Origin of the sequence: Hydrogenophaga sp., from assembly GCF_026125785.1 — a bacterium.
GTDB lineage: Bacteria > Pseudomonadota > Gammaproteobacteria > Burkholderiales > Burkholderiaceae_C > Hydrogenophaga.
The window spans coordinates 112,699-168,848 of sequence record NZ_JAHCKL010000001.1 but is presented as its reverse complement, the minus strand read 5'-3'; the positions used below and the strand labels follow the sequence as shown (position 1 = coordinate 168,848).

At 67.1% G+C, this 56,150-nt stretch carries 50 protein-coding genes and 2 pseudogenes (2 of these 52 only partly in view); 17 read left to right on the top strand and 35 right to left on the bottom strand.

The annotated features are described in order from the left end of the window. The 4 genes from KIT53_RS00790 to KIT53_RS00775 form a co-directional block, all read right to left on the bottom strand. On the bottom strand, positions 1-1,110 hold the 5' portion of the coding sequence (locus KIT53_RS00790; RefSeq protein WP_297746094.1) for a TIGR03016 family PEP-CTERM system-associated outer membrane protein. Its footprint begins 471 nt before the window's first position; the window shows 1,110 of its 1,581 coding nt (coding positions 1-1,110); it begins with the start codon at positions 1,108-1,110; its stop codon lies beyond the left edge, outside the window. A gap of 20 nt (positions 1,111-1,130) precedes the next feature. Further along, positions 1,131-2,126 (bottom strand): XrtA-associated tyrosine autokinase, encoded by a 996-nt coding sequence (locus KIT53_RS00785; RefSeq protein WP_297746091.1) that lies wholly within the window; start codon positions 2,124-2,126, stop codon positions 1,131-1,133. Positions 2,127-2,135: 9 nt separating this feature from the next. Beyond that, a complete protein-coding gene (locus KIT53_RS00780) occupies positions 2,136-3,695 on the bottom strand; it encodes an XrtA system polysaccharide chain length determinant (protein ID WP_297746088.1) in 1,560 nt (519 codons plus the stop codon). A gap of 75 nt (positions 3,696-3,770) precedes the next feature. Further along, positions 3,771-4,391, bottom strand: a complete 621-nt coding sequence (locus tag KIT53_RS00775; RefSeq protein ID WP_297746085.1) for an XrtA/PEP-CTERM system exopolysaccharide export protein — start codon at positions 4,389-4,391, stop codon at positions 3,771-3,773. Between the two features lie 274 nt (positions 4,392-4,665). Between KIT53_RS00775 and KIT53_RS00770 the strand changes: the two genes are divergently transcribed. Beyond that, positions 4,666-5,862 carry an amino acid aminotransferase gene (locus KIT53_RS00770; RefSeq protein ID WP_297746082.1) on the top strand — a complete coding sequence of 399 codons (1,197 nt, stop codon included), beginning with the start codon at positions 4,666-4,668 and terminating at the stop codon, positions 5,860-5,862. Between the two features lie 40 nt (positions 5,863-5,902). On the opposite strand, the gene KIT53_RS00765 is transcribed toward KIT53_RS00770, so the two are convergent. From KIT53_RS00765 to KIT53_RS00740, 5 genes are all read right to left on the bottom strand, one after another. Further along, the gene (locus tag KIT53_RS00765) at positions 5,903-6,601 is read right to left on the bottom strand and encodes an SDR family oxidoreductase (protein WP_297746079.1); all 699 of its coding nucleotides are present in this window, start codon (positions 6,599-6,601) and stop codon (positions 5,903-5,905) included. A 93-nt stretch (positions 6,602-6,694) separates the two neighbouring features. Then, positions 6,695-7,696, bottom strand: a complete 1,002-nt coding sequence (locus KIT53_RS00760; RefSeq protein WP_297746076.1) for an NADP-dependent oxidoreductase — start codon at positions 7,694-7,696, stop codon at positions 6,695-6,697. Positions 7,697-7,813: 117 nt separating this feature from the next. After that, positions 7,814-8,416 carry a TetR/AcrR family transcriptional regulator gene (locus KIT53_RS00755; RefSeq protein WP_297746073.1) on the bottom strand — a complete coding sequence of 201 codons (603 nt, stop codon included), beginning with the start codon at positions 8,414-8,416 and terminating at the stop codon, positions 7,814-7,816. Between the two features lie 304 nt (positions 8,417-8,720). Further along, positions 8,721-9,599 carry a 4,5-DOPA dioxygenase extradiol gene (gene ygiD, locus KIT53_RS00745; RefSeq protein WP_297746070.1) on the bottom strand — a complete coding sequence of 293 codons (879 nt, stop codon included), beginning with the start codon at positions 9,597-9,599 and terminating at the stop codon, positions 8,721-8,723. Positions 9,600-9,741: 142 nt separating this feature from the next. Then, positions 9,742-10,665, bottom strand: a complete 924-nt coding sequence (locus tag KIT53_RS00740) for an NAD(P)-dependent oxidoreductase (RefSeq protein WP_297746067.1) — start codon at positions 10,663-10,665, stop codon at positions 9,742-9,744. Positions 10,666-10,835: 170 nt separating this feature from the next. On the opposite strand from KIT53_RS00740, the gene phaZ reads away from it, so the two are divergent. Both phaZ and rsxB read left to right on the top strand, forming a co-directional pair. Then, positions 10,836-12,215 (top strand): polyhydroxyalkanoate depolymerase, encoded by a 1,380-nt coding sequence (gene phaZ / locus KIT53_RS00735; RefSeq protein ID WP_297746064.1) that lies wholly within the window; start codon positions 10,836-10,838, stop codon positions 12,213-12,215. Positions 12,216-12,258: 43 nt separating this feature from the next. Beyond that, entirely contained in the window at positions 12,259-12,921 is a 663-nt protein-coding gene (gene rsxB, locus KIT53_RS00730; protein ID WP_297746060.1) for an electron transport complex subunit RsxB, read from the top strand. A 9-nt stretch (positions 12,922-12,930) separates the two neighbouring features. On the opposite strand, the gene KIT53_RS00725 is transcribed toward rsxB, so the two are convergent. The 9 genes and pseudogenes from KIT53_RS00725 to scpA all read right to left on the bottom strand — a co-directional run bounded on the left by KIT53_RS00725 (position 12,931) and on the right by scpA (position 23,508). Next, the gene (locus KIT53_RS00725) at positions 12,931-14,430 is read right to left on the bottom strand and encodes a methyl-accepting chemotaxis protein (protein ID WP_297746057.1); all 1,500 of its coding nucleotides are present in this window, start codon (positions 14,428-14,430) and stop codon (positions 12,931-12,933) included. 45 nt (positions 14,431-14,475) lie between these two features. Continuing rightward, positions 14,476-14,763 (bottom strand): hypothetical protein, encoded by a 288-nt coding sequence (locus KIT53_RS00720; protein ID WP_297746054.1) that lies wholly within the window; start codon positions 14,761-14,763, stop codon positions 14,476-14,478. A gap of 144 nt (positions 14,764-14,907) precedes the next feature. Next, entirely contained in the window at positions 14,908-15,393 is a 486-nt protein-coding gene (locus KIT53_RS00715; protein WP_297746051.1) for a VOC family protein, read from the bottom strand. Between the two features lie 3 nt (positions 15,394-15,396). Next, complete coding sequence (locus tag KIT53_RS00710; RefSeq protein WP_297746049.1) at positions 15,397-15,933, bottom strand: hypothetical protein; 537 nt, start codon at positions 15,931-15,933, stop codon at positions 15,397-15,399. 150 nt (positions 15,934-16,083) lie between these two features. After that, positions 16,084-18,132 (bottom strand): acetyl/propionyl/methylcrotonyl-CoA carboxylase subunit alpha, encoded by a 2,049-nt coding sequence (locus KIT53_RS00705; protein WP_297746047.1) that lies wholly within the window; start codon positions 18,130-18,132, stop codon positions 16,084-16,086. 111 nt (positions 18,133-18,243) lie between these two features. Beyond that, entirely contained in the window at positions 18,244-19,776 is a 1,533-nt protein-coding gene (locus KIT53_RS00700) for an acyl-CoA carboxylase subunit beta (protein ID WP_297746044.1), read from the bottom strand. Positions 19,777-19,796: 20 nt separating this feature from the next. Continuing rightward, complete coding sequence (gene meaB, locus KIT53_RS00695) at positions 19,797-20,774, bottom strand: methylmalonyl Co-A mutase-associated GTPase MeaB (RefSeq protein ID WP_297746911.1); 978 nt, start codon at positions 20,772-20,774, stop codon at positions 19,797-19,799. A gap of 267 nt (positions 20,775-21,041) precedes the next feature. Next, a pseudogene (locus KIT53_RS00690) lies at positions 21,042-21,251 on the bottom strand (GIY-YIG nuclease family protein); the annotation flags it as partial. A 100-nt stretch (positions 21,252-21,351) separates the two neighbouring features. Beyond that, a complete protein-coding gene (gene scpA / locus KIT53_RS00685; RefSeq protein ID WP_297746040.1) occupies positions 21,352-23,508 on the bottom strand; it encodes a methylmalonyl-CoA mutase in 2,157 nt (718 codons plus the stop codon). 127 nt (positions 23,509-23,635) lie between these two features. On the opposite strand from scpA, the gene KIT53_RS00680 reads away from it, so the two are divergent. Both KIT53_RS00680 and KIT53_RS00675 read left to right on the top strand, forming a co-directional pair. Then, positions 23,636-24,271 (top strand): GntR family transcriptional regulator, encoded by a 636-nt coding sequence (locus KIT53_RS00680; RefSeq protein WP_297746037.1) that lies wholly within the window; start codon positions 23,636-23,638, stop codon positions 24,269-24,271. A 23-nt stretch (positions 24,272-24,294) separates the two neighbouring features. Further along, positions 24,295-25,185, top strand: a complete 891-nt coding sequence (locus KIT53_RS00675) for a Dyp-type peroxidase (RefSeq protein ID WP_297746034.1) — start codon at positions 24,295-24,297, stop codon at positions 25,183-25,185. Position 25,186: 1 nt separating this feature from the next. On the opposite strand, the gene dusA is transcribed toward KIT53_RS00675, so the two are convergent. The 6 genes from dusA to phaC all read right to left on the bottom strand — a co-directional run bounded on the left by dusA (position 25,187) and on the right by phaC (position 33,857). Further along, on the bottom strand, positions 25,187-26,206 hold the full coding sequence (gene dusA, locus KIT53_RS00670) for a tRNA dihydrouridine(20/20a) synthase DusA (RefSeq protein ID WP_297746031.1): 1,020 nt from the start codon (positions 26,204-26,206) through the stop codon (positions 25,187-25,189). Positions 26,207-26,233: 27 nt separating this feature from the next. Continuing rightward, positions 26,234-28,063, bottom strand: a complete 1,830-nt coding sequence (locus KIT53_RS00665) for a DUF6798 domain-containing protein (RefSeq protein WP_297746028.1) — start codon at positions 28,061-28,063, stop codon at positions 26,234-26,236. 61 nt (positions 28,064-28,124) lie between these two features. Beyond that, positions 28,125-29,837, bottom strand: a complete 1,713-nt coding sequence (ybaL, locus tag KIT53_RS00660) for a YbaL family putative K(+) efflux transporter (protein WP_297746026.1) — start codon at positions 29,835-29,837, stop codon at positions 28,125-28,127. A gap of 157 nt (positions 29,838-29,994) precedes the next feature. Next, complete coding sequence (gene phbB, locus KIT53_RS00655; RefSeq protein WP_297746023.1) at positions 29,995-30,732, bottom strand: acetoacetyl-CoA reductase; 738 nt, start codon at positions 30,730-30,732, stop codon at positions 29,995-29,997. Positions 30,733-30,792: 60 nt separating this feature from the next. After that, on the bottom strand, positions 30,793-31,971 hold the full coding sequence (locus KIT53_RS00650) for an acetyl-CoA C-acetyltransferase (RefSeq protein WP_297746019.1): 1,179 nt from the start codon (positions 31,969-31,971) through the stop codon (positions 30,793-30,795). 92 nt (positions 31,972-32,063) lie between these two features. Beyond that, positions 32,064-33,857, bottom strand: a complete 1,794-nt coding sequence (gene phaC / locus KIT53_RS00645) for a class I poly(R)-hydroxyalkanoic acid synthase (protein WP_297746016.1) — start codon at positions 33,855-33,857, stop codon at positions 32,064-32,066. A 132-nt stretch (positions 33,858-33,989) separates the two neighbouring features. Between phaC and KIT53_RS00640 the strand changes: the two genes are divergently transcribed. Continuing rightward, complete coding sequence (locus tag KIT53_RS00640; RefSeq protein WP_297746908.1) at positions 33,990-34,301, top strand: hypothetical protein; 312 nt, start codon at positions 33,990-33,992, stop codon at positions 34,299-34,301. Here KIT53_RS00640 and pgeF read toward each other — a convergent pair. The 6 genes from pgeF to KIT53_RS00610 form a co-directional block, all read right to left on the bottom strand. After that, positions 34,221-35,042, bottom strand: coding sequence for a peptidoglycan editing factor PgeF (pgeF, locus tag KIT53_RS00635; protein ID WP_297746012.1), 822 nt, complete (start codon positions 35,040-35,042; stop codon positions 34,221-34,223). The genes KIT53_RS00640 and pgeF overlap by 81 nt on opposite strands. 2 nt (positions 35,043-35,044) lie before the next feature. Next, on the bottom strand, positions 35,045-35,683 hold the full coding sequence (gene maiA / locus KIT53_RS00630; protein ID WP_297746009.1) for a maleylacetoacetate isomerase: 639 nt from the start codon (positions 35,681-35,683) through the stop codon (positions 35,045-35,047). Positions 35,684-35,713: 30 nt separating this feature from the next. After that, complete coding sequence (locus KIT53_RS00625; RefSeq protein WP_297746006.1) at positions 35,714-36,817, bottom strand: alkene reductase; 1,104 nt, start codon at positions 36,815-36,817, stop codon at positions 35,714-35,716. A 66-nt stretch (positions 36,818-36,883) separates the two neighbouring features. After that, on the bottom strand, positions 36,884-37,801 hold the full coding sequence (locus tag KIT53_RS00620) for a ribose-phosphate diphosphokinase (protein ID WP_297746002.1): 918 nt from the start codon (positions 37,799-37,801) through the stop codon (positions 36,884-36,886). Further along, entirely contained in the window at positions 37,801-39,372 is a 1,572-nt protein-coding gene (locus tag KIT53_RS00615) for a thymidine phosphorylase family protein (protein WP_297745999.1), read from the bottom strand. Before KIT53_RS00615 ends, KIT53_RS00620 begins: the two co-directional genes overlap by 1 nt. Positions 39,373-39,414: 42 nt before the next feature. Then, positions 39,415-40,134 (bottom strand): GntR family transcriptional regulator, encoded by a 720-nt coding sequence (locus KIT53_RS00610; protein WP_297745997.1) that lies wholly within the window; start codon positions 40,132-40,134, stop codon positions 39,415-39,417. A 78-nt stretch (positions 40,135-40,212) separates the two neighbouring features. Between KIT53_RS00610 and KIT53_RS00605 the strand changes: the two are divergent. The 7 genes and pseudogenes from KIT53_RS00605 to KIT53_RS00575 all read left to right on the top strand — a co-directional run. Then, a pseudogene (locus KIT53_RS00605) lies at positions 40,213-41,550 on the top strand (Rieske 2Fe-2S domain-containing protein); the annotation flags it as partial. A 476-nt stretch (positions 41,551-42,026) separates the two neighbouring features. Then, positions 42,027-43,502, top strand: coding sequence for a glutamine synthetase family protein (locus KIT53_RS00600; RefSeq protein WP_297745994.1), 1,476 nt, complete (start codon positions 42,027-42,029; stop codon positions 43,500-43,502). Between the two features lie 9 nt (positions 43,503-43,511). Further along, positions 43,512-43,835 (top strand): 2Fe-2S iron-sulfur cluster-binding protein, encoded by a 324-nt coding sequence (locus tag KIT53_RS00595; RefSeq protein ID WP_297745989.1) that lies wholly within the window; start codon positions 43,512-43,514, stop codon positions 43,833-43,835. Between the two features lie 45 nt (positions 43,836-43,880). After that, entirely contained in the window at positions 43,881-44,579 is a 699-nt protein-coding gene (locus KIT53_RS00590) for a fumarylacetoacetate hydrolase family protein (RefSeq protein ID WP_297745986.1), read from the top strand. A 109-nt stretch (positions 44,580-44,688) separates the two neighbouring features. Further along, the gene (locus KIT53_RS00585) at positions 44,689-45,735 is read left to right on the top strand and encodes a TRAP transporter substrate-binding protein (protein ID WP_297745984.1); all 1,047 of its coding nucleotides are present in this window, start codon (positions 44,689-44,691) and stop codon (positions 45,733-45,735) included. A gap of 72 nt (positions 45,736-45,807) precedes the next feature. Continuing rightward, positions 45,808-46,362: an NUDIX hydrolase gene (locus KIT53_RS00580; RefSeq protein WP_297745981.1), complete on the top strand. Its 555-nt coding sequence runs from the start codon at positions 45,808-45,810 to the stop codon at positions 46,360-46,362. Positions 46,363-46,390: 28 nt separating this feature from the next. After that, a complete protein-coding gene (locus tag KIT53_RS00575) occupies positions 46,391-47,572 on the top strand; it encodes an MFS transporter (protein WP_297745978.1) in 1,182 nt (393 codons plus the stop codon). Here the strand turns inward: KIT53_RS00575 and KIT53_RS00570 are convergent. Beyond that, positions 47,563-47,874: an ATPase with chaperone activity gene (locus tag KIT53_RS00570; protein ID WP_297745976.1), complete on the bottom strand. Its 312-nt coding sequence runs from the start codon at positions 47,872-47,874 to the stop codon at positions 47,563-47,565. The genes KIT53_RS00575 and KIT53_RS00570 overlap by 10 nt on opposite strands. A gap of 101 nt (positions 47,875-47,975) precedes the next feature. On the opposite strand from KIT53_RS00570, the gene KIT53_RS00565 reads away from it, so the two are divergent. Beyond that, positions 47,976-48,671, top strand: coding sequence for a cold shock and DUF1294 domain-containing protein (locus tag KIT53_RS00565; RefSeq protein ID WP_297745973.1), 696 nt, complete (start codon positions 47,976-47,978; stop codon positions 48,669-48,671). Between the two features lie 15 nt (positions 48,672-48,686). On the opposite strand, the gene KIT53_RS00560 is transcribed toward KIT53_RS00565, so the two are convergent. The 4 genes from KIT53_RS00560 to KIT53_RS00545 form a co-directional block, all read right to left on the bottom strand. Continuing rightward, positions 48,687-51,050: a YgiQ family radical SAM protein gene (locus KIT53_RS00560; RefSeq protein WP_297745970.1), complete on the bottom strand. Its 2,364-nt coding sequence runs from the start codon at positions 51,048-51,050 to the stop codon at positions 48,687-48,689. Between the two features lie 100 nt (positions 51,051-51,150). Further along, positions 51,151-51,606 carry a MarR family transcriptional regulator gene (locus KIT53_RS00555; RefSeq protein WP_297745967.1) on the bottom strand — a complete coding sequence of 152 codons (456 nt, stop codon included), beginning with the start codon at positions 51,604-51,606 and terminating at the stop codon, positions 51,151-51,153. Then, positions 51,603-51,791 carry a hypothetical protein gene (locus KIT53_RS00550; RefSeq protein WP_297745965.1) on the bottom strand — a complete coding sequence of 63 codons (189 nt, stop codon included), beginning with the start codon at positions 51,789-51,791 and terminating at the stop codon, positions 51,603-51,605. Before KIT53_RS00550 ends, KIT53_RS00555 begins: the two co-directional genes overlap by 4 nt. Beyond that, positions 51,788-53,362 (bottom strand): FAD-dependent monooxygenase, encoded by a 1,575-nt coding sequence (locus KIT53_RS00545; protein ID WP_297745962.1) that lies wholly within the window; start codon positions 53,360-53,362, stop codon positions 51,788-51,790. The genes KIT53_RS00550 and KIT53_RS00545 overlap by 4 nt, the downstream gene beginning before the upstream one ends. A gap of 18 nt (positions 53,363-53,380) precedes the next feature. Here KIT53_RS00545 and KIT53_RS00540 point away from each other — a divergent pair, with 18 nt between their 5' ends. From KIT53_RS00540 to KIT53_RS00530, 3 genes are all read left to right on the top strand, one after another. Continuing rightward, positions 53,381-54,430, top strand: a complete 1,050-nt coding sequence (locus KIT53_RS00540; RefSeq protein WP_297745959.1) for a crotonase/enoyl-CoA hydratase family protein — start codon at positions 53,381-53,383, stop codon at positions 54,428-54,430. Positions 54,431-54,538: 108 nt separating this feature from the next. Next, the gene (locus KIT53_RS00535) at positions 54,539-55,120 is read left to right on the top strand and encodes a polymer-forming cytoskeletal protein (RefSeq protein ID WP_297745956.1); all 582 of its coding nucleotides are present in this window, start codon (positions 54,539-54,541) and stop codon (positions 55,118-55,120) included. An 83-nt stretch (positions 55,121-55,203) separates the two neighbouring features. After that, a protein-coding gene (locus tag KIT53_RS00530) for an AAA family ATPase (RefSeq protein ID WP_297745953.1) crosses the window boundary here: on the top strand, positions 55,204-56,150 show its 5' portion. It continues 772 nt past the right edge of the window; 947 of the gene's 1,719 nt are visible here — the first part of the coding sequence; its start codon is at positions 55,204-55,206; the stop codon falls past the right edge of the window.

The following is a 56,150-nucleotide window of genomic DNA, read 5'->3' as shown; positions in this document are numbered from 1 at the left end:
CACCAGTTGGGCTCGACGCACCGGATCGGGCTCTTGCGCGGTGTACAGACTGTCAAGCAGGCTGTAGACGGTCCCGAGCGTGGCCCCGCCTGGATCCAGCGGGTTGTTGACGGCATCGCGCGTGTCGCTGAAACGCCAGACTGTGCGCGCCGTGCGGTGTTCGAACAGCACGTTGTAACCGGTACCGAAATAACGCTTCTGCACACCCGCCACCAGGCGCGTGCGGTTGGATGGCCTCCAGTCGAGGCTCAGACCCGTGATGCTGTAGTTCTCCCGGCTGGCCGAAAGCACGTCGTTGGATTCCACACCCGCCTGTGCCGTCAGCATGAGAAGGCTGCTCGGCGCGTAGTTCAGCCCGCCAAGCACCTGATCGGAACGGGTGCGTCGCCCCAACGTGTACTCGGTCGATACGGTCTGCGCATCCAGCGACCACCCCAACATGCGCCCGGTCATGTCGCTGCGCAGACGCGCAGAGGCGTCCTGCACGGTCACGTCCGAGCGTGAACCTGTCGCTGTGGAGGCTTTCTCCATACCAACGCGCAGCTCGTAGTTGACCGCCCCGGCCAGCACGCCGCGCAGATAGGGCGAGACCCGGAAACTCGACGTACGCGAGGTGTTCGCGTTGCTGTAACCCGGTGCGAGCGTGCCAAAGGCGGAGATCGACTCATCGGCCACCACGCCGGAGACGTCGACGAACACGCGGTCATCCACCGCCTCGAAGGTCATCGCGGTGTTGAGCAGGTGCCGCAGCGCATCGCCGCTGGTGTTCTGCAGGCGGTACTGCGTGCTCAGCGAGTAGTCGAAAAAGCCCTTGGCGCGCGGCCGGTTGAACACGGCGCGCACGCCCGGCGTGACCTCCAGGATCTGTTCACTCTGGGGAGAGGTCGCCGAAAGATTGCCGTTGTTGGTGATCAGCACACCGGTGGAAATACGCGGCTCGATCCAGACCGAAGGACGCGGACCACCCTCGCCCATCGCGGTTTCGTCGCGCATCTCACTGGGATCCACCAGCTGCGCCCACACCGGGGTGACCAGGACCGGCGACAGCGCCGCCAGGCAGGCCATGGCCACGGCGCGAGGCGTGGGCAGGTGTTTGGGGTTGTTCTTCAAGCGGGCCTCCCTGGTCATGCTCAGGCCGCCGTGCCGGCTGGTGCGCTCGCACCGGATTCCTGGCTGCCTCCCTGGCCGTAGCCATACCCATAGCCATAGCCGTAGCCGTAGGCTTCCTGGTCGCCACCGCGGGCCTGGTTGAGCAGCACCAGCTTGATGGGGCAGGACTCGATGGTGGTCATGGCATGGCGCACCTGGGACTGCAGGGTCTTTTCGGCCTGCACCACCACCACCACCTGGCCCATGTGCGTGGCCAGCACACGCGCCTCGGTGGTCAGCAGCAGTGGCGGGGAATCGAAGATGATGATGCGGTCGGGGTAGCGCTGGCCCATTTCCTCGATGAGGCCGGTCATGGCATCGCTGGCCAGCAATTCCGTGGCGCGCGGGTGCGGTGTGCCGCTGGGCAGCAGGCTGAGCTTGTCGACGTTGGTGCGCAGCAGCACATCCGACATCTCCATCTTGTCGTCAAGCAGCAGGTCCAGAAGGCCCGGGCCCGCTGGCAGCCCGAAGGACTTCATCAGCGAGGGACGGGCCACGTCGGCGTCGACCAGCAGCACGCGGTAGTCCAGTTCCATGGCCATGCTCATCGCCAGGTTGATGGCGGTGAAGCTCTTGCCCTCACCAGGCATCGCGCTGGTGATCATGATGCGGTTGCCATGGGGCACCACCGAGGCGCCCTTGCCGGTGGCATTGGCCAGCAGCGGACGCTTGATCACACGGTACTGGTCGGCGATGGCGGAGCGAGGCGCGTTGGGCGTCACGTACCCGGCGGTGGTGAGCGCTGCGAGGTCGATGTTCACCAGCTTGGACACCGGCTCAGGAACGGGAACGGGAACGGGTGCGGATGCCGGCTCCGGTGCCGTGACGGCGGGAGGCGGTGCCGCCACCGCAGGGCTCGCCACCTGCGCCGCCGCGGCCTGGGCCAGTGGCTTCGGATTCTCCAGGGCAGCAGTGTCCACACCGGCCTGGCGCAGTTGTTCCAGGCGAAGGGCTGCTTTTTCAATCAGGCTGCTCATGGTTTCCAATCACTTCACAAGGCCGGACCGGTACGACAGCACCGCCATGCCAACCAGGACCACCAACACCAGCGCACCCAGGGATGCACTGAAACGCAGGAGACTGCTCCGCTCACGCTGGCGTGTCGCGTCGTTCCTGACCAGTGTCACCACGCCCAGCAGCGGCAGGTCGGTCGCGTTGCGCAAGGCGTTGGCGTTGAAGAACACCGGGCGGATCTGGCTCATCAGGAAGGTGATGCCCACGCCGGCGCCTATGCCCAGGATCAGCACCAGCGGCAGCATCAGCACCCGGTTGGGTGCCACCGGCTTGTTGCCCGCACGTGGCGGGTCGATCACGCGGAAGTCGGCCAGGCCGGTGGAGCTCTCCAGCTCGCCGCTCATGTTGATGGTCTCGCGGCGCACCACCAGGTCTTCGTAGTTCTTGCGGTGAACTTCGTAGTCGCGGTTGAGCTGGGCCAGCTCGGCCTCCATCTGGGGAGCCACCTTGAGCTGCTCACGGGCCCGTGCCACGCGGGATTCGTATTCACCGACGCGGGCACGCAATGAGGCGACTTGAACCTCGGAAGCCGAATGGATGCGCACCAGTTCCTGGATCGCCGGGTTCTGCGACACCAGCGGCGTGCCCGGGTTCGCGGCGGCCTGGCGCTGGAGCTCGGCCACTTCGCGGCGCTTCTGCTCTTCCAGATCCCGGATCAGGCGACGGGTGTTGACAACGTCGGGGTGCTGGTCGGTATACCGCTGCAGCAGGCTGTCCAGGCTGCGCTTGAGGTCGGCGATGCGCTGGTCCACCTCGGGCGTGGCGATCACGGCGCTGGGCTGCGGCGAATTGCGCTGGGCCGTGCGCACCGCCTCAAGCTGACGGGCCGCGGCCTCGCGGGCACTCTCGGCTTCGCGCAGCTCCAGGCGAGCCTGGTTCAGGGTGTTGGACAGTTCCGCCATGCGGGCCGCCGAATCCGGACCGCCCTGGGCCTGCATGTCCAGGTTGCGCAGCCGGAACTCCTTGAGACGGGTCTCGGCCTCGGTCAGCTTGGCCTCGTAGTTCTTGATCTGCTCTTCGATGAAACGGCGCGCGCTCTCGGAATCGCTCTTGGTGCTGCCCATGCCCGATTCAACGAAGATGGTCAGCAGCGAGCCCACCACGCGCAGCGCCATGTCGGGGCTTTCACCCCGGTAGGACAGGCGGTAGAGGTTGTCACGGCCACCCGCCTCGATGGACACCGAACTGGCCACCTGGGAAATCAGCCGTTCCTGCTCTTCCTTGGACTTGGCCGCCATGTCCAGGTCGGCCATGCGCACCAGCTTCTCCACCGTCGGGCGGTTGATGAGCGTGCGGCTGAGCATGGCCACCTGCTGCTCCACATCCGGCTGCACCGCCAGGCCGGCCATCAGCGGGCGCAAGATGGACTGGGTGTCCACATAGACCCGCGCCGAGGCTTCGTAGCGGTCGGGGATGAGCATCACGCCCACGGAAGCCACCGCGGCCACCAGCCAGGCCACCAGCACCCCGAGGCGGCGGTACTTCCACATGCCCCTCAGGTAGGTCGTGATTTGATTGATGAGGTCGTGCATGCAAGCAACCGTTAGAAGAATGCGAAACGTCCGGCCGGCGTTGCCGCCAGCCGTTGAGCGCCCGAGGCGCCAGCGTCAGAACCAGCCCTGCGGGATGATCAGCACGTCACCGGGCAGCATCTCCACGTTGGCGGAAATGTCGCCACCCTTGATGAGGTCGCGCAGACGCACGCTGTAGCGCTTGTTGCCTTCGGCGGCGCGCACGATCGTGGCCTTGTTGCCGTCGGCGAAGTCGGTCAGACCGCCCACGGCGATCATCACGTCCATCACCGTCATCTTCTGCTTGAACGGCAGGAACTGCGGCTTGGCCGCCTCACCCACCACACGCACCTGCTCGGCATAGGGGCCGACAAAGGTCGTGACGATCACCGTCACCACCGGATCGCGGACGAACTTGCCCAGAGCCTTCTCGATGTCGCGGGCCACTTCCTGCGAAGTCTTGCCTTGCGCAACCAGTTCATCCACCAGAGGCGCAGACACCTTGCCGTCCGGACGCACCGGCACGGTGGAAGACAGCTCAGGGTTGCGCCAGACGTTGATGTTGAGCACATCACCCGGGCCGATCACATAGTTGTAGTCCTTCGAGGCAGCGGCCACGGCCGGGGCAGGCGGATAGCTCGGGCTGCTGAAACCGGCGCAGCCGGCCACGGCCAGCACCGAGGCCGCCAGCGCCAGGCGGGAAACGGTGGCGCGCATGGTTCCTGAAGCTTGTCTTTGCATGGCTCGTTACCTCTTGAAGCGGGGATATGTTAGTAAAAGTTAACAGTCTTTTTGACTATACCCCAGCCCGCATACAAAACCCCTCTCAAGCTGCGTAACGGTCTGCGCAAACTGAGGATCGGCATGCACAAGCTCACGCTCTGGCGCATTTCCTTCGTACAGGTTTGCGCGGCCCGCCACAGCCAGAAGCGCAAAGGGGCAAACGGTAAAATGCCGGGTGCTTCCGCCACCAACCCCCAGGAACCCCAGCATGTCTCTTTTCTCCGCCGTCGAGATGGCCCCCCGCGACCCGATTCTGGGTCTGAACGAGCAGTTCGCCGCCGACGCCAATCCCCAGAAAGTCAACCTTGGTGTCGGCGTGTACTTCGACGACAACGGCAAGCTGCCGCTGCTGCAATGCGTGCAGGCCGCCGAAAAGGCGCTGATGGACAAGCCCTCGGCGCGCGGCTACCTGCCCATTGACGGCATCGCCGCCTACGACGCGGCCGTCAAGAGCCTGGTCTTCGGCGCCGAGGCCGAGCCCGTGAAGTCCGGCCGCGTGGCCACAGTGCAGGCCCTGGGCGGCACCGGCGGCCTGAAGATCGGTGCGGATTTCCTCAAGAAGCTCAAGCCCGAGGCAACCGTGCTGATCAGCGACCCGAGTTGGGAAAACCACCGTGCGCTGTTCACCAACGCCGGCTTCAAGGTCGACACCTACGCTTACTACGACGCCGCGCGCCGCGGCGTCAACTTCGACGGCATGCTGGCCAGTCTGAACGCGGCACCGGCCGGCACCATCGTGGTCCTGCACGCCTGCTGCCACAACCCGACCGGCTACGACATCACGCCCGCGCAATGGGACCAGGTGGTCGCGGTGGTCAAGGCACGCGGCCTCACCCCCTTCCTGGACATGGCCTACCAGGGCTTTGGCCACGGGATCGCCGAAGACGGCGCGGTGATCGGCAAGTTCGTCGCCGCCGGCCTGACCTTCTTCGTCTCCACCTCCTTCTCCAAGAGCTTCAGCCTGTATGGCGAGCGCGTGGGCGCCCTGTCCGTGCTGTGCGACAACGCCGATGAGGCGGCCCGCGTGCTGTCCCAGCTCAAGATCGTGATCCGCACCAACTACTCCAACCCACCCACGCACGGCGGCGCGGTGGTGGCTGCGGTGCTGAACAACCCGGAGCTGCGGGCCCTGTGGGAAAAGGAACTGGGCGAGATGCGGGTGCGCATCAAGGCCATGCGCCAGAAGCTGGTGGATGGCCTCAAGGCCGCCGGTGTGAAGCAGGACATGGGCTTCATCACCAGCCAGATCGGCATGTTCAGCTACTCCGGCCTGAGCAAGGACCAGATGGTGCGCCTGCGCAGCGAGTTCGGCGTCTACGGCACGGACACCGGCCGCATGTGCGTGGCCGCGCTCAACAGCAAGAACATCGACTACGTCTGCCGCGCCATCGCGCAGGTGGTCTGAACGCCCTCGCCGCCTGGCGCGCTGCACGTCTGGCCGTGCCCTACTGTGGAAGGTAGAACGGACGCGGCGCCGTCACGCCCTGCTTCACCTGCTCGGTGAGCGCATCGGCCAGCACTTCCTCGGCACCTGCCGCCAGCGCGTCCAGCGCGCGTTGCACGATGGTTTCGGGGCTGGTCTTGGGCACATCGAAGCCCCGCGTCAGGTCGGTGTCGACGTAAGCCATGTGCAGACCCAGCACCTGGGTCTTCTGAGCCACCAGTTCGTGGCGCAGCGAGTTGGTCAGCGCCCAGGCGGCCGATTTGCTCGCCGAGTAGGCGGCCAACTCACTGCCGTTGACCCAAGAGGCCACCGACAGAACGTTAAGCAGCGCGCCGCCGCCGTTGGCCTTGAGCACGGGCGCAAAGGCCTTGCTCACGTTCAGCATGCCGTAGAAGTTGGTCTCGAAGATACGCCGCGTCACCGCCTCGCTGTTCTCGGCCAGAAAGCCGCCGGGCTGGGCGATGCCGGCGTTGTTGATGACCAGGGTCACATCGCCGGCCTGCCGGACCGCGGCGGCGATCTGATCGGGCTGGGTGACGTCCAGCTGCAGGGCGTGCACCCCGGGCAGGGTCACGGTGGCGGGGTCGCGGGCCGCGGCGTAGACCTTGCGGGCACCGCGGGCGAGCAGTTCGCGAGAAAAGGCAAGGCCGATGCCACGGTTGGCACCGGTGATCAGAACAACGGAATTTTCGATCTGCATGGATGACTCCTGGGTGGGTTGGGGGTGTCGTATGACGGTGGTCATACTTGTAGGCGTGCAAAAGGTTCGGAAAGAACGTTCAGAGGCGGTGGTTCATCGCACCTGGATGACCACCTTGCCTTTGGCGCGGCCGCTTTCGACGTGGGCCAGGGCGTCGTTGGCGGCATCGAAGGGGAAGACCTTGTCGACCACGGGGCGGATGGCCCCCGATTCGATCAGGGACGTGATCTGTCGCAGTTGGCTGCCGCTGGCCTTCATGAACAGAAAGGCGAAGCGGACCTTGAGGCGTTGCGCCCGCCGGCGGGGGCCTAGGCTAAGCCCACGGATCACCTGCCTGACCAGCCAGGGAGCTTTGATGGCTTCTGCAAACTCGGGGTCGGCCGGCCCGGAAATAGAGACCAACTGGCCACCGGGCTTGAGCACACCCAGGGATTTCGCCAGGGCCTTGCTGTCCTGGCTGTGCAGCACGACGTCGTAGCCGCTCAGGCGGTCTTCGAAGGCTTCGGTCCGGTAGTCGATGGTCACGTCCGCGCCCAGGCCCTTGACCAGCACGGTGTTGCCCGCGCTGGTGGTGGTGGCGACCGTCGCGCCCAGGTGCTTGGCCAGCTGGATGGCGAAAGTGCCCACACCGCCGGAGCCCGCCTGGATGAAAACCTTCTGGCCCTTCCTGAGCCGGGCGATATCCACCAGTGCCTGCCAGGCCGTGAGGCCCACCAGCGGAATGGAGGCAGCCTCCACCATGCTCAGGTTGCGCGGCTTGAGCGCCACCGAGGCTTCCCGCACGGCAATGCGTTCGGCAAACGTGCCGATGCGCAAGTCGTCGGGCCTGGCGTAGACTTCGTCGCCCACCTTGAACTGGCGCACCCGGCTTCCGACGCCGATCACCACGCCCGCCACATCGTGGCCCAGCGCGAACGGTGTGCGGTATGGCAGGATGAGCTTGAACTCGCCGCTCCGGATCTTCGAGTCCAGCAGGTTCACCGCGGTGGCGTGCACTTCGATCAGTACGTCATCATCACGCACCGCCGGCTCTGGCATGTCGGCAGCGCGCAGCGGCGCCTTTTTCCCGTAGCGGTCTACAACGAAGGCCTTCATGCCTGTTCCTTGTTCAAAAGAGTCAAAAGAGGGCCTGGCACAGGTCCGACGCACCGGTCTGCCGACCTGCTTTGCATGATGATCATCATATAAACTGATAAAAAAAAGCGCCGGCCATCAGGCACCTGAAGAGTCCAGGCGCTTCAAGGTCGCGCTACACAGCGCGTCCGACAAAGCCGGGTCGTCGACGGCCCGGGCCAGGATCAGCGTACCCACCATGGTGGCCACCGACACCAGTGCGCGCTCATGGGCTGCGGGCTCTCCCCAATCGGGCGACTGGCGGGCGACCAGATCGATCATTTCCTTGATGTGGCGCGTGGCGGCCCGGCGCACTTCCGGCGACTGCCGAGGCATCTCGGAACCCAGGGCCGAAATCGGGCAGCCGGTCTCGATGCCCACCTGGTGCTCCTTGGAAAGGTATGTGTGCATCAGCGCCTGCACGGCCTGCTCCGGCGGAGCCGAGGCAATGACTTGGGCTGCATAGGCGTTGGACTCGGCACCGGCGCGGTCCGCCGCTTCGGCCAGCATGGCTTCGCGGGACTCGAAGTGGGCGTAGAAGGCGCCGTGTGTCAGACCCGCCTCTTTCATGATGTCGGCGACCCCGGTGCCGTCGTACCCGCTGCGCCGGATGGCGCGGGCGGCGGCCTGCACGATGCGCTCGTGCGAGGCCTCTTTGGCGGCGGTTCGGACGCTGGTGGCTTTTCGCATGATGAGCATCATACTCAGAATCGGGCTGACGTGCAAGCGTGGATCAAAACAAGTTGAAGAGGCGCCCCGGTTGTTCAGTTGACCGACCGGTCCAGGGTCTCAGGCAGCCGACCGGCTCAATGTCGAACGCGCCTCGCGGATGGGCAGGTTCACCAGTGCCGCGCCCAACGCAAGCACGGCGTCGGCTCACCATATCCACAGGTGGTTGCCGCTGTCAGCCATGGCGACACCGCCCAGCCAGGCGCCAAGGAAACCGCCGATATCCATTACGGATTCAGCCTCTCTTGGGGCACCAGCGTAGCAAGACCCTGGACGCTCAGCCCCAGAGCACGGAGCGCATCGAGATCGACGCCGCCTGGAAGCCTTCGTTGAAGTAGCGCGGCGCCTCCTGCTCGTGCACCGCGCCTGCCGCGTACAGCAGCGGCAGGTAGTGGTCCCAGGTGGGGTGGGAGAGCTGGGCCACCGCGCCCTGCTGCTGGAAATCCACCAGCGAGGCCAGGCGCCCTGCTCCGATGTGCTCCGCCACCGTGCGGTCGAACTCGATAGCCCAGTCGTAGGCCTGGTTGTTGGGCACGTCGCGGCGCACTGCGCGCAGGTTGTGCACCACGTTGCCGCTGCCGACGATCAACACGCCGCGCTCGCGCAGGCGGGCCAGTTCCCGGCCCAGCGCGAAATGCTCGGCCGGCGGGCGGCTGTAGTCCATGCTGAGTTGGATCACCGGGATGTCGGCCTCGGGAAACATGGGCTTGAGCACCGACCAGGTGCCGTGGTCCAGCCCCCATTCGCGCTCATCCAGGCCCAGGGGCCGGTCGCCGCCGGGCTGGTGCACGTCGGCACTGATGGCGCGGGCCACGGCGGGCGCGCCTGGCGCGGGGTATTGCTGGTCGAACAGCGCCTGCGGAAAGCCGCCGAAGTCGTGGATGGTCGGGGGCTGGCCCATGGCCGTGAGGTGCCAACCCTGCGTGATCCAGTGGGCAGATATGCACAGGATCAGGCTGGGTTGCGTGCCGCGCTGGCGCAGTTCCCTGCCCAGCGCCTGCCAGGTACGCCGCCAGTCGTTGTCCTCGATCGCGTTCATCGGACTGCCGTGGCCCACGAACATCACGGGCAGGCGTTCGGTGTGGGGCAAGGCCTGCAGGCCGGCCAGGTCACTGGCGGCGCGGGTGTTCGGGGAAGGCTGGGCGGAAGCGGTCATATAGGCTCCGAGAGCGGTGGCTGTGGCAGCGGCAACACCGCCGCCGGCCACGAGGATCGTACGTCTTTGCATGAGAAGGGCTTCAGGAGAGGGGCGCTCGATGGAGCGGGCCCGCGCCGGGGAAGTTCCACGCCACCGGTGGTCACGCCGGCAACGCCCGGACCCAGTCCACGGTGCGCTGCAGCCCCTGGCGCAGCGGAGTGCAAGGACGCCAACCCAGCTGTCGCTGGGTCTGATCGGTATCGGCCACCTTGACCTGCTCCAGCGGACGGTCGGGCAAGGCACCGAAGGCCGGCGCCGGACAAGGCGCGCTCAACTCGCACAGCAGGGTCACCACCTCCCGGATGGTGTGCAATTCCCCGCTGCCCAGGTCCACCGTCTGGCCGTCGATACCGGGCGTCTGCGCCATCCGGACCAGGCCCTCCACGACGTCGTCGACAAAGACCCAGTCCACGGGCCGATGGCCGCTGGAGAGCTGAGGCGACACACCTTGCGCCAGGGCGCGGCTCACATAGGGCACGAGCTTGCGGAAGTCGTGCTGGCCCGGGCCGTAGACCATGAACAGCCGGGCCAGCACCGCCGGTGTCTGGTACAGCGCGTGGAACATGCGCGCGTAGCCGCTGGCGGCCCACTTCGCCGCCGCATAGGGGGAACAAGGCACAGCCGTCGCGGCTTCGCTGCCATCGGGCTCTTCCAGGGAGCCCGCGAGCACCACCCGCCGACAGCCCTGCTCCGTGGCGGCAGACAGAATGTGGACCGCGCCCAGCAGGTTGCCTTTGAGCGTGGGCACCACCAGACCGGTCTCGCGACCACCGGTCACCTCACTGGCCAGGTGGAACACGCCGTCTGGCCGGACATCGGCAAACAGCTGCTGGACGGCGCGCTCGTCGGCCAGATCGGCCTGGTGCCAGTGCAATCCGGGCTCGTCAGAGGTACGCGCCGAGCGCGACACCGCATGCACCTGCACCCCGTCGGACAGCAGGCGGTCCTTGAGCGCGCCGCCGATGAAGCCGCTGGCGCCGGTGAGCAGAACACGGGAACCCTTCAGGGTGAGGACAGACATCATGGCGAGGGTGTGGGGTGGGCGGGTTGCGCGCCGATGCTATCGCAGTCCCGGCGCTGCAAAGTCCCGCGTCGCGCATCGGACAACTCCGTGACTTCCTAGGTGTTTACACCTGAACAGGGGTAATCGCATGCTGCTATATTGCACTGCAACATAACGATCCTCGCATCCCCATGCTGTACCAGATCTATGAAACGCAGCGCTCCATCATGGAGCCCTTTGCGGACCTGGCCGAAGTGGCCGCCAAGCTTTACAACAACCCTGTTCTCCCTTTCGCCCAGCATCCGCTGGCGCAGCGCATCTCGGCCGGCTACGACCTGTTGCACCGCCTGGGCAAGGACTATGAAAAGCCCAGCTTCGGCATTCCCACCGTCGATGTCGATGGCGTGGAGGTGGCCATCCACGAGCGCGTGGAAATCGACAAACCCTTCTGCGAATTGCGCCGCTTCAAGCGCTTCTCGGACGACACCGAGACGCTGGCCAAGCTCAAGGGCCAGCCGGTGGTGTTGATCGTGGCGCCGCTCTCGGGCCATTACGCCACGCTGCTGCGCGATACGGTGCGCACCATGCTCAAGGACCACAAGGTCTACATCACCGACTGGAAGAACGCCCGCCTGGTCCCCCTGTCGGAAGGCGAGTTCCACCTCGACGACTATGTCAATTACGTGCAGGAATTCGTCCGCTACCTGCAAGAGAAGTATGGCAACTGCCATGTAATGAGCGTGTGCCAGCCCACGGTGCCGGTGCTGGCCGCGGTGTCTCTCATGGCCAGCCGTGGCGAAACCCCTCCGCTGTCCATGACGATGATGGGTGGCCCCATCGACGCGCGCAAGTCGCCCACCGCCGTCAACAACCTCGCCACGCAACGCAGCCATGAGTGGTTCGAGAACAACGTCATCTACCGCGTCCCCGAGAGCTTCCCGGGCGCCGGCCGCCGGGTCTACCCGGGCTTCCTGCAACACACCGGCTTCGTGGCCATGAACCCGGACCGCCACGCGAGCAGCCACTACGACTACTTCAAGGACCTGATCAAGGGCGACAACGAAAGCGCCGAGGCCCACCGCAAGTTCTACGACGAGTACAACGCGGTGCTGGACATGGACGCCGACTACTACCTGGAGACCATCGAGACCGTGTTTCAGGCCTTCCGCCTCGTCAATGGCACCTGGGACGTGAAGAACGAGGATGGCGAGGTCGAACGCGTTCGGCCCCAGGACATCACCCGCACCGCCCTGCTCACCATCGAAGGCGAGCTCGACGACATCTCGGGCGCCGGCCAGACCGCCGCCGCGCACGACCTGTGCACCGGCATCCCCAAGGCCCACCGCATGCACTACGAAGCCAAGGGTGCGGGCCACTATGGCATTTTCAGTGGCCGCCGCTGGCGCGAGATGGTGCACCCGGTGGTCAAGAGCTTCATCCTGGCCCACCAGCCACCCACCGAAGGCAAGAAGCCGTCTGCCGCCCGCAAGACGGCGGCCGCGGCGCCGGTGAAAAAGGCCGTCGCGCCGCAGAAGAAGGCCCCGGCCCGCAAGGCGCTCGCGCGGACCTGAACCGGTCATGGCCGGCACGGAAGTGCCCGGTATAGTCGCCCGCATGAACGAACTGGCCCGGCGCATCGACGCGGCGCTGCCGCAGACCCAGTGCACGCGCTGCGGCTACCCCGACTGCGCGAGCTACGCGCAGGCCATTGCCGCCGGGGAAACCACCATCAACCGCTGTCCCCCCGGAGGGGCCGAGGGCGTGCAGCGCCTGGCCGCCCTCACGGGCCAGCCGGCTCGCCCACTGGACCCCCAGTGCGGCATCGAAGGCCCGGTGACCGTGGCCGTCATCGACGAAGACTGGTGCATAGGCTGCACGCTGTGCATCAAGGCCTGCCCCACCGATGCCATCGTCGGAACCCACAAACGCATGCACACCGTGGTGGAGCCCTATTGCACCGGCTGCGAACTCTGCCTGCCGGTCTGCCCGGTGGACTGCATCTCGCTGGACATCGTCAGCGGTGAGCGAACGGGCTGGCAAGCCTGGACGGACGCGCAGGCGCGGCAGGGGCGCGAGCGCTACGCCGCGCGCCAGGTGCGCCTGGTGCGCGAGAAGCAGGAACACGAGGCACGGCTGGAGGTCAAGGCACGCGAAAAGCTGGCCGATCTGGCGGCGCATTCCCAGATCACCGACGCGGCCCAACTGGACCGCAAACGCGCCGTGATCGAGGCCGCGCTGGCCCGCGCGCGGGCGCGGCGCGAGGCGCCGGAATCCTGAGGCTTCGCCTCAGGCGGTCACGGTCTTGTAAACCCCGCAGCCAACGTAGAACTCGTCGACCTTCACCACGTAGGACATCTTGCCCTGGATCGCGCCGGTGACGGGGTTGGCAATGTCGTACTCCACCCAACCCGGACCGGTCTCGGCCTGCTCGACGATGGCCGTGAGCAGGGCCGCGCCGTCCACGCCGGCGATCTCCTGCACGCGGCTGCCCACCTTCTCGGGCTTGCCACCGAAGGCGCGGTAGACACCATCCGCGTCCAGCGCAAAAACGTACATGTCGCGGTCGTGGAAGGCGCCTGAAGGGTCGGTCAGCGCCTGCAGGAAGCCGTCGCGCCCACGCTGTTGCCTCAGCGCCAGGGCCTGGTCCACCAGCACCATGGCTTCTTCGGCCGTGCCTTGCTGAAGCATGAAGGACGAGACCGCCCGAGCCAGGTGCGCGGCGCGCTGTTCGAGCCGCTCCGCCTGCGCCACCGCACGCTCGACCATCTGCGCATTGCGCTGGGTGATCTCGTCGAGTTGGGTGACCGCAGTGGAAATTTCGTGCAGGCCAGTGCTCTGCTCCGCGCTGGAAGCCGAGATGAGCGACATGTTGGCGGCCACGCCGCGCACGCCGTTGACGATCTGGCCCATGCTGCTGCCGGCCGTGCGCATGCGTGCCACGCTGGTTTCCACCTGCGAGCGAGACGCTTCGATGAGCGCACGGATCTCGCGCGCTGACCCCGCCGAGCGCTGCGCGAGCGTGCGCACTTCATTGGCCACCACCGCGAAGCCCCTGCCCTGCTCGCCGGCGCGAGCGGCCTCCACCGCCGCGTTGAGCGCCAGGATGTTGGTCTGGAAGGCAATGCTGTCGATCACGCCGATGATCTCGTTCATCTGCTGAGCGCCGGCCTGGATGCCCTCGACCGAAGCCACGGCGTCGCTCATGGTCTGGGCGCCCATTTCCGCAGCGGTGCGCACCTGCGCGGCCTGCTGGTCGGACTCGCCGGCGGTCTGCGCGTTCTGCCGCACGGCTCCGGAGAGCTGTTGCACGCTGGCCGCCGTCTGCTCCAGATTGGCGGCCTGCTGTTCGGTGCGGTCGGCGAGGTCACGGTTGCCCACGGCCAGGCTCTTGCCCGCATGGGCCACCAGAGCGGAATTGCTGCGCACTTGCGCCACCATGGCCGACAGGTTGCCCGCCATGCGAACCACCAGGTGCCCCAGGTCAGCAAGCTCGTCACGCCCGTTGACCACCAACGAGGCGCGCAAGTTGCCGTCCGCGGTCGACGCCATGGCCTGGCGCACCTGGTGCAGGTCGGCCATGAAACTGGCGTGGAAGGACAGCATGAGGTAGACCAGCAACGCCAGGCCGCCACCGGTGATGCCCATGGACCACGCGCTCTCAGCCTCCAGCGCCCACACGGCCTTGACCGGCCAGACGGCCGCCAGGGTCAGCACCATCAGCTTGCGGCTCAGCCGCAGGCGCCGCATCAGCCAGATACCCGGTGAAAGAAGTCGCGAAGAAGCCATGCCAGCCACGCTCCAACAAGAAGAAGGACACGAAAAAGCGGCGGCTCAATGCACGCCGCTCACGCCCGATCGCTGCACCACGAAATGGCGGAACAGCTCCACCGCCAAGGCCCGCAGCGTGTCGTCGGCCATGTTGTGGCCGTGCGAAATCTGTTCCAGCGCGTAGCGCCGGTCACACTGCATCAGCGCCGGACTCACGCACATGCCCTGGGTGGCCATGCGCAGGCAGAAGCGCTCCAGCAAGGCGCTGGGCCAGAGCTGCGCCGCTCCGCCTGCGGGCCAGACAGAGACGGGCGAACCATCGGAACGGAACGGGCGGGCGGACGCTTGCATGGCAGGCTCCTGCGGTGGTTGCGGAGCCCGCGCAAGCGCCAAGAGCCCCAGGAGCCATGAGCGTACGCGCACCCCATGCGACGCATGGGGCGGAAAAGAACGGGAAAAGGTGCCCTGCTCCGGCGCTCAAGGCGCCGGGAACGCTCAGGCTGCCAGGCGTTCGAAAGCCTGGACCACCTCGGGCGGGGCCTGCACCAGCTCGACCAGCACGCCCTCGCCAGCGATGGGAAACTCATCGTTCGCCTTGGGGTGCAGGAAGCAGATGTCGAAGCCGGCCGCGCCCTTGCGGATGCCACCGGGCGCGAAGCGCACACCCTGCGCGGTCAGCCATTCGACCGCTTCGGGCAGGCGGTCTATCCACAGGCCGACGTGGTTGAGCGGCGTGGTGTGCACGGCCGGCTTCTTCTCCGGATCCAGCGGCTGCATCAGGTCGACCTCGACCTTGAAGGGACCGCGGCCCATGGCGCAGATGTCCTCGTCGACGTTCTCGCGTTCGCTGCGAAAGGTTCCCGTGACCTCCAGGCCGAGCATGTCCACCCAGAGCTTCTGCAGGCGCTGCTTGTCGGGGCCGCCGATGGCGATCTGCTGGATGCCCAGGACCTTGAAGGGGCGTTGTAGCGAAGAAGGCATGGATCAGTGAACTCCGTTGATGAGACCCGCCGGACATTCCAGCGACCAGACGGTGGCCGGTGGCAGGTTGGCCCAGACCGAGGCGGCGCGGCGCCAGCGCCAGCCCGGCGGGATGTGATGAAAAGGGCGCTGATGGGGCGCCGCATAGGTGTACTGGATCAGCCGCGAGCCCGGCTGGCGGCCTATGACGCAGAGCATGGCGTCGATACAGCGCTGCGCCTCTTCCCTGGGCATGGACAGCAGTGGCAGCGAGGACACCAGGGTGACCGGCGAACGGCTTTCGATCGCCAGGGAATGGACCTGGGAAGCGCAGTGGTTGAGCACCTCCAGCGTCGGGAACGCCGAACGCAGCAGGCGGGCGAAGTCGGCGTTGCGCTCGATCACCACGAACCGCTCCGGCACCAGAGGCGAGGCCGCCAGCGCGCGGGTGATGGCGCCGGTGCCGGCCCCCACCTCGATCAGCACGGCGGGCCGCTCGCGCTGGACCTCGTTGGCAATGGCCCGGGCCAGTGCCCGGGAGGCCGGCGCGATCGCACCCATGCGGCGCGGATCGCGCAAACACCCCAGGGCAAAAGCCAGACCATGCCGCATAGACACCCCTCGTAGTTGCCTGTGGCGAAGGGTAGCGCATTTTGGCCCGTTCCCTGGCCAGCGCAGGCGCGCATGTGTCCGACGGTGGCGCAGCATGCCTCAGCCGAACTCGACGATGGGCTGATCAACCACCAGCGAATCGCCCTTGGCCGCGAGCACCTTGGAGACCACGCCATCGGCCGCGGCGAACAGCACGTTCTCCATCTTCATGGCTTCGATCACGGCCACCCGTTCACCGGCCTGCACCTTCTGGCCCGGCTGCACCGCCACGTCCACCAGCAGGCCGGGCATGGGCGAGAGCACGTATTTGCTCATGTCGGCCGGCGCCTTGAAAGGCATGAGTGCATGCAGTTCGGCCATGCGCGGCGAGACCACCATGGTCTCCATGCGCGTGCCGTTGTGCTGCACCACCAGGGCCAGCGGGTTGCGCGGCGTGCCGCGCTCGATCTGGGCGGTGAACGGCTGGCCGTTGCACTCACCCACGATGCAGACGTCGTTCAGACGCGAGGGGCTGTTCAGGGCATAGCGCTTGCCAGCCACGGTGACCACGGCCGAGCCGATCTGCCCCACCACCTCGTCCACGTGCACGCGGCTGTGGCGGTGCCGGCCATCGGCGCTGAGCACGATCACCGTGTAATCGTGCCCCACCTTGACCCCATAGCCCGGGAGCTGGCCCGACAGGCCCGCGGCACGTTCACGCGACTTGCGGCGCACGAAGGCCGCCAGCGCAACCATGAAGTCGGGGTCCGCGTGCGGCACGTCTTCGGCGCGAAAGCCCTGGGCGTAGTGCTCGGCGATGAAGCCCGTGTTGAAGTCACCCGCCACGAACCTGGGGTGCGCCAGCAGCGCGGCCTGGAACGGAATGTTGCTGCTGATACCCCTGATGACGAAGCCGTTGAGGGCCTCGCGCATCTTCTGGATCGCCTCCGCGCGGTCCTTGCCGTGCACGATGAGCTTGGCAATCATCGAGTCGTAGAACATCGGGATCTCGCCGCCGTCCTGCACCCCGGTGTCCACGCGCACGCCAAAGAGGTCCTGGGTATTGGACTGGAACATGCTCTGGGCGGGCGGCGCAAAGCGCACCAGCCGGCCCGTGCTGGGCAGGAAGTTGCGGAACGGGTCCTCGGCGTTGATGCGGCACTCGATCGCCCAGCCATTGCGCTGGACATCGGCCTGTGCCAGAGGCAATTTCTCGCCCGCGGCCACGCGAATCATGAGCTCCACCAGATCCAGGCCGGTGATGCACTCGGTCACCGGGTGCTCCACCTGCAGGCGGGTGTTCATCTCCAGGAAGTAGAAATCCTGGTCCTTGCCGACCACGAACTCCACGGTGCCCGCGCTCTGGTACTTCACCGCCTTGGCCAGGGCCACCGCCTGTTCGCCCATGGCTTTGCGCGTGGCATCGCTGATGAAGGGCGACGGCGCCTCCTCGATCACCTTCTGGTGCCGGCGCTGGATCGAGCACTCGCGCTCGTTCAGGTAGATCACGTTGCCGTGGCTGTCGCCCAGCACCTGGATCTCGATGTGGCGTGGCTGCTCGACGAACTTCTCGATGAAGATGCGGTCGTCGCCAAAGCTGTTGCGCGCCTCGTTGCGGCAGGAGGTGAACCCCTCCAGCGCTTCCTTGTCGTTGAAGGCCACGCGCAGGCCCTTGCCGCCGCCGCCCGCGCTGGCCTTGATCATCACGGGGTAGCCGATGTCGCGCGCAATCTCTACTGCACGCTCGGCCGACTCGATGGCGTCGTTCCATCCCGGGATGGTGTTGACGTTCGCCTCCTTGGCCAGCTTCTTGGAGGCGATCTTGTCGCCCATGGCGGCGATGCTGAAGTGGCGGGGCCCGATGAAGGCCATGCCCTCGTCTTCCACGCGCTTGGCAAAGGCCTCGTTCTCCGAAAGAAAACCATAGCCCGGGTGAATGGCCTGCGCGCCGGTCTTCCTGGCCGCCTCGATGATCTTGTCGGCCACCAGGTAGGACTCGCGCGAGGGCGCCGGCCCCAGCAGAACGGCCTCATCGGCCAACTGCACGTGGCGAGCCTCCTTGTCGGCCTCTGAATACACCGCCACAGTGGCGATGCCCATCTTCTTGGCGGTGGCGATCACGCGGCAGGCGATCTCGCCGCGGTTGGCAATCAGTATCTTGGTGAACATGGTGGCTTCCTTCTTCCAACCGTTCGGGCCGAGCCTGTCGAAGCCCTGCGCCGACCGGTCATCAATTTTTGCAAGGCCCCTCGACAAGCTCGGGGCGAACGGCGGTCTTGGTCACAGAGGGATGTTTCCGTGCTTGCGCCACGGGTTCTCCAGCTTCTTGTCTTTCAGCATCACCAGCGAACGGCAGATACGCTTGCGTGTCTCGTGCGGCAGGATGACGTCGTCGATGAAACCGCGTGCGCCGGCCACGAAGGGGTTGGCGAAACGGGCCTTGTACTCGGCCTCGCGTTGCGCGAGCTTGGCCGGATCCTTCTTCTCTTCGCGGAAGATGATCTCCACGGCGCCCTTGGCACCCATGACCGCGATCTCCGCGTTGGGCCAGGCAAAGTTGACGTCGCCGCGCAGGTGCTTGGAGCTCATCACGTCGTACGCGCCGCCATAGGCCTTGCGCGTGATCACGGTGATCTTGGGCACCGTGCACTCGGCATAGGCGTAGAGCAGCTTGGCGCCGTGCTTGATGATCCCGCCGTACTCTTGGCTGGTGCCGGGCATGAAGCCCGGCACGTCCACGAAGGTGACGACCGGGATGTTGAAGGCATCGCAGAAACGCACGAAGCGCGCCGCCTTGATGGAGCTCTTGATGTCCAGGCAGCCGGCGAGCACCAGCGGCTGGTTGGCCACGATGCCCACCGTCTGGCCATCCATGCGCGCAAAGCCCACGATGATGTTCTTGGCGTAGTCGGGCTGGATCTCGAAGAAGTCGCCGTCATCGACCGTCTTGAGGATCAGCTCTTTCATGTCGTACGGCTTGTTCGGGTTCTCCGGCACCAGCGTGTCCAGGCTGAGTTCGGCGCGGTCGATCGGGTCGCCGCTGGGGCGCACCGGCGCCTTCTCGCGGTTGTTCAGCGGCAGGTAGTTGTACAGCCGGCGCAGCATCAGCAGCGCCTCCACGTCGTTCTCGAAGGCCAGATCGGCCACGCCACTGCGGGTGGTGTGGGTGGTGGCACCACCCAGTTCCTCGGCGGTGACCTCCTCGTGCGTCACCGTCTTCACCACCTCTGGACCGGTCACGAACATGTAGCTCGAGTCCTTGACCATGAAGATGAAATCGGTCATGGCCGGCGAGTACACCGCGCCACCGGCCGACGGCCCCATGATCATGCTGATCTGCGGAATCACGCCGCTGGCCATCACGTTGCGCTGGAACACCTCTGCGTAACCGCCCAGAGAGGCCACGCCTTCCTGGATGCGTGCGCCACCGGAGTCGTTGAGGCCGATCACCGGCGCGCCGACCTTCATCGCCTGGTCCATGATCTTGCAGATCTTCTCGGCGTGGGCCTCTGAAAGCGCTCCGCCAAACACCGTGAAGTCCTGGCTGAACACGAACACCAGGCGGCCATTGATCATGCCGTAGCCGGTCACCACACCGTCGCCGGGGATCTTGTTGTCCTGCATGCCGAAGTCGGTGCAGCGGTGCTCGACGAACATGTCCCATTCTTCGAACGTGCCCTCATCAAGCAGCACCTCCAGTCGCTCGCGCGCGGTCAGTTTGCCCTTGGCGTGCTGGGCAGCAATGCGCTTCTCGCCACCGCCCAGGCGCGCGGCGGCGCGCTTCTCTTCGAGTTGTTGCAGGATGTCTTGCATGGTTTCTTGCTCCAGAAAAATCAGTGGAACAGCCCGAGCAGCTGGCGCGCTGCCGTGCTGGCGGGCAGCGTGCCTTCCAGCACGCGCCCGGTGGTCTCTTCCAGGGTGGCGCGCACCGCCGGGTGTTCTCGAAAACGCTGTCTCAGGCCGGCCTCGATGCGCTCCCACATCCAGGCGCGCGCCTGTTGCCGGCGGCGCTCCGCCAGGCGGCCGTTGCGGGTCTGCAGCGCGCGGAAGGTGCTGACCTCGGTCCAGAAGGCATCCACCCCTTGCCCCAGCAAGGCACTGAGCTGGATCACGCGCGGATGCCAGAGCGTCTCGTCGTGCAGGGCGTGCTCGGGCCGACCCTGCTGGCCCAGCAGGCGCAAAGACGAGGTGATTTGAGCGCGTGCGCGGGTGGCTGCATCGGGATCGATGTCCGCTTTGTTGATCACCACCAGATCGGCCAGCTCCATCACACCCTTCTTGATCGCCTGCAGGTCGTCGCCAGCGTTGGGCAGTTGCAGCAGCACGAACATGTCGGTCATGCCGTTGACGGCCGTCTCGCTCTGGCCCACGCCCACGGTCTCGACGATGACGATGTCGTAGCCCGCGGCCTCACAGACCAGCATGGCCTCGCGCGTTTTCTCGGCCACGCCGCCCAGCGTGCCGCTGGACGGGCTGGGCCGGATGTAGGCCTGCTCCTGCACCGAGAGCTTCTCCATACGGGTCTTGTCACCCAGGATGGAGCCACCGGACACGGTGCTGGAAGGATCGATGGTCAGCACTGCAACGCGGTGCCCCAGGCCGATGAGATGCAGGCCCAGCGCTTCGATGAAGGTGCTCTTGCCCACACCCGGCACACCACTGATGCCCAGGCGGAAGGCCCGTCCGGTGTGCGGCAGCAGCGCCGTCAGCAGTTCGTCGCCCTGGGCGCGGTGGTCGGCTCGGGTGGATTCGAGCAGCGTGATCGCCTTGGCCATGGCGCGGCGCTGCGCCATGGGGGTGCCGCCGGCGATGGCGTGGGTGAGCCCTTCGACAAGCTCAGGGCGAACGGAGGGGGACTCAGTCCCATTCCGCTCGGGTTCAGTCCCACTCCGCGCGGGCTCAGCCCCATTCCGCTCTGGCTCAGTCCCATTCCGTTCGGGCTCAGTCCCGTTCGGTTCGGACCGAGCCCCATACCGTTCGGGCTGAGCCTGTCGAAGCCCACCCACACCCTGTCCCGATCGCGCCAGAACCTGAACCCGCTCCCAGTCCCCTGCGATCAGTGCTTCCTTCTTCGCCCGCGACCAACCCTTGAGCCGCTGCTCAAAGGCCAGCGCCGTCTCACGGGTCTCGAATTCGCCGTGCCAGACCAGCTCCACCGGTTTGCGCGTGGCGGTGTAGCCCGTGGTGCCGGTCTGGTGCTGCAGCAGGCGGGACTCCAACTCGTCGGTGTGTCCGGCGTAGTAGGAGCCGTCGCGGCAGCGCAGCAGGTAAACGTGGAAGGGTTTCACGCGAACGAACGGGGTGAGGGCTTCGACAGGCTCAGCCCGAACGGTATGGGGCTCAGGCCGAGCGGAATGGGGCTCGAGCCTGGCCCGTGTGAACGCATGCTCACGCCTGGGCCTGCTTGATCTGCTCCAGCACGTCCTTGGCGCTGGCCGGGATCGGGGTGCCGGGGCCGTAGATGCCCTTGACGCCCGCCTCGTAGAGAAAGTCGTAGTCCTGGCGGGGAATCACGCCACCGACGAAGACGATGATGTCGTCGGCGCCCTGCTTCTTCAGTTCCGCGATGATCGCCGGCACCAGCGTCTTGTGACCGGCGGCCAGGGTGGAGACCCCCACGGCGTGCACATCGTTCTCGATCGCCTGGCGCGCGCATTCCTCGGGCGTCTGGAACAGCGGCCCCATGTCCACGTCGAAGCCCAGGTCGGCAAAAGCCGTGGCCACCACCTTGGCGCCCCGGTCGTGGCCGTCCTGGCCGAGCTTGCTGATCATCACCCGCGGTCGGCGGCCCTGGGCCTCGGCGAAAGCGTCGATCTCTTTCTTGAGGGCTTCCCAGCCCTCGGCGGAATCGTAGGCAGCTGCATACACACCGGTCACCTTTTGCGTATCGGCGCGATGGCGCCCGAACACCTTCTCCAGCGCATCACTGACCTCGCCCACCGTGGCGCGCAGGCGGATGGCCTTGATGGACAGGTCCAGCAGGTTGCCCTGGCCGCTTTCGGCGGCGCCGGTAAGTGCCTGCAGGGCGGCCTGCACGGCGGCATTGTCGCGCCGGGCCTTGATGTCTTGAAGGCGGGCGATCTGTGATTCACGCACCTTGACGTTGTCGACCTCGAGGATCTCGATCGGGTCTTCCTTCTGGAGCTTGTATTTGTTGACGCCGACGATGACGTCCTTGCCCGAGTCGATGCGGGCCTGCTTCTCGGCCGCCGCCGCCTCGATCTTGAGCTTGGCCCAGCCGCTGTCCACCGCCTTGGTCATGCCGCCCATCGCGTCGACTTCCTCGATGATCTTCCAGGCCTCGTCGGCCATCTGCTGCGTCAGCGTCTCCATCATGTACGAGCCGGCCCAGGGGTCGACCACGTTCGTGATGTGCGTCTCTTCCTGGATGATGAGCTGCGTGTTGCGAGCGATGCGGGCGCTGAACTCGGTGGGCAGCGCGATCGCTTCGTCGAACGAATTGGTGTGCAGCGACTGCGTGCCGCCGAACACCGCCGCCATGGCTTCGATGGTGGTGCGCACCACGTTGTTGTAGGGATCCTGCTCGGTGAGCGACCAGCCCGAAGTCTGGCTGTGCGTGCGCAGCATCAGGCTCTTGGGGTTCTTGGCGTTGAAGCCCTTCATGATGCGGCACCACAGCAGGCGCGCCGCGCGCATCTTGGCGATCTCCAGGTAGAAGTTCATGCCCACCGCCCAGAAGAAGGACAGGCGGCCCGCGAAATCGTCCACGTCCATGCCCTTGGCGATCGCCGTCTTCACGTATTCCTTGCCATCGGCCAGCGTGAAGGCCATCTCCAGCGCCTGGTTCGCGCCCGCTTCCTGCATGTGGTAGCCGGAGATCGAGATCGAGTTGAACCGGGGCATGTTCTTCGCGGTGTACTCGATGATGTCGCCGATGATCTTCATCGACGGCGCAGGCGGATAGATATAGGTGTTGCGAACCATGAACTCCTTGAGGATGTCGTTCTGGATGGTGCCGCTGAGCTGTTCCTGCGAGACGCCCTGCTCCTCCGCCGCAACCACATAGCCAGCGAGCACCGGCAACACCGCGCCGTTCATGGTCATGGACACGCTGACCTTGTCCAGCGGGATCTGGTCGAACAGGATCTTCATGTCCTCCACGCTGTCGATCGCCACACCGGCCTTGCCCACGTCGCCGGTCACGCGGGGATGGTCGCTGTCGTAGCCCCGGTGCGTGGCTAGGTCAAAGGCCACGCTCACGCCCTGCCCACCCGCAGCCAGCGCCTTGCGGTAGAAGGCGTTGGACTCCTCGGCGGTGGAGAAGCCGGCGTACTGCCGGATGGTCCAGGGGCGCACGGCGTACATGGTGGCCTGCGGGCCGCGCAGGAAGGGCTCAAAGCCGGGCAAGGTGTTGGCGTGCGGCAGCCCGGCGGTGTCCTCCGCTGTGTACAGCGGCTTCACGCGGATGCCATCGGGCGTCACCCAGTCCAGCGCCTCCAGGTTGCCACCGGGTGCGGACTTGCGGGCCGCCTGCGTCCAGGCTTCGAGGTTGGCGGGTTTGAATTCGGGCTGTTTCTGGCTCATGGCAGGGGCGCGTCAGATGGTTCAAAACACCGCGCAGTTTACATCATTCATAATTATTGATGCAGAATGCGGCTGCTGTCTTACAATCCGGGGCTTTCCAACGCCAGACCGAGTCACCCCACCGCCCATGTCCGCCGTGTCGCTTTCGCCCCGCGCCCTGTACGAGGAAGTTGCCGAGCTGCTGCGCCAGCGCATCTTCCGCCGCGAGCTGGAGCCCGGCAGCTGGATCGACGAACTCAAGATCGCCGAGGAATACGGCATCAGCCGCACCCCGCTGCGCGAAGCGCTCAAGGTGCTGGCCGCCGAAGGCCTGGTGACCATGAAGGTGCGGCGTGGCGCCTACGTCACGGAGGTCTCCGAAAAGGACCTGGCCGACGTCTACCACCTGCTCGCCCTGCTCGAATCCGATGCCGCCGGCGTGGTGGCCGCGCGCGCCAGCGACGAAGACCTGGCCGATCTGCAGACCCTGCATGCCGAGCTGGAAGGCGCGGTGAGCGAGCGCGACCGCTTCTTCGCCCTGAACGAACAATTCCACCTGCGCCTGCTCGAACTCGCCCACAACCGCTGGCGCCAGCAAATGGTGGCGGACCTGCGCAAGGTCATGAAGCTCAACCGGCACAACTCCCTGCTCAAGAGTGGGCGCATCGAAGAGTCTCTGGCCGAGCACCGCGCCATCGTGGAAGCCCTGCTGCAACGCGACCCGGCGCTGACGGCGCAGCGCATGCGCGAGCACTTCCACAACGGCCTGGAAGCCGCCGCCTGAGCACGCCCGCCCCGCGCCCATCCATGTCCATCGCTCCGCTGGCCCAATCCGGCATCCTGCAGCCCGTGCCCGTCCAGGCGCGCTACCTCACCTGCCAGCTTCGCATGGGCGCCGACCCCCGAGCGGTGCTGCGCCAGCTCGCCGGCATGGCCGATGGCGAAGCCACCGTGCTGGGTCTGGGCGCCTCCCTGGTGCGTGAACTTGGCGCCCAGGTACCTGGGCTCAAGAGCTTTCGCGGCGTCGAAGGCGCGCGCACCAAACTGCCCGCCACGCCCGCCGACCTGTGGCTCTGGCTGCGCGGCACCGACCGTGGCGAGCTCCTGATCCGCAGCCGTCACCTGCAGGCGCTGCTCGCGCCCGCGTTCGACGTGCAGATCATCACCGACGCCTTCGCCCACCGCAGCAACCGGGACCTCACAGGGTACGAAGACGGCACCGAGAACCCGCAAGGCGACGAAGCGCTGACCGCTGCCCTGCTGCCCGCGAGCGCGGGCCTGCTGGCGGGCAGCAGCTTCGTGGCCGTGCAACGCTGGCGCCACCACCTGGGCCGCTTCGAAGCCATGAGCCGCGAACAGCAGGACCGCACGATAGGCCGGGAACGCGACAGCAACGAAGAACTGGAAGACGCCCCGCCATCCGCCCACGTCAAGCGCACCGCACAGGAGGACTTCGAACCCGCCGCCTTCGTGCTGCGCCGCTCCATGCCCTGGGCCGAAGGCAACGAAGGCGGCTTGGTCTTCACCGCTTTTGGCCACTCCTTCCAGGCGTTCGAGGCCCTGCTGCGGCGCATGTCCGGCGCCGAGGACGGCATCGTCGACGCGCTGTACAGCTTCACCGAACCCGATACCGGCGCCTATTTCTGGTGCCCACCCATGCACCACGGGCGGGTCGACCTGCGCGCCGTCGGGCTCTGACTCAGGCGCCCTGCACCTCCCCCGCCTCCAGGCCCACGTGGGCCTGCGCCATGGCCCACACCTCGCGCGGCGGCAATGGCTTGAGGCGGTGATCGCTCCAGATCTGGCGCCAGCGCCGGGCTCCGCGCAGGCCATGGCGCAGGCCCAGCATGTGGCGCGCGATGGCATACCAGGGACAGCCGTCCTCCAGGAAGGCGCGCTCCATGTAGCGCACCATCTGGTCCTCCACCCATTCGCGCGTCACCGCTGGCGACACGGCGCCGAAGAACGCCGCGTCCCAGCCCGTGAGCAGCCAGGGGTTGTGGTACGCCTCCCGGCCCACCATCACGCCATCGACGTGCGAGAGGTGTTCCGCGATCTGTGTGTCGGTCGTGACGCCGCCGTTCACCGCGATGGTGAGCGCGGGAAAATCGCGCTTGAGGCGGTAGGCCAGCTCGTAGCGCAGCGGCGGAATCTCGCGGTTCTCCTTGGGAGAGAGGCCCTGCAGCCAGGCGTTGCGCGCATGCACGATGAACACCTCGCAACCGGCCTCGCTCACCGCGCCCACGAAGTCGCGCACGAAGTCGTAGCTTTCCACCCGGTCTATGCCGATTCGGTGCTTGACCGTCACCGGAATCGACACCGCATCCCGCATGGCCTTCACGCCATCGGCCACGGTCCGGGGCTCGGCCATCAGGCAGGCACCAAAAGCCCCCCGCTGCACCCGCTCGCTCGGACAGCCGCAGTTGAGGTTGATTTCGTCGTAACCCCACTGCTCCCCCAGCCGGGCGGCCTGCGCCAGATCCTGCGGCTCGCTGCCTCCCAATTGCAGCGCCACCGGATGCTCCTCTGCATTGAACCGCAGGTGACGCTGGACACTGCCATGCATCAACGCCCCGGTGGTCACCATCTCGGTGTAGAGCAGCGTGTGCTTCGACAGCAGGCGGTGCAGATAACGGCAATGACGATCGGTCCAGTCCATCATCGGCGCGACCGACAGGCGCCAGGGACTGAGAGATTCTGCGGATCGGTTTTTTTCCATCATCGGCTTCAATATCCTGCCCTGCCCCTACAGCGGCGCCCCGACTTTGTACATCCGGTAGCGGTCATCCTCGTACACCAGCGGCAGGTCGGGCTGCATGGCCGCGCCCAATTCGGTAATGGCGTGCGTGACGCCGTACCGGGTAGCCAGCATGCCGAACCGCGCCGCGTCGGCCGTTCCGTAGTCGGCCACGACCTGCTTGATCCAGTCGTTCCTGTGCTGCCCGAAGTCCACGGGAATAGCGAAGTCCAGCGGGTGCCCGATCTGGTCCTCCATGCGCTGGCGCCATGCCTCGAAGTACGACAGGCTGAAAGTGGTCTCGCCGCCGTCCTTCAGCGTCGCCAGCACCTGCCTCCTGGCCGCCCAGCGGAAGTTGACCAACGGGGTGTGGCCCAGGTAGTAGTAAGGCGGGATCGCCACCACCGCATCTGCGGGCAGGTTGGCCTGCGACCACTGCGCGATGCGGCTCTCGGGGTAGGACGCATACGACCAACCGGTTGGCAAGTCGCGGTAGAAGTGCCCGGCCACCGAGGCGACCAGCAGGCCGGCGGCGACCCACCGCAGTGGCGGTTGCGGTGCGGGTGCAGCCTCCCGCCTCGGTCGAGGGCGCAGGATGCCGAACACGAGCACGCCGAGCAGCACCCAGAAAGAAAGGGTCGAGACGGTCGAATAGGTCTTGGGGTACGTCAGTGCCTGGTCCAGCGCCAACGCGCTCACGGCGACAACCGCGAGAATCCGCCCCCGCGACGTCGTGTGCCACGAACCGGCCGCCCATGCCGCCAAAGACGCTGCCGCAACGTAGGGCAGGAACCGCAACGCTTCCTGCAGATGAAGGTGAAGCGCCGTGGGGACACCCAGAAGCTCCACGCCGACGTAACCGGCAACGCATGCCACCACGATGCCAACCAGGAAGCCCACGACGGCGCGCTGCGGCTTCTCGCGCTGGCTGACGGCGATTGCCATCAGGGGAGGCAGCAGGGCCAGCCAATAGCTGCGCGGCCAAAGCGACGGGAAGTGGTGAAACCAGAGCAACAGCCGTTGTGCGTCCAGCCAGTCCTTCGCCGCATTCATCGGAACGCCGCCGGCGCCCCCTGTGGTCGCCATCAGAAGCAGCAGGGGCGCGGCGCCGACCAGGAACCACAAAGGATCCCTCAGCGCATGGCGCCATCGATCGGGACCGAGGACCGCAGCGAACCAGACCAGGATCGCGGCATGGGCTGCCGTGGTCGGATGGATGTTGAACATCAAGCCAACCAGCAGGAACGCCGCGCGGTACCGCGCCTGCACGGCCAACGCCAGTGCGAAGAGGAGCGGCCCCAGCGTGAGGCTGCGGTTCAGCACCATGACGTCGAAGCTGGCCAGGCCCGCACCGGAGAATCGGACGAACAGCACCATGCTGGCCGCCAGGAGGCCGGCGAGACCAGCGACCTGACGGGGAGACAGCGCACGCGCGAGCGCGGCAACACCTGAAAACATGAGCGCCGTGCACACGACCTGAAGCGCGAAATAGACCCATTCCAGTGGCGCCAGACGTGTCAGTGCGGCCATCACCGGCCAGAGGAACGACGGGTGAAATGCCGCCAGGTCGACCAGCGGATCGCCAGCCAGAAAACCGGGGTTCAATGCCCGTTCAATGAAAGCGAAATGGATGGCGTGATCCGCCGAGCCGAAGACGTAGCCGTTCACCGCGAAAAAGGCGGCGACGAACAGCAGGGTCAGCAACGCCTGTCGGGCGAGAGGGACAGCCGGTCCCGCGATGCCGATGCCCAGGCGCGACCGCGGGCCGGCCCCGCCCGGCAACGCCGCTTGCCCGCCGGTCATGGGGGCGGGTTCTGGAGCCTGGCCAGCCTTGATCATGAGAGCGCCCTCCGGATGGGCATCACCATGGACACCCGAGTGGGCGGAGGTGTCCAAGCGCTCACAGCGGCATCCGTCCGCTTGAAACCCGCGCATGCTCCATCACGTACCGGGTCATGGACTGCGCCAGCTCTTCTTCTCCCAGGAAGACCTTGCCGGCGATTTCCTTTTCCAGCATGGCGGCTTCGTCTTCGCTGTGGGTGCGCACCACGGTGTGGATGGCGGGGTTGAGGGTGCGTGCGGTGTCGATCATCTGGCGCACGTTGAGGGAGTCGGGTGTGGCGATCACCAGCATGCCGGCACGGGCGATGTGGGCCTGGATCAGCACAGCGGGGTCGGCCGCGTCGCCATAGACAGCGGCCATGCCCTTCTCGCGCAGGCGCTCGACCAGTTCCCGGTTCTGCTCAGCCACCACGTAAGGCATGCCATGTTCGTCCAGGGCTGCGGCAATGCGGCGTCCCACGCGGCCATAGCCCACCAGCACGACCTGCTGGGAGAGGAACTTTTCGTCTGTGCTCATGGGCAACTCGGCCAGCGGGTCGTCGCGCTGCTCCAGGCGGCGGGCGAATTCAGAGTTCCGGCGCAGCCATTCCTGCAGCGGCGTGATGGCCTTGAACACCAGCGGGTTGAGCGCGATGGAGATGAGCGCGCCGGCCAGCACGAGGCTCTGGCCTTCGGGTGCGAGCAGCCCCAGGGAGAGGCCCAGGCCGACCAGGATGAAAGAAAACTCGCCGATCTGGGCCAGGCTGGCGGAGACGGTGAGCGCGGTGTTGAGCGGATAGCGCAGGGCCAGCACCAAGGCGGCAGCGGCCATGGACTTGCCGACAATGATGATGGCCACCACGCCCAGCACCTGCAGCGGCCGCTCCAGCAGCACAGCGGGGTTGAACAGCATGCCGACCGAGACGAAGAAAAGCACGGCGAAGGCGTCCCGCAAGGGCAGCGACTCTTCCGCCGCGCGGTGGCTGAATTCGGACTCACGCAGCACCATGCCCGCAAAGAACGCCCCCAGCGCGAACGACACGCCAAACAGCGCCGCCGCCGCGAACGCGATGCTCACCGCGGCCGCTACCACGCACAGGGTGAACAGTTCACGCGAACCGGTGCGCGTGACCTGCCAGAGCAGCCAGGGGAATACGCGACGGCCCACCACCAGCATCAGGACGACGAAGCCGCCCACCTGCAGCAGCGTCCAGCCCAGGGCCTGCCAGATGGAGTCCAGGTCGGCGTCCGAGCCCTTGCCGCCGAGGAATCCCGCCAGCGGTGGCAGCAGCACCAGCACCAGCACCATGGCCAGGTCTTCCACCACCAGCCAGCCCACCGCGATGCGCCCGGTGTAGGAATCCAGGATACCCAGGCTTTCCAGGGCACGCAGCAGCACCACCGTGCTGGCCACCGAGAGCGAGACACCGAACACCAGCGCGGCCCCCAGGCTCCAGTCCCACCACCACATGGCCATGGCCATGCCCATGAGCGTGGCCACCGCCATCTGTACCACGGCACCGGGCAGCGCGATCTTGCGCACCGAAAGCAGGTCGTCCAGCGAAAAATGCAGACCCACGCCGAACATCAGCAGCATCACACCGATCTCCGCGAGTTGCGCGGCGATGCCGGCATCCGCCACGAAACCCGGCGTGAAGGGACCAATGATCACACCCGCCAGCAGGTACCCGACCAAGGCGGGCAGCCGCAGCTTGCTCGCCACGAAACCCAGCACGAGCGCAAGGCCCAGGCCGGCGGCGATGGTGTTGATCAGTGAAATGCTGTGGGGCATCTGCCGGAGGTCCCTGCGCCGCGGGCGCCAAAAAAAGAATGGTGTGGAAATGCCGTTCGAATTTACACCACCACCCTCTCCTCAAAGGACGAACAACAAAAAACCCGCCGGAGCGGGTTGAATGGGCCTGTGTGCGGCGTTGCCACGGGGCGCGCCATCACCCCATGTGCAGGCCCCCGTTGACGGAGAAGTCCGCGCCGGTGGCGTAACCGCCCTCCTCGCTGGCGAGCCAGGCGATGATGGACGCGATCTCGCTGGGCTCGCCCAGGCGCTTGACCGGCACGGTGGCAACGATCTTCTCCAGCACATCGGGGCGGATGGCCTTGACCATGTCGGTGCCGATGTAGCCCGGGCTCACGGTATTGACCGTCACGCCCTTGGTGGCCAGTTCCTGCGCCAGCGCCATGGAGAAGCCGTGCATGCCGGCCTTGGCGGCGGAGTAGTTGGTCTGGCCGGCCTGGCCCTTCTCGCCGTTGACCGAGGAAATGTTGATGATGCGGCCCCAGCCTTTTTCCACCATGTCGGCCACGACCTGCTTGGTCACGTTGAACATGGAGTTCAGGTTGGTCTCGATCACCGCGTCCCAGTCTTCGCGCGACATCTTGAGGAACATGCGGTCACGGGTGATGCCGGCGTTGTTCACCAGCACGTCGATGGTGCCGTGCTCGGCCTTGGTCTTGGTGAAGGCTTCCACGGTGGAGTCCCAGTCGCCCACGTTGCCCACCGAGGCGTGGAAGGTGTAGCCCAGCGCCTTCTGCTCATCCAGCCACTTCTTGTAGTCGCGGGTGGGACCGCAGCCGGCGACGACCTTGAAGCCCTCGCGGTGCAGGCGCTGGCAGATCGCGGTGCCGATGCCTCCCATGCCCCCCGTGACGTAGGCAAGTTTCTGACTCATGTGTGTGCTCCTCTGAAGCGTTGTAAGGGTGAAAAGAACCGTTTGATTAAACCCGCTATTTCAGCGTTCGACCGCGAGGGAAACCCCCATGCCGCCACCGATGCACAGCGCGGCCAGGCCTTTCTTCGCGTCGCGGCGCTGCATCTCGTGCAACAGGCTCACCAGCACACGGCAACCGGAGGCGCCAATGGGGTGGCCGATGGCGATGGCGCCACCGTTGACGTTGACGCGCGCGGGGTCGATCTCCAGCGCCTTGTTCACGGCGCAGGCCTGGGCCGCGAAAGCCTCGTTGAGTTCGAAGAGGTCCACGTCAGCAACCTTCCAGCCGGCCCGCGCCAGCGCCTTCTTAGAGGCCGGCACCGGCCCCATGCCCATGGTGGCGGGATCCAGGCCACTGGTGCCAAAGGCGGCAATGCGCGCCAGCGGCTTGAGGCCCAGCGAAGCGGCCTTCTTCGCGCTCATCACCACCACGGCGGCAGCGCCGTCGTTGATGCCAGAAGCATTGCCGGCGGTCACGGTGCCGGCCTTGTCGAACGCGGGGCGCAGCCCAGCCAGGGCTTCGGCGCTGGTTTTCTTGTTGATGTACTCGTCCGCGTCGAACACCACCGGGTCGCCCTTGCGCTGCGGGATGCTCACGCCGACGATTTCGTCCTTGAAGCGGCCGGCTTCCTGCGCCGCGGTGGCCTTCTGCTGGCTGCCCAGAGCCAGTTCGTCCTGCATCTCGCGGCTGATGCCGTGCGCCTTGGCCACGTTCTCCGCGGTGATGCCCATGTGGTACTGGTTGTAGACGTCCCACAGGCCGTCGACGATCATGGAGTCGACCATCTTCCAGTCGCCCATGCGCTGGCCGTCCCGGCTGCCGTTGAGCACGTGCGGCGCGGCGCTCATGTTCTCCTGGCCGCCAGCGATCACGATCTCGCTGTCGCCCCAGGCCACGGCCTGCGCGGCCAGCATCACGGCCTTGAGGCCCGATCCGCAGACGGCGTTGATGGTGAGCGCGGGGGTTTCCTTGGCCAGGCCGGCCTTCATCATGGCCTGGCGCGCCGGGTTCTGGCCCACGCCTGCGGCCAGCACCTGGCCCATGATCACCTCGCCGATGGCATCGGCCGGCAGGCCGGTGCGCGCGAGCAGTTCCTTGATGACGATGCTGCCCAGCTCCGTGGCCGGGGTCTTGGCGAGCGAGCCGCCGAATTTGCCGACGGCCGTGCGGGTGGCGGCGACGATGACGATGTCTTCCATGAGGGTCTCCTTGGTGGGGTTTTGCGTTGAGCGTTGAGCGTTGAGCGTTGGGGGAGAGAGGCATTCACGCCTTACGCCCCACGCCCAACCGGCTAGGCCTTGGCTTTCACGTAGCGCCCGGGCGCGGGTTCGATCGCGGTGTAGGTCTTGCCCTTGCCATAGGTCTTGGGGGCGGCGATCTGCTTGCCCGCGTGGGGCTTGAGCCAGGCCGCCCAGTCGGTCCACCAGCTGCCCGGGTGTTCGGTGGCACTGGCGATCCAGTCGTCGACCTTGGCCGGGAACTTGCCGGCCGGGCCGATCCAGTGGCTGCGCTTGTTCTTGCTGGCCGGGTTGATCACACCGGCGATGTGGCCCGAGGCCCCCATGACGAAGCGCTTCTTGCCGGGAAAGAGCTGGGTGCTCGCATAAGCACCACCGATGGGCACGATGTGGTCCTCGCGCGAGCCGTAGATGTAGACCGGCAGCTTGACCTGCCGGAAGTCCACCTTCTGGCCGCACACCTTGACCTTGCCCGGCTTGACCAGGTTGTTCTCCAGGTACATCTGCCGCAGGTACCAGGCGTAGTACGGTCCGGGCAGGTTGGTGCTGTCGGAATTCCAGTACAGCAGATCGAAAGGCGGCGGCGTTTCGCCCTTGAGGTAGTTGCCGACCACGTAGTTCCAGACCAGGTCGTTGGGCCGCAGGAAGCTGAAAGTGGTGGCCAGGTCGCGCCCGGGCATCAGGCCGCCTTCGCTGAACTGCATCTCGCGGTACTTCACGAAGTTCTCGTCGATGAAGACGTCCAGAATGCCGGTGTCGGTGAAGTCCAGCAGCGTGGTGAGGAAGGTGGCGCTGCTCACCGGCTCTTCGCCGCGCGCGGCGAGCACCGCCAGCGCCGTGCCCAGCATGGTGCCGCCCACGCAGAAGCCCAGGGCGTTGATGGTGGCCGAGCCAGATATCTCGCGCGTCACGCCGATGGCCTTGATGATGGCGTGCTCGATGTAGTCGTCCCAGGTCTTCTTCGCCAGCGACTCGTCCGGGTTGCGCCAGCTCACCACGAAGGTGCGGTGACCTTGTTCCACGCAGTAGCGGATCAGCGAGTTCTCCGGCTGCAGGTCCAGGATGTAGAACTTGTTGATGCAAGGCGGCACCAGCAGGAAAGGCCGTTCATAGACCTTGGCGGTGAGCGGCTTGTACTCGATGAGCTGGAACAGCTCGTTCTCGAACACCACCGCACCCTCGGTGGTGGCCACGTTGCGGCCGACCTCGAACACGCTTTCGTCGGTCATGGACACATGGCCCTGCTTCATGTCGTGCAGCAGGTTGGCCACCCCCTTGGCGATGCTCTCGCCCTGGGTCTCGATGGCCTTCTTCTGGGCCTCGGCATTGAAGGCCAGGAAATTGCTGGGCGCGCTGGCGTCGATCCACTGCTGCACCGCGAAGCGCACCCGGCTGCGGGTCTTGGCATCGCCCTGCACGGCGTCGGCCATGGCCATCAGGGTGCGTGCATTGAGCAGGTAGGAGGCGGCTGCAAAAGCCGCCACCGGGTTGCCAGCCCAGGCCTCGGAGGCAAAGCGGCGATCCCCCTCAGGCTTGACGTTGGGGCCCTGGTTCCACAGCGCCGCCATGTCCTTGAGGTAGGCGTTCTGGATCTCCAGCAGGCGCGCCGGGTCGAAGCTCACGGCCTGGCCGGCCGCACCGCTGAACAGGTCCGCGCCCGAGAGACCGGGCATCATCCCGGCCAGGGGCATGGCCGTGGGCACGGGCATGCCAAACGGGTTGGCTGGACCGGCAGCGGCCGCGCCAGGCACGGCCTGGGCCAGTTGGGTCCATTGGGCGATGAGGTTCTTCTGGAACTGCTGGGCGGCGTCGAGCCAGTCGGTGGGAGGGGTGTTACCCGTGGTCATGCTGGTCTCCGAGAATGTTGTCTGCGGCCTATGATGGGCCTGGCGGAAAGGTTTTCCGGGTTTTCCCTAGTATCGATGCGCCAGCTTCCAGCAAGCTGACGCGCGATGTCTCTGAACGGCAAGGATGGGCTTGTGTATCTGGTGGTGATCGGTTGGATGTACGTCGTACTCATGATGTCGGTGGCGGAAGCCACCAACACAAATGGGTCGGTGCTCGGAGCCATTGTGACCTTTTTTCTTTACGGTTTGCTGCCGGTGGCACTGGTGGTTTACCTGATGCTCACCCCGCAGCGGCGCAAAGCGCTCAAGGCCCGGGAGGCGGCGGAACTGCGGGCTGCGCGCGGGCAGGCCGAGGGGCCTGATTCAGCCGAGCCAGATGCAGGCGGCCATGCGCCCGGTGCTGCCCAGAACAGCGGCATCGCGCCGGTGGGAAAAGAACCTTGAAGGCTGCCCGACGGTGCACCAGGGTGGTGTGCCGTCGTTGCCATGGATCGCGTGCAGGCCAAGTGCACGCAGGCGCTGGCGGGCCAGGCCCGGCAGATTCGCCAGATACTTGATCGCAGAACCGTTTCCTCCCGTCCCGCGCGGCGCGAAATGCACCCCGGCCTCGGACATGGCACCGGTGAAGGCGTCCCGCACCTCGGGACCGACTTCGAACGCATCCGGACCAATGCAAGGACCGAGCCAGGCCATCGCGTCCCGCACGATGGCCTCGGGCGGCAGGCCCGCTTCCTGGGCCTGCACCGCCGCCACGAGACCATTCACCGCGGTCTCCAGCACCCCGCTCGCCAAGCCACGCCAGCCGGCGTGCGCGGCGGCCACCATCATGCCACTGCGGTGGGCCAGCAGCACTGGCAGGCAGTCCGCCACCATGATGGTGCACGCGACACCCGGCTGCGTGGACACGCAGGCATCGGCCACGGTGCCATCGACGGTGGCGGCCGACAGCGTTGCCAGCGCCGTGCCATGCACCTGTTGCAGGAACACCGGGCGTGCGCCGCCCAGCACCGCCCCCAGGCGCGCGCGGTTGGCGGCCACCGCGCTCGGATCGTCACGCACGTGGTCGCCCAGGTTGAAGCTGTCGAACGGGGGCGCGGACACACCGCCGGCCCGGGTGGTGAACAGCGCGTGCACACCCGCGGGCGCGGGCCAGTCGGGCACGATCCAGTCGGCCGGCAGGCCCATGGTCACTCGGCGTCGGGACAGGCCGAGGGCTGCGCCTTCTGGAACGCCTCGAGCTGCATGCAGGCGTCGAACGCCGCCATGGTGCGCGTGAGGCCGTCGAAGTTGGCGTTGAAGCGCTGCCCATTGAAGATCTGCGGCACCAGGCAGCAGTCGGCCAGCGTGGGCGTGTCACCGAAGCAGTAACGCGAGGCAGGCAACTGCGCGAGCTGACGCTCGAAGGCTTCCAGCCCCGTGCGCACCCAGTGGCGGTACCACACGTTCTTGGGCTCTTCCTCCACGTGCAGTTCCTTGGTCAGGTACTTGAGCACGCGCAGGTTGTTGATGGGGTGGATTTCGCAGGCCACGATCTGCGACAGCGCCCGCACGTGCGCGCGGGCGATCGGGTCTGCTGGCACCAGCGCCGGCGCGGGATGCATCTCGTCGAGGTACTCGATGATGGCCATGGACTGCGTCAGGCGCGTGCCATCGTCGAGTTCCAGCACGGGCACGAGGCCCTCGCCAGACACCTCGCCAAAAGCGGGCAGCTTGTGGTCGCCGCGCGCGATGTGCACCGGCACGTACTCGTAGGCGAGGCCCTTGAGGCCCAGCGCGATGCGCACGCGGAACGAGGCGGACGAGCGGAAGTAGGAGTAGAGCTTCATGCGTTTGAGGATAACGCCTCGTGCGGCGCCTCAGGCGCTGAGCGCCGGGTAGTCGGTGTAGCCGTGCTCGCCACCGCCGTAGAAGGTGGCGCGGTCGGGCGTGTTGAAGGGCCCGCCCTGGCGCAGGCGGGCCACGAGGTCGGGGTTGGCGATGAAGGCCTTGCCGAAAGCGACCAGGTCCGCCCCCTCGTCCAGAGCCTGTTGCGCCAGCGCCAGGTCATAGCCGTTGTTGACCATCCAGGCGCCCTTGCCGCCGTCGGCACGGTAGCTGGCACGCATGGCGGCGAAATCAAAGGGCCGCTCCGGGATCTCGCGCGGGCCGCCGGTAGCCCCCTCGATGACGTGCACATAGGCCAGGCCCAGCGGCGCGAGCTGCCGCATCACATGGTCGAACAAGGGCTGCGGGTCGCTGTCCACCACGTCGTTGGCCGGCGTCACGGGTGAGAGGCGGATGCCGGTGCGTGCACCGCCGATGGCCTCGACCACGGCGCGGGTCACCTCCACCAGCAGGCGTGCGCGGTTGGCGATGGCGCCGCCGTAGGCGTCGGTGCGCTGGTTGCTGCCGGTCTTGAGGAACTGGTCGATCAAGTAGCCATTGGCGGCATGGATTTCCACCCCGTCGAAGCCCGCCTCGACGGCCGCCAGCGCAGCGCGCCGGTAGTCGTCCACGATGCCGGGCAATTCGGCGAGTTCGAGCGCGCGCGGCTGCGAGGTTTCCACGAAGGTGGGCACGCCGTCGCGGATCAGCACGGTCTTGGTGTTGGCCCGAATGGCCGAAGGCGCCACCGGCGCACCGCCGCCCGGCTGCAGGTCGTTGTGCGAGACGCGGCCCACGTGCCAGAGCTGGACCACGATGCGACCGCCCGCCTCGTGCACGGCCCGGGTGACCTGCTTCCAGCCCGCGATCTGCTCGGGCGCGTACAGGCCGGGCACATCGGCATAACCCTGGCCTTGGTGGCTGATGGCGGTGGCTTCGGTGATGAGCAGGCCGGCACTGGCGCGCTGGCGGTAGTAGGTGGCCGTCATGGCCGTGGGCACGGCGCGCGGCGCGCGGTTGCGCGTCAGCGGCGCCATGACGATGCGGTTGGGCAGCGCCAGGCTGCCAACGGTGATGGGATCGAACAAGGTGGTCATGATGGGGAGATGGCGGAAGAAGGCGGCCGGTTGTCGGCCGCCGCAGACGCCGCCATTGTGCGCAGCTCAGTCCGGCCGCGCTGCGAGCTCGCGCAATGTCCCCGCCACGGTGGGGACGATGCTGACCGCGTTGCTCGCATGGGCGATGCAGTCGGTGCTCCAGATCTCGCGCACCCCGGCCTCGCGCACGCGGCGCACCGCGCCCTCGGCGAACAGCGCGTGGGTGACCGCGACATCGATGGACGCCGCACCCGCAGCGCGCAGCAGCTGCGCGGCGCGCACCAGGGTCTGGCCAGAGCTGGCCACGTCGTCCATCAGCACGACCGCCCTGCCGTGTACGTCCAGACCCACGGGCAGCGCGATGTCGACCTCGTGATCGCCATGCCGCGTCTTGCGGCACACCGCATGGTCCCAGCCGTGGCGCTGCGCGGCCTGCGCCACCCATTGGAGCGACTCTTCATCGGGCCCGATGAGCAGGGCCTGCGGCCGCCGGCCGGCGATGAAATCGGCCAGCAGCGGTGCGCCGCTGAGCGCGATGGCGTGCCGCAGCGGAATGGCCTCGTCCAGACGTTCGATGCGGTGCAGGTGCGGGTCCATGGTGATGACCGCGTCGAACAGGGTGCCCAGAAAACCGCCGACGATGCGCTGGCTGACCGCCTCGCCGGGGTTGAAAGCCATGTCCTGCCGCATGTAGGCCAGGTAGGGCGCCACCAGTGTGAGGTGACGCGCGCCGAGCTCGCGCGCGGCGCGCGCGGCAATCAGCAGCTCCACCAGCTTTTCATTGGGCTGATGCAACCCTCGCCAGAGCACCACGCGCGGCGGCAGTGCCGCCGGCAGGCGCAGGCGCAGCTCGCCATCGGGGAAGCGGTGGCGCTCCACCTGGGCCGGCGCCAGGCCCGCGGCCTCGGCCGTGGCCCGGGCGATGGCCGCCTCGTCATCGAAATGCAACAGGCACGCTGGCCCGCCTAGAACGCTGTCCGGCATCAGAACTCCACGAAGACGTGAGGCACCTGCGCGGAGGTGCCCAAAGTGATCCCGCTCAGGCGTTCGCTGGCCTGGCGGGCAAAAGCCATGTCGGCCGGGTAGTTGGCATGAACGCGGTAGAGCACCCCACCCGCGGCCACGGTTTCGCCCAACCGCACCTGCAGGTCGACGCCAGCGCCCGGCACCTTGGGCGCACCGGCCAGGCGCGCCACCTGCGCGATCTGAAGGTTGTCGATACCGGTGACCACACCCGCCACCGGCGCCCGCACCTCCTGCACCAGCGCGCCCAGCGGCGGGTGGTGGTGGTCGAAACCCCGCGCGCCCTGCGCCTGCACGATGGCGCGCATCTGGGTCAACGCCCGGCCGGATTCGAGGATGTCGCGCGCGATGCCGTAGCCATCGCCGCCGCGCACATCGGGGCTGCACTCGATGAGCCTGCCGGCCAGACGCAGCGACTTCTGCCGCAAGTCGTCGCAGGCCTGCGGATCGTTCTCCAGCACCTGCATCACATCGCGCGCCTCCAGCACCGGGCCCACGCCGCGCCCGATGGGCTGCCGGCCGTCGGTGATGACCACGTCCAGCGAGAGGTTCATGCGCTGCGCCACGTACTCGAACAGGCGGCGCAGACGCTGCGCCTCTGGCATGGAGCGCACCTTGGCGGTGGGGCCGATGGGGATGTCCAGCACCAGATGGGTGGCACCGGCGGCGATTTTCTTGGAGAGGATGGAGGCGACCATCTGCCCCGGCGAGTCGATGGACAACGGCCGCTCCACGGCGATCAGCACGTCGTCGGCCGGCGACAGGTCCGCCGTGCCGCCCCAGGCCAGACAGCCCCGGTGCTCGCGCACGATGCCGGTGAGCTGTTCGAAGGGCAGCTCCACATTGGCCAGAACCGCCATGGTGTCGGCCGTGCCCGCCGGGGACGTGATGGCGCGCGAGGAGGTCTTGGGAAACACCAGGCCATAAGCCGAGACGATGGGCACCACCAGCATGGAGGTGCGGTTGCCGGGAATGCCGCCGATGCAGTGCTTGTCCACCACCAGGGGCTCGTGCCAGTCCAGCCTGCGGCCGCTCTGCACCATGGCCTCGGTCAGGAAATACACCTCCTCGCGGTCCAGTTCGCCTCGGTTGCAGGCCACCACGAAGGCGGTGAGCTCGATCTTGGAATAGCGCCGCTGAGCGATGTCGCGCACGATGGCGGCAAAGTCCTCGCGCCCCAGGCGCTCGCCGCCCACCTTGCGGAACAGCGCCGGAATCGACTCGGGCGGTTCGGCCTGCGCCACCGACACCGGGTGGCCATCGGCGACGCCCAGCTGTTCGAACGCGTCCTCAGACAGCCCGAGCTCGCAGTTCTGCACGATGGCCGGGTCGTCCACCACGTTGAGCGTGGCCAGGATGGCCCGGCCATTGGCCCGCACCTCCACCTTGGCCAGCGCCTGAAAGCCTTCGGCGCGGTAGACCTCGCAGTCGCGGTGCAGGTAGGCCACGTTCTCACCGTAGGTGTCGATGGCCACGCGACGCAGCGCCAAGGTGGCGCGGCCGGACGCGTCCTGTTCGGTTTCGGGACTCATCCCCGCACGATACACCCCCCGGGATGGGCGTCCGCCGCGCGTTCAGCCCACCACCAGGCGGATACCCGGCAGCACACGCTCGGACTCCGCGCGGCGCTCCAGCGCCAGCCGCATGTTCATCTGCGCCACCTCGGTGTGCTCCACCGCCAGGGCCTGGGCGCGCGCACTTTCACCACGGCGCAGGGCGTCGAACAGCATGTGGTGCTGCCGGTGGGCGTAGATCATCCAGTCGCGGTCCTGGGCCATCGTCCCCTGCATCGGCAGCATGGCCGAGGCCGGCGCGAACGGCAGCTTGTCGTTGAGCGCCACCGCGCGCTGCAGGGCACGGTTGCCACTGGCCTCCAGCAGCAGCGCGTGGAAGCGGTCGTTCATCAAAGCGTAGTCGGCGTAGCTCTCCATGGTCAGAGGGTCGTCCGCCAGCAGGCGGTCGCCCTCGTCCAGGCAGGCCTGCAACTGGCCCTGCAACTGGCGCGACACCCCGTGCTCGGCCACCAGCCGCGCCGCCATGCCCTCCAGGTGGCCACGCACGGCGATGGCATCGATCACTTCCTGCGCCGTGAACTGGCGCACCAGGTACTTGCCGGTCTCGTTGGCCTCGACCAACCCCTCCTGCTCCAGCGTCACCAGCGCGGCGCGCACCGGTGTGCGCGAGGCGCCCAGCCGCTCGGCCAACTGCTGTTCAGCCAGCCGCTCACCCGGAGCGAAGCCGCCGCTCAGGATCTGGTCGCGCAACTGCATCAACACGGTTTCTTGCAAGCTCATGCCGCCAGAATGTACACTGAATCAAAAAAATGGGATACCGTTTTGCCGGTCACGGCGCAACCACCCTGGAGCCTCACGATGAAAGCCGAACTCAACCAGCGCCTGACCCAGGTCGGCCCAGGCACCCCGGGCGGAGAGCTGCTGCGCCGCTATTGGCAGCCGGTGGCCCTGCTCGACGAATTCGACCCTGCGCTGGACCCGCGCATGGCGGTGCGGCCGGTCAAACCGGTGCGTGTGCTGGGCCAGGACTTCGTGCTGTTCCGCGATGCCCAGGGCGGCTACGGCCTGCTGGACCGCGACTGCCCGCACCGGGGCGCCGACCTCGCGTACGGCCGCAACGAGGGCGATGGCCTGCGCTGTCCCTTCCATGGCTGGAAATTCGACGCCACGGGGCAGTGCATCGAAACACCCGCCGAACCTCCCGGCAGCACCTTGTGCACCCGCATCCGCCAGCGCAGCTACCCTCTGCAGGAGCGCTCGGGCGTGCTGTTTGGCTGGTTCGGCCCGCAAGGCGCGGTGCCGCCACCTCTGCCAGCGCTGGATTGTTTCACCGCGCCGGCCACGCACACCTTCGCGTTCAAGGGCCTGTGGCATTGCAACTGGCTGCAGTCGTTCGAGGTCGGCATCGACCCGGCGCACGCTTCCTACCTGCACCGCTTCTTCAACGACGCCTCGCTCGACGACAGCTACGGCAAGCAGTTTCGCGGCGCCAGCGTGGGCGAGGTCGGTGGCGAGCGCTGGCCGATGACCCGGGTGATGCGCGAGTTCGGCCAGCCGCAGATCTCCTTCGAAGCCAAGGCCTATGGCCTGCAGCTCACCGCGCTGCGGCCGATGACCGACGAGCTCACCCATGTGCGCGTCACCAACGCGGTGTTCCCGCAGACCTTCGTGATTCCCTTGTCAGAGACCATGACCATCACGCAGATGCACGTGCCGGTCGATGACACCCGCAACTACTGGTATGCGTTCTTCACCAGCTTCGACGGCCCGGTGGACAAGGAGGCCATGCGCCAACAGCGGCTGCAGGCCGTGACCCTGCCCGACTACATCCCCAAGTCCGGCAAACACAACCACTGGGGCTTCAACCCCGAGGAGCAGCAGAGCCGCACCTACCTGGGCATGGGTGAGGACGACATCAACGTGCACGACCAATGGGCCTGCGAAAGCATGGGCGCCATCCAGGACCGCACGCGCGAGCACCTGGGCACCACCGACAAGGTCATCATGGCCAACCGCCGCCTGCTCCAGCAGGCCATCGACACAGTGGAAAACGGCGGCATGCCGCCCGGCATCGGCGACCCCGGGCTGTTCGACGCCATAAGGGGACCGGACACGGTCGACGGCATCGCCCCGGCCGGCGACTGGCACGCCTGGTGGCAGGACTCGGTGCGCAGCAAGCGAGAGGGCGCGCCCTGGTACGGTGGCGACGCCCTCACCCGGGCCGAGTCGGTTCCCACTCAGACTGAGCCAGCTCCCGCCCGGGCTGAGGCACTCTCCGCCCGAGCTGAGGCATTCCCCGTTCGGGCTGAGGCACCCACCGTTCGGGCTGAGGTTCCTCCCGTTCGGGCTGAGGTACCCTCCGTTCGGGCTGAGCCTGTCGAAGCCCCTCCACAGGTCCAGGCCAACCCTTCGACAAGCTCAGGGCGAACGGAGATGAGCTCCATCCGAGCGGAGATAAGCTCCGTCCGAACGGAGATGAACTCAGGGCGAACGGAGAAGAACCCAGGGCGAGCGGAGATGAACTCCGTCCGAGCTGAGATGAACTCAGGGCGAGCGGAGATGCACGCCGTCCGAGCGGAGACTGCCCCGGCCAGCGCGGAGACGGACTCAGACCCCAAGAAGCCGGGCTCAAGCCCGACAGAAGTGGGCGCCGGGAGGACAGAGGTGTCTGGATGACTTTTGCCGAACGCTGCGGCCTGCACGACGCCGTGCGCGAGCAGGCCTGCCTGGATCTGGCCCGGGACATCGAGGCCAGTGGCACCGAACTGGTGCGCTTTGGCTGGTGCGACACGCATGGTCTGCTGCGCGGCAAGACCCTCACCGCCGCAGCGGCCATCCGCGCGCTGCGCGACGGCGTGGGCATGGTGGGCACGCTGATGCTCAAGGACACCGCCGACCGCACGGCCTGGAAGGTGTTCGAACCCGGCGCCGCGGCGGACCTGCCAGGTTTTGCCGGCGCGGCCAATCTGGTGCTGCTGCCCGACCCATGCAGCTTCGTCGTCCTGCCCGGCCTGGTGCGAACCGGCTGGCTGCGCTGCCAGCCCTGGTTCGCCCATGGGGCTCCGGTGCCGCTGGACACGCGCCGTGTGCTGCAGGATGCCCTGGCCCGTCTGGCGCAGACTGGCCACGGCATGAAGACCGGGCTGGAGGTCGAGTTTCACATCTACCGCATCACCGACACCCGCCCGCAACTGGACCCCGAACTCGCCGCCTGGCCTGGCCTGCCGCCCGCGGTGGAGATGATCCACCCCGGCTACAACCTGCAGTCCGAGGCCATGTCCGACCTGGCGGACGAGCCCCTGCGCATCGTGCAGCGCACCGCCCAGGCCCTGGGCCTGCCGCTGCAGTCGCTGGAGATCGAGTTGGGCCCGAGCCAGGTGGAGGCGGTGTTTGACGCCACCGACGCGCTCACCGCCGCCGACCAGATGGTGCTGTTCCGTAACGCGGTGCGCCAGGCGCTGCGGCGCGCGGGCTACCACGCCACCTTCATGTGCCGCCCGCCGTTTCCCCACATCATGTCCAGCGGCTGGCACCTGCACCAGTCGCTGGTGCACACGCCCAGCGGTCGCAACGCCTTCGTGCGCGAGGCCCCTGCACCGGGCAGCACGCCCGCTGACGCACGGCACACACTGTCCGACATCGGCGCGCACTGGCTGGCCGGCCTGCTGGCGCACGCGCGCGCCATGACGGTGCTGTGCACACCCACCATCAACGGCTTCGCCCGCTTCCGGCCCAACGCGCTCGCGCCCCAGGCGGTGCTGTGGGGCCAGGACAACCGGGGCGCGATGCTGCGCGTGGTGGGCGCGGCCGGCGACAGCGCCACACGCATCGAGAACCGCGTGGGCGAGCCAGCGGCCAACCCCTACCTCTACATGGCCGCGCAGATCCATGCGGGGCTGGATGGGCTGGCAGGGGCGCTGACGCCACCGCCCGCCTGCGAAGCGCCTTACGCGGGCGAAGGCGAGAAAATCCCCGCCACGCTGGCCGAGGGCCTGGCCGCGCTGCAGGGCGACGACGCCCTGTGCGCGGGGCTGGGCGCGGACTTCGTGCGCTACTTCTGCCGCATCAAGCAACACGAAATCGACCGCTACGCCGCCGCCGAGGACAAAGTCGATTTCGAACGCCGCGAGTACTTCAGCCGAACCTGACCCCCCACCATGATCACCATCCGCTTCATCCGCCAAGACGGCGGCACCCAGGACATACAGACCGAGCCCGGCCAGAGCCTCATGAAGGCGGCGGTGGACGCCGACGTGGCCGGCATCGACGCCGATTGCGGCGGCACACTGACCTGCGCGACCTGCCATGTGATCGTGGAGGCGCCATGGGCCGAGCGCCTGCCGCCGCCCGTGGCCGACGAGACCGACATGCTCGACTTCGCCGCCACGCCGCCCACCGCGGGCAGCCGGCTCTCCTGCCAGATCGCGCTGAAGCCCGAGCACGACGGCCTGGTCGTGCGGCTGCCAGCCGCCCAACACTGAGTACACTGACTTCCCCCGGCCCAAGCGCCTGCACTCCCCGCCACCATGACCACCTACGCATTCGCCCCTGCCCCCGTTGTCAGCGTCCCCGTGCTGGGCCGCCCCGAGCGCTTTCCCGTGCACCGCATCTACTGCGTGGGCCGCAACTACGAGGACCACGCCAAGGAAATGGGCTTCACCGGCCGTGAGCCGCCCTTCTTCTTTCTCAAGCCGGCCGATGCCATCGTCGTCGCCGAAGCGGGGCAGACCGCGACCATCCCCTACCCTTCGCTCACGTCCAACCTGCATCACGAAATCGAACTCGTGGTGGCCATCGGCACCGGCGGGCGCGACATCCGCGCCGCAGACGCCGCCCGCCACATCTACGGCTACGCCGTCGGGCTGGACATGACGCGCCGAGACCTGCAGACCGACATGAAGAAGCAGGGTCGTCCCTGGTGCATCGGCAAGGCCTACGACAAGTCCGCGCCCATCGGCCCCATCACGCTGGCGGCACAGGCCGGTGACATCCACAACGCGCCCATCTGGCTGCAGGTCAATGGCAGCGACCGCCAGCGCAGCAACGTCGCCAAGCTGATCTGGAATGTGGCCGAGACGATCGAGCATCTCTCGCATGCCTGGGAACTGCAGCCCGGCGATCTCATCTACACCGGTACCCCCGAAGGCGTGGGCGCGGTGGTCCGGGGCGACACCTTGAACGGTGGCGTCGAGGGCCTCACGCCGATCACGGTGAAGGTGGCCTGACTTTCTTCACGCGCCGAGGCACCAACCAAGGGTTAGACCTCTGGGAAATACCCCGTCGCACAGCTAATCTCGCTCGACTTTTTCTCAGCCCTCTCAGGAGACTTTCATCATGATCCAGCGCAGAACCCTGCTCCAGTCCGGTGCCGCCGTGGCGCTCGGCGCCCCCGCCCTCTCCGGCTTCGCCCAGCAAAGCGTCACGCTCAAGTTCCACACCTTCATGGCTCCGCAGTCCAACGTGTGGCTCAACATGCACAAGGCCTGGATGGACAAGGTCGAGAAGGACTCGGGCGGGCGCATCAAGTTCGAAGGCTACCCCGCCATGCAGCTCGGTGGTTCCCCGGCCCAGTTGTACGACCAGGCGCGCGACGGCGTGGTGGACATCGTCTGGACCTTGCCGGGCAACACCCCCGGCCGCTTCCCGCGCATCGAGGTGTTCGAGCTGCCGTTCATGATGAACAACGCCGAAGCGACCTCCAAGGCCTACTGGGAGTACGTGCAGACCGTTGCCAAGGACGAGTTCAAGGACACGCACCCCATTGCCCTGCAGGTGCACGGCCCCGGCATGTTCCACATGCGCAGCAAGCTGATCAAGACGGCCGAGGACCTGCGTGGCTCCAAGGTGCGCGGCCCGACCCGCCAGATCACCAAGATGCTGGGCTATCTGGGCGCCACGCCCGTGGGCATGCCGCTGCCGCAGATCCCCGACGCGCTGTCCAAGGGCGTGATCGACGGCTGCGTGATCCCCTGGGAAGTCGTGCCCTCGGTCAAGGTGCACGAACTCACCAAGTTCCACAGCGAGTTCGAACCCGCTGGCGGCGCGCTCTACACCACCACCTTCGTGATGGCGATGAACCGCAACAAGTACGCCTCGCTGCCGCCGGACCTGAAGGCCATCATCGACAAGAACTCCGGCATCGAGACCTCCGGCTGGCTGGGCAAGGTGCAGCAGGCCGGCGACGGCCCCGGCCGCGAGGCTGCCGTCAAGCAAGGCAACACCATCTACACCATCCCGCAGGCCGAGGCCCAGGAGTTCAAGCGCAAGGCGCGCCTGGTCGAGGTGGAATGGGTGCAGGACATGGACAAGCGCGGCTTCAACGGCAAGGAACTGCTGGAGACCGCCAAGGCCCTGATCGCCAAGCACGGCAAGAAGGCCTGATCGCCTCGAACCGAACATGCCGGGCCCTGGCCCGGCATTTTTTTGGTCACGCCCTGCCGCTACGCTGGTTCGATGCTGCGCACGCCCGCCAAACACTGCCGCAACTGCGGCGCCGCCGTGGACCTCCGCCTGCCCGACGACGGAGACACCCGGCCGCGAGCCGTCTGCCCGGTCTGCCACACGGTGCACTACGACAACCCGCTCAACGTCGTCGGCACCGTGCCCGCCTGGGGTGACGCGGGCCAGTACGTCTTGCTGTGCAAGCGCAACATCGAGCCACGCTGGGGCAAGTGGACGCTGCCGGCAGGCTTCATGGAACTGGGCGAAACCACCGCCGAGGGCGCCGCACGCGAGACCGACGAGGAAGCCGGTGCGCAGTTCGAGCTGGGCGACATCTTCACCCTCATGAACGTCGCCCGCGTCGGACAGGTCCATATCTACTACCGCGCGCGCCTGCTGAGCGACCGCTTCGATCCGGGTCACGAAACCATCGAGGCCCGCCTGTTCACCGAGTCCGAGATCCCCTGGGACGACATCGCCTTCCGCACCGTCAAGGAAACCCTGGAGCACTACTTCGCCGACCTGCGACAGGGCCGCTTCGGCTTCCACGCCTTCGACATCACCTGAGACACGCGCCACCGCGCAGAACCCGAGCATGCGCGCGAGCAGACACTGGCCCCTCGTCCTGCGCCTGGGCAGCGCGCAGACGCTGGCCTGGGCCTCCTCGTACTACCTCCCCGCCCTGCTGGCCAGACCCATGGCACAAGGCCTGAACCTACCCATCACGCAGGTCTGGATGGCCTTCAGCATGGCGCTGATCGTCTCGGCCGCGGTCGGTCCGTTCGCGGGCAAGGCCATCGACCGCTGGGGCGGACGGCCGGTGCTCACAGGGACCAGCCTGCTGTTCGCACTGGGGCTGGCCACGCTGTCGCAGGCCGCGAGCCTGGCCGGCCTGTTGCTGGGCTGGCTGCTGATGGGGGTGGCCATGGGCGCGGGCCTCTACGAGGGTGCGTTCGCCGCGCTGGTGCGCCTGCGTGGCCCGCAGGCGCGCGCCTCCATCACCGGCATCACGCTCATCGCGGGACTGGCCAGTACCGTGGGCTGGCCATTGAGTGGTTGGTGGGAGGCCGAATTCGGCTGGCGCGGCGCCTGCCTGGCATGGGCCGCGCTGCACCTGCTGCTGGGCCTGCCGCTGAATCTCTCGATCCCGCGCGCGCCGGTGGTGCTGCCGCAGGCAGTTCCTCCGCTACCAACGGCCTCAGACGCCACCAGCGCCGCACCCGCGAAGCAGCCACCGCGTCACGCCGCCTGGGTACTGGCCTATGTGTTTGCGGCCACCTGGTTCGTCTCCACCGCCATGGCCGCGCACCTGCCACAACTGCTGGTGGCCAGCGGCGCCACGCTGGCGGGCGCGGTCGCCATCGGCGCCCTCGTGGGGCCGGCGCAGGTCGCCGGGCGCCTGCTGGAGTTCGGCCTGCTGCGCCATCTGCATCCGCTGCTGGCGGCACGGGCAGCCACCCTGGGGCACCCGCTGGGCGTGGCCTGCTGGATGCTGTTCGGCCCCGTGGCGGGTCCCGTCTTTGCCATCCTGCACGGCGCGGGCAACGGCATCCTCACCATTGCCAAGGGCACGCTGCCGCTGGCGCTGTTCGGGCCGCAGGGCTACGGCCGGCGGCAGGGCCTGATCGTGGCCCCCTCGCGCGTGGCGCAGGCCTTCGCGCCGCTGGTCTTCGGCGCCTGCATCGAGCGCTGGGGCGCGGGCGCCCTGTGGCTCTCCAGCGCCCTGGGGCTGAGCGCGGTCGCGGCGCTGATGTGGTTGCGCACCGATCAGGCCTGAGTCGGCGGCGGCCAGTCCAGCAGCTCGGCCAGGCGCCAGACCACCCAGGTGGACTCTGCCTCGCTGACCACGGCCGGCGGCGCCTGCAGGCCCTGCAGGCAGCGCTCCAGCACGTCGGCTTCGGTGATGCCCAGGCTGAACACCATGTTGCGGGCGGTCTCGGTCAGCATCTGCGCCATGTCCTCGCACAGTTCATAGCGCGCGCCCAACTCGGCGCGCGGCAGGCTGGCTTTCTGCCGCCCGGGTGCCAGGTACAAGGCCACGAAGGACGGCGGGATTTCGATCTGCGGTTCATCGCTCATGCCGCACTGTAGCGCCCCATTCACCCCACACATCCACGGTTTGGCCCGGACGGGTTCGGGCTAACATCGCAGCCAGCCGGCTCTTCATCTTTGGAACCGCCATGAGAAAACAGGGAACCGTGGTGCGCTGGGACCGCGAGCGTGCGTTTGGCTTCATCCGCAGCCCGCAGACGGCCGCCGAGATTTTTTTCCACACCCGGGACTTCAGCGGCCACAACCCGCCCGCCGAAGGCATGGAGGTGAGCTTCGAGGAGATCCACGTCGGTGGCAAAGGGCCGCGTGCGCTCTCGGTCGAACCGGTGCGCAATGCGTTCGCCTCGGACCTTCAGAGCCAGGTGCCGCCGCCACCGCCCGAGGCCGAGATACTGCCCCGCAGCCGGCCTGCGCAGCGCTCGCGCACCGCACGCGAGAAACGGCGTGAGCAGATGCCACTGTGGACCGGCGTCGGCCTGATCGCCTTCTGGCTGCTGCTGTGGCTGGTCGGCATTGGCCTCGGGCGCTTTCCCTGGGTCATCCTCACCGGCGTGTTCATCCTGAACGCGGTCACCTTCTACGTGTACTGGCGCGACAAGCACGCGGCCATCCAGGAAGCACCGCGCATCCGCGAGGACCGTCTGCACATGCTGGCGCTGGCGGGTGGCTGGCCCGGTGCCTGGTTCGCCCAGCAGATCCTGCGGCACAAGACCCGCAAGATGCCTTTTCAGCTGGTCTACTGGGTCACGGTGGCGCTGAACTTCGCCGCCTTGCTGGCCTGGCTGTTCTGGCCAGCGTTCATGGGCAGCCCGCCGCCGGCCTGACCTGGGGTTCGGTGCTCAGCGCGGCTTGCGCTTGCCGCCTCCCACGGGCGAGCCTGGCCGGGTGCCACCGCCCGTGGCGCGCGGCGGCAGTCCGGTGTGCTGCGTCAGCATGCGACCCTTCGGCGGGGTGCTGTTCTTGCGCCGCGCGCTCTGGTAGCCCCCGTCGGAGAGGGGCTGGAACGTGGGGATGAGGTGGTGCTTGCCGTTGCCGATGAGATCGGCGCGGCCCATGGCCTTGAGCGCTTCGCGCAGCAGCGGCCAGTTGTTCGGGTCGTGGTAGCGCAGGAAGGCCTTGTGCAGGCGGCGGCGCTTCTCGCCGCGCACGATGTCCACCTTCTCGCCGCGCTCGTCGCGGTGGATGCCACGCAGCGGGTTCAGGCCCGAGTGGTACATGGCCGTGGCCGTGGCCATGGGGCTGGGGTAGAAGGTCTGCACCTGGTCGGCGCGAAAGCCGTTCTTCTTCAGCCACAGCGCCAGATTCATCATGTCTTCGTCGCTGGTGCCGGGGTGCGCCGCAATGAAATAAGGAATCAGGTACTGCTTCTTGCCCGCTTCCTCGCTGTACTTCTCGAACATCTGGCGGAAGCGCTCGTAGCTGCCCATGCCGGGCTTCATCATCTTGGTCAGAGGACCGTTCTCGGTGTGCTCGGGTGCGATCTTGAGGTACCCGCCCACGTGGTGCTGCACCAGTTCCTTCACGTACTCCGGGCTCTTGACGGCCAGGTCGTAGCGCAGGCCGGAACCGATCAGCACCTTCTTGATGCCGCGCAGTTCGCGGGCACGGCGGTAGATGCGGACCAGCGGTCCATGGTCGGTGTGCAGGTTGGCGCAGATGCCTGGGTACACACAGCTGGGCTTGCGGCAGGCGGCCTCGATCTCGGGCGACTTGCAGCCCAGGCGGTACATGTTGGCCGTGGGCCCGCCCAGGTCGGAGACCACGCCGGTGAAGCCCTCCACCTTGTCGCGGATGTCCTCGAGTTCCTTGATGATGGATTCCTCGGAGCGGCTCTGGATGATGCGTCCCTCGTGCTCGGTGATGGAGCAGAAGGTGCAGCCGCCAAAGCAGCCGCGCATGATGTTCACGCTGAAGCGGATCATCTCCCAGGCAGGGATCTTGGTCGCACCATCATGGCGGCCGTGTTCGTCCGCGTACGCGGGATGCGGGCTGCGCGCGTACGGCAGGTCGAACACATGGTCCATCTCGGCCGTGGTCAGCGGAATCGGGGGCGGATTGATCCACACGTCGCGCGCGGTGGCGCCCTCCCCATGCGCCTGCACCAGCGCGCGCGCGTTGCCGGGATTGGTCTCCAGGTGCAGCACGCGGTTGGCGTGGGCGTAGAGCACCGGGTCGCTCTTCACCTGTTCGTAGCTGGGCAGGCGGATCACCGTGCGCTCACGCGGTGGCACCTTGAGCCGGCCCCTGCCCTGCACTGCGGGGTTGGGCACGAACTTCAGCGGCTGGATCGCGGCCCCCATGCCGGTTCGGGCCGGGTCCGTCGAAGACCCCGCCGCGCCAACGTCAAGCCCGCCAACGGCGGTCTCCTCTTTCGAGCATGAGGCGCCTTGCGATTGCGCCTGCTCGCTCGTCGTCAGGTAAGGGTTGACGTGCTGCTCCACGCGGCCGGGCGTGTCCACCTCGGTGGAGTCGATTTCCACCCAGTCCGCTGCCGTCGGATCGCCGGGTCGGCGCACGAAGGCGGTGCCGCGCACATCGGTGATCTGCTCCACGGGCTCGCGCGCGGCCAGGCGGTGCGCCACCTCGACCAGCGCACGCTCGGCATTGCCATAGAGCAGGATGTCGCATTTGCTGTCCACGACGATGGAGCGGCGCACCTTGTCGCTCCAGTAGTCGTAATGGGCAATGCGGCGCAGGCTGCCTTCGATGCCGCCCAGCACGATGGGCACATCCTTGTATGCCTCCCGGCAGCGCTGGCTGTAGACGATGGCGGCTCGATCGGGCCGCTTGCCGCCCACGTCGCCCGGCGTATAGGCGTCGTCGCTGCGGATCTTGCGATCGGCCGTGTAGCGGTTGATCATGGAGTCCATGTTGCCGGCCGTCACACCCCAGAACAGGTTGGGCCGGCCCAGCGCACGGAAGGCCTCGGCGCTGGTCCAGTCCGGCTGGGCGATGATGCCGACGCGGAACCCCTGCGCTTCCAGCACACGCCCGATCACCGCCATGCCGAAGCTGGGGTGGTCCACATAGGCGTCGCCCGTCACCAGGATGATGTCGCAGCTGTCCCAGCCAAGCTGCTCCATTTCCGCCCGGCTCATGGGCAGAAACGGCGCCACGCCAAAGCGCCGGGCCCAGTAGGGCCGGTAGCTGGTGATGGGCTTGGCGGCGCGCGCGAAGAAGGAGACGTCGATGGGGGCGTTCATGGGGAGGGCGCGGACCCGGCGCCCGGGCGGCTGCAAAACCGACGATTTTACCGGGGTACCCCGCCTTTGCGCACCCAAAGGCCTTGACGCCAGCGCCGCTTCAGTCGCCAGCCTCCCTGCGCTGGGCGTGTTCGATCAGGCGGTCAAAAAATGTTTCGAGCTGTCTCTGCTCACTGTCGGACAGGCAGCCAAAAATGTCGGCGTTGCGCCGTTCGATGAGTTTCATCACACGCCGCCAGAGCAGCTTGCCGCTGCGCGTGGGCGTGAGCACCACGCCGCGCGCGTCGACGTCGCTGGCGGACTTGAGCACCAGGCCGCGCTCCACCAGCATCTGCGCCGCCCGGCTGGCCTGGGCCTTGTCCAGGTTGGCACGGGCAGCTAGGTCGTTGACGGACAGCGGCGCGAACTGGCCGATGGCCGCCAGGCAGCGCGCCTCGCCCACGCCCAGCCCGAGTTCACCGGCGTAGGCGTCGATGCTGTGCCGGTCGGTCAGTTTGTTCAGCTTGTGCAGGCGGTAGGTGAGGAAGTCCTGCAGCAGCGGCAGGTCGGCGCTCATCGTTCGCCCAGCCCGCAACGGGTCTGCGCGTCCGCGATCAGCGGCAGCACCCCATCGGCCCGGTCCTGGCGGGTAATGAGCGACAGGCACAGCATGGAAAGGAACAGCGGCGCCTGCGCCTCACCCACGCGGGTGAGCGCCTCGCAGACGGCGCTGTAGCACTGGTCGAGATCGGCATCGGTCATGCGAACACTCCCTTGTCTTGCAAAGCAGCGCGCAGCGGCGCCGCATCCAGGCCTTGCCACCGGCCCATCACATAGCCATCCGGCCGCACCAGCACCCAGGCGGTCGCATCGGCACGGGACAAGCCGTAGCGCTGCCAGGCCTGCCCTTGCGCATCCACAGCCGGCGTGATGGCGATCAGATCCAGATCCGGACGCGGCGGCGCGAGCGCAGCCGCATCGCCAAAGGCCAGGACCACGAAACGCTGCCCAAAGCGGCTGCTCAGGTGAAACGCGCCCTGCGGCCCCTGAAGCAACGCCTCGGGCGCTGGTGCGCCCGGCGCGGCCTGGTCGTTCGTCCAGGCCGACGCTTCGGCCACGTTCAAGGGTGAGCCTTCGTAGCGGATGGCAGAGGACTGGCGCGGATTGATGAGCGGGCGCACGCCGGGGTCATCCACCGCGAGACGCAGCGTGGCCTCGCGCAGGAGGCGGTAGGCGAAATTGGGCGGTGCCATGAACTCGGTGCTCTTGGCACCGTAGGCAATGTTCTCGTGCGTGGCGTGCACGCGCTCGACCGAGTAAGAGTCCAGCAAGGCATCCGGCGCCCGGCCCTGGATCACGCGCGCCAGCTTCCAGGCCAGGTTGCCCGCATCGTCCAGGCCGGAGTTCAGGCCTCGCACGCCAAAGATGGGCACGAGGTGGGCCGCGTCCCCGGCGAAGAACACACGGCCGTGGCGGTAGTCCGGCAGCGTCAGGCATTTGGCGTTGTAGATCGAGATCCACAAGGGCTTCCAGGGCTCTTCCTCGCCGATCATGCGGAGGTGGCTCTGCACCCGTGGCAGCACGTTTTCCGGCTTGACCGCCTCCTCGGGATCTTCGTCGTCGCGGATCTGGTAGTCGATGCGCCAGACATCGTCGGGCTGGCGGTGCATCAGGATGGTGGAGCCGGGGTTGGAGGGCGGGTCGAACCAGGCCAGCCGCTCCACCGCGCGCCGCGTCTTCTGCTCGATGTCCACGATCACGTACCGCCCCTCGTACTGCATGCCTTCGAGCTGCAGGCCCAGCTGTTCGCGCACCGTGCTGCGTCCACCGTCGCACGCCACCAGCCAGTCCGCTCGAACCGTGCGCTCCCCATCGGGCGTCTGCACAACCACCGTCACACCCTGCGCGTTCTGCCGGACTGCGCTCACGCGGCTGCGCCAGTTCACCTGGGCCAGACCGCCCTGGGCCTGCGCGGCCTGGTGGGCATATTCCTCCACGTAGAACTGCTGGATGTTGACCATGGGCGCAAAGCGCTGCGTGGGCTCGCTGGGCATCTGGAAGTGCAGCACTTCGGTGTCGCGCCAATGGCTGCGGCCGCCCACCCAGCTCAGGCCCTTGTCCACCAGCGGCTGGTCCGCGCCCACCCAGCCGAGGATCTCCTGTGAACGCCGCGACATGCAGATGGCGCGGCTGCCGGAGCAATAGCCTTCGTCGGCCTCGATCACCAGATTGGCAATACCGTAGCGAGACAGAAGTGCCGACATCGTGAGGCCCACCGGGCCGCCCCCTGCGATGAGCACGGGAACTGCGTCTGGCAATGGTGCGTTGTTCATGGCTTTTTGCATTTGATTGTGCGCGCAACTATATACGCCAATTGTTGTGCACGCAACTATTTCGACGAACCCACGGAGACGGCACCTGTCGCCTTGGCGGCGCGTTGTGCCAGATCGCATCCCTATCATCGAAATCACACAAGGAGACGCCACATGCCCAGCTTCAGCACCCTGCGCATCGAGCAGGACAGCACCCACCCCCGCATCGCTCGCCTGCTGCTCAACCGACCCGAACGCCTCAACGCCATCAACGACGAAACCCCGCGCGAACTGCGCGCCGCGGTGGAATGGGCCAACGCCCAGGACGAGGTGCACGTGATCGTGGTCGAAGGCGCGGGCAAAGGCTTCTGCGGCGGCTACGACCTCTCGCAGTTCGGGCAGGGTGAGATCGACCACCCCTGCCAACAGGAGCGCAAACCCTGGGACCCGATGGTCGACTACGCCTTCATGAAGCGCAACACCGAGGACTTCATGGCCTTGTGGCGCAGCCCCAAGCCCACCATCGCCAAGGTGCATGGTGCGGCGGTGGCCGGCGGCAGCGACATCGCGCTGTGTTGCGACCTCCTGGTGATGGCCGAGGACGCGCGCATTGGCTACATGCCCACACGGGTCTGGGGCTGCCCCACCACCGCCATGTGGACCTTCCGCCTGGGACCGACGCGCGCCAAGCAACTGATGTTCACGGGCGACGTGATCGACGGCCGAACCGCCGCCGAATGGGGGCTGGCCAATGAGGCCGTGCCCATCGACCAATTGGAGAGCACCACCCTGCGGCTGGCGCAGCGCATCGCCGGCGTGCCACGCTCGCACCTGGCCATGCACAAGATGGTGGTCAACCAGGTGCTGCTCACCATGGGCCTGGAGCAGACGCAGACCATGGCCACGCTGTTCGATGGCATCACGCGCCACAACCCCGAAGGGCTCTGGTTCCGGCGCCATGCGCAGGAAGCGGGTTTCAAGGACGCGGTGCAATGGCGCGACAGCGGCCGCGCCATTCCCGAGGGCGACGAGGCGCGGGCCCTGGTGCGCGAGATGGAGGCCCGCAAGCGCAACGCCTCGGAAAAATGAAACCGCATGTACGGTTCATCTCGTAACCCCTCTTACGGGACGGACCTGAATGTAAGGAGCCCGGCGCTTAGCATGACCGCTTCATTCACCATAAGAGAAGGAGCTGGCATGGCACTGCACTTTGGCAAGCGCGATATCGATCAACCCAAGACCCTGGGCTCAGGCATGGCCACGCCTCGCTATGGCCAGAGCGGCAGCAGCCAGTCCACGGCACAGCAGACCGCAGCCAGCGCGGCGGCCACACAGCCCGAGGTGGACCTCAGCCTGCCGGATGCAGGCACCCCCGCCAGCGCAGGCACGACGCCCCCCGAAGGCGGCAGCAAGCTCACGGTCGGTCCCAACATCAAGCTCAAGGGCGTGGAAATCACCGACTGCGACACGCTGGTCGTCGAAGGCCTGGTGGAGGCCACCATGGATTCGCGCGTGATCCAGATCGCCCAGCAGGGTGCGTTCAAAGGCTCAGCGGAAATCGACATCGCGGAGATCCGCGGCACTTTCGACGGCAACCTGACCGTGCGCCAGAAACTGGTGATCCACGCCAGTGGCAAGGTCACGGGCAAGATCCGCTACGGCAAGGTGGTGATCGAGGAAGGCGGCCAGCTCTCCGGTGACATCGAATGCTCCGCCTCCGCCGCCCCGTCGTCATCGGGCAAGTCCGCCAACCAGCACGCGATGGCACTGGCGGCCTGAGGCCGCCGCCACTCTGAACGCCGGCCGCCGCGTGCGGCCGCGCGGCGTTGCCCGGCCCAGACGGCCCCGTTATGCTCTGGGGCATGTACGCCGAATACTTCGGGTTGAAGCAGGACCCGTTTTCCATCGCGCCGGACCCGCGCTACCTCTTCATGAGCGAGCGCCACCGCGAAGCCCTGGCGCACCTGCTCTACGGCATCCGCGGAGGGGGCGGCTTCGTCCTGCTCAGCGGGGAGATCGGCGCTGGCAAAACCACCATCTGTCGCTGTTTTCTGGAGCAGATTCCAGAGCAGTGCCGGGTGGCGTACATCTTCAATCCCAAGCTCACGGTCGGCGATCTGCTCAAGACGATATGCCGCGAGTTTCACGTCGAGGTGCGGCACGAAGGCATCGGGCCTGCGACCATCAAGGACTACCTCGACCCTCTCAACGACTACCTGCTGCAGAGCCATGCACGCGGCGAGCGCAATGTGCTCATCATCGACGAGGCACAGAACCTCACGCCGCATGTGCTGGAACAACTGCGCCTGCTGACCAACCTGGAGACGAGCGAACGCAAGCTCCTGCAAATCATCCTGATCGGGCAGCCCGAGTTGCGCAATGTGCTGGCCCGCCCCGAACTGGAACAGCTCGCGCAGCGCGTGGTGGCCCGTTTCCACCTGGGCACACTCGACGAGGCCGAGACCCGTCAGTACATCCAGCACCGCTTGCAAGTGGCTGGCCTGCGGGGTCCTCTGCCCTTCTCCACGCAGGCGTTGCAGCGCATCCATGAGCTCACGCGCGGCGTACCACGCCGCATCAACCTGCTGTGCGACCGCGCCCTGCTGGGCGCCTATGCCACCCACCAGGCCCGCGTGGAACGCGCCGTGGTCGACAAGGCCGCGCAGGAGGTGTTCGAGACCGATGCGCCAGCATCCCCCCAACGGCGGCGGCGCGCAGCGGCGCAGGCCAAGGCGCGCGCGACGTCATTGGGCATGTTGGGTGCCGGGCTGCTGGCCGGCGCGGTCCTGGCTGGCGCGGCCTTCTGGCT

Excerpts from the sequence above, each read along its gene's own strand:
- KIT53_RS00715 (WP_297746051.1), bottom strand. The coding sequence starts at position 15,393 with ATGCCTTCTTCGCTACAACGCCCCTTCAAGGTCCTGGGCATCCAGCAG.
- KIT53_RS00560 (WP_297745970.1), bottom strand. The coding sequence starts at position 51,050 with ATGAACGCCCCCATCGACGTCTCCTTCTTCGCGCGCGCCGCCAAGCCC.
- phbB (WP_297746023.1), bottom strand. The coding sequence starts at position 30,732 with ATGAGTCAGAAACTTGCCTACGTCACGGGGGGCATGGGAGGCATCGGC.
- KIT53_RS00580 (WP_297745981.1), top strand. The coding sequence starts at position 45,808 with ATGCTGCGCACGCCCGCCAAACACTGCCGCAACTGCGGCGCCGCCGTG.
- scpA (WP_297746040.1), bottom strand. The coding sequence starts at position 23,508 with ATGAGCCAGAAACAGCCCGAATTCAAACCCGCCAACCTCGAAGCCTGG.
- KIT53_RS00665 (WP_297746028.1), bottom strand. The coding sequence starts at position 28,063 with ATGATCAAGGCTGGCCAGGCTCCAGAACCCGCCCCCATGACCGGCGGG.
- KIT53_RS00570 (WP_297745976.1), bottom strand. The coding sequence starts at position 47,874 with ATGAGCGATGAACCGCAGATCGAAATCCCGCCGTCCTTCGTGGCCTTG.
- KIT53_RS00535 (WP_297745956.1), top strand. The coding sequence starts at position 54,539 with ATGGCACTGCACTTTGGCAAGCGCGATATCGATCAACCCAAGACCCTG.
- KIT53_RS00700 (WP_297746044.1), bottom strand. The coding sequence starts at position 19,776 with ATGCAAGACATCCTGCAACAACTCGAAGAGAAGCGCGCCGCCGCGCGC.
- KIT53_RS00765 (WP_297746079.1), bottom strand. The coding sequence starts at position 6,601 with ATGCAGATCGAAAATTCCGTTGTTCTGATCACCGGTGCCAACCGTGGC.
- KIT53_RS00680 (WP_297746037.1), top strand. The coding sequence starts at position 23,636 with ATGTCCGCCGTGTCGCTTTCGCCCCGCGCCCTGTACGAGGAAGTTGCC.
- phaZ (WP_297746064.1), top strand. The coding sequence starts at position 10,836 with ATGCTGTACCAGATCTATGAAACGCAGCGCTCCATCATGGAGCCCTTT.
- KIT53_RS00725 (WP_297746057.1), bottom strand. The coding sequence starts at position 14,430 with ATGGCTTCTTCGCGACTTCTTTCACCGGGTATCTGGCTGATGCGGCGC.
- KIT53_RS00675 (WP_297746034.1), top strand. The coding sequence starts at position 24,295 with ATGTCCATCGCTCCGCTGGCCCAATCCGGCATCCTGCAGCCCGTGCCC.
- KIT53_RS00555 (WP_297745967.1), bottom strand. The coding sequence starts at position 51,606 with ATGAGCGCCGACCTGCCGCTGCTGCAGGACTTCCTCACCTACCGCCTG.
- KIT53_RS00720 (WP_297746054.1), bottom strand. The coding sequence starts at position 14,763 with ATGCAAGCGTCCGCCCGCCCGTTCCGTTCCGATGGTTCGCCCGTCTCT.
- KIT53_RS00775 (WP_297746085.1), bottom strand. The coding sequence starts at position 4,391 with ATGCGCGCCACCGTTTCCCGCCTGGCGCTGGCGGCCTCGGTGCTGGCC.
- phaC (WP_297746016.1), bottom strand. The coding sequence starts at position 33,857 with ATGACCACGGGTAACACCCCTCCCACCGACTGGCTCGACGCCGCCCAG.
- KIT53_RS00780 (WP_297746088.1), bottom strand. The coding sequence starts at position 3,695 with ATGCACGACCTCATCAATCAAATCACGACCTACCTGAGGGGCATGTGG.
- ygiD (WP_297746070.1), bottom strand. The coding sequence starts at position 9,599 with ATGACCGCTTCCGCCCAGCCTTCCCCGAACACCCGCGCCGCCAGTGAC.
- KIT53_RS00585 (WP_297745984.1), top strand. The coding sequence starts at position 44,689 with ATGATCCAGCGCAGAACCCTGCTCCAGTCCGGTGCCGCCGTGGCGCTC.
- KIT53_RS00545 (WP_297745962.1), bottom strand. The coding sequence starts at position 53,362 with ATGAACAACGCACCATTGCCAGACGCAGTTCCCGTGCTCATCGCAGGG.
- KIT53_RS00740 (WP_297746067.1), bottom strand. The coding sequence starts at position 10,665 with ATGATGTCTGTCCTCACCCTGAAGGGTTCCCGTGTTCTGCTCACCGGC.
- pgeF (WP_297746012.1), bottom strand. The coding sequence starts at position 35,042 with ATGGGCCTGCCGGCCGACTGGATCGTGCCCGACTGGCCCGCGCCCGCG.
- KIT53_RS00595 (WP_297745989.1), top strand. The coding sequence starts at position 43,512 with ATGATCACCATCCGCTTCATCCGCCAAGACGGCGGCACCCAGGACATA.
- KIT53_RS00590 (WP_297745986.1), top strand. The coding sequence starts at position 43,881 with ATGACCACCTACGCATTCGCCCCTGCCCCCGTTGTCAGCGTCCCCGTG.
- rsxB (WP_297746060.1), top strand. The coding sequence starts at position 12,259 with ATGAACGAACTGGCCCGGCGCATCGACGCGGCGCTGCCGCAGACCCAG.
- KIT53_RS00565 (WP_297745973.1), top strand. The coding sequence starts at position 47,976 with ATGAGAAAACAGGGAACCGTGGTGCGCTGGGACCGCGAGCGTGCGTTT.
- KIT53_RS00620 (WP_297746002.1), bottom strand. The coding sequence starts at position 37,801 with ATGCCGGACAGCGTTCTAGGCGGGCCAGCGTGCCTGTTGCATTTCGAT.
- ybaL (WP_297746026.1), bottom strand. The coding sequence starts at position 29,837 with ATGCCCCACAGCATTTCACTGATCAACACCATCGCCGCCGGCCTGGGC.
- KIT53_RS00625 (WP_297746006.1), bottom strand. The coding sequence starts at position 36,817 with ATGACCACCTTGTTCGATCCCATCACCGTTGGCAGCCTGGCGCTGCCC.
- KIT53_RS00760 (WP_297746076.1), bottom strand. The coding sequence starts at position 7,696 with ATGAAGGCCTTCGTTGTAGACCGCTACGGGAAAAAGGCGCCGCTGCGC.
- KIT53_RS00785 (WP_297746091.1), bottom strand. The coding sequence starts at position 2,126 with ATGAGCAGCCTGATTGAAAAAGCAGCCCTTCGCCTGGAACAACTGCGC.
- KIT53_RS00615 (WP_297745999.1), bottom strand. The coding sequence starts at position 39,372 with ATGAGTCCCGAAACCGAACAGGACGCGTCCGGCCGCGCCACCTTGGCG.
- maiA (WP_297746009.1), bottom strand. The coding sequence starts at position 35,683 with ATGAAGCTCTACTCCTACTTCCGCTCGTCCGCCTCGTTCCGCGTGCGC.
- KIT53_RS00650 (WP_297746019.1), bottom strand. The coding sequence starts at position 31,971 with ATGGAAGACATCGTCATCGTCGCCGCCACCCGCACGGCCGTCGGCAAA.
- KIT53_RS00550 (WP_297745965.1), bottom strand. The coding sequence starts at position 51,791 with ATGACCGATGCCGATCTCGACCAGTGCTACAGCGCCGTCTGCGAGGCG.
- KIT53_RS00770 (WP_297746082.1), top strand. The coding sequence starts at position 4,666 with ATGTCTCTTTTCTCCGCCGTCGAGATGGCCCCCCGCGACCCGATTCTG.
- KIT53_RS00710 (WP_297746049.1), bottom strand. The coding sequence starts at position 15,933 with ATGGGTGCGATCGCGCCGGCCTCCCGGGCACTGGCCCGGGCCATTGCC.
- dusA (WP_297746031.1), bottom strand. The coding sequence starts at position 26,206 with ATGGAAAAAAACCGATCCGCAGAATCTCTCAGTCCCTGGCGCCTGTCG.
- KIT53_RS00705 (WP_297746047.1), bottom strand. The coding sequence starts at position 18,132 with ATGTTCACCAAGATACTGATTGCCAACCGCGGCGAGATCGCCTGCCGC.
- KIT53_RS00575 (WP_297745978.1), top strand. The coding sequence starts at position 46,391 with ATGCGCGCGAGCAGACACTGGCCCCTCGTCCTGCGCCTGGGCAGCGCG.
- KIT53_RS00600 (WP_297745994.1), top strand. The coding sequence starts at position 42,027 with ATGACTTTTGCCGAACGCTGCGGCCTGCACGACGCCGTGCGCGAGCAG.
- KIT53_RS00610 (WP_297745997.1), bottom strand. The coding sequence starts at position 40,134 with ATGAGCTTGCAAGAAACCGTGTTGATGCAGTTGCGCGACCAGATCCTG.
- KIT53_RS00755 (WP_297746073.1), bottom strand. The coding sequence starts at position 8,416 with ATGATGCTCATCATGCGAAAAGCCACCAGCGTCCGAACCGCCGCCAAA.